The organism is Microbacterium sp. Marseille-Q6648, assembly GCF_943181415.1.
GTDB lineage: Bacteria > Actinomycetota > Actinomycetes > Actinomycetales > Microbacteriaceae > Microbacterium.
The window spans coordinates 229,918-287,588 of the sequence record NZ_CALPBZ010000005.1; the positions used below are offsets into that span (position 1 = coordinate 229,918).

48 protein-coding genes and 1 pseudogene (2 of these 49 only partly in view) are annotated in these 57,671 nt (G+C 65.7%); 18 read left to right on the forward strand and 31 right to left on the reverse strand.

Features of this window, described 5'->3' with window-relative positions; all coding sequences use genetic code 11:
• Positions 1–778 carry the 5' portion of a class I fructose-bisphosphate aldolase gene (locus tag NFR93_RS13210; protein WP_251454019.1) on the reverse strand. The gene continues 134 nt to the left of window position 1, outside the view, so only the first 778 of its 912 coding nucleotides appear in the window; the start codon lies at positions 776–778; its stop codon lies off the left edge, out of view.
• Positions 771–1,733: a 5-dehydro-2-deoxygluconokinase gene (gene iolC / locus NFR93_RS13215; protein ID WP_251454022.1), complete on the reverse strand. Its 963-nt coding sequence runs from the start codon at positions 1,731–1,733 to the stop codon at positions 771–773. Before iolC ends, NFR93_RS13210 begins: the two co-directional genes overlap by 8 nt.
• A gap of 153 nt (positions 1,734–1,886) precedes the next feature.
• Between iolC and NFR93_RS13220 the strand changes: the two genes are divergently transcribed.
• The gene (locus NFR93_RS13220) at positions 1,887–2,648 is read left to right on the forward strand and encodes a GntR family transcriptional regulator (RefSeq protein ID WP_251454025.1); all 762 of its coding nucleotides are present in this window, start codon (positions 1,887–1,889) and stop codon (positions 2,646–2,648) included.
• A gap of 30 nt (positions 2,649–2,678) precedes the next feature.
• Here the strand turns inward: NFR93_RS13220 and NFR93_RS13225 are convergent, their stop codons facing one another.
• The 7 genes from NFR93_RS13225 to NFR93_RS13255 form a co-directional block, all read right to left on the reverse strand.
• A complete protein-coding gene (locus NFR93_RS13225) occupies positions 2,679–3,770 on the reverse strand; it encodes a transaldolase family protein (protein ID WP_251454028.1) in 1,092 nt (363 codons plus the stop codon).
• Positions 3,767–4,564 carry an ATP-binding cassette domain-containing protein gene (locus NFR93_RS13230; RefSeq protein ID WP_251454031.1) on the reverse strand — a complete coding sequence of 266 codons (798 nt, stop codon included), beginning with the start codon at positions 4,562–4,564 and terminating at the stop codon, positions 3,767–3,769. Before NFR93_RS13230 ends, NFR93_RS13225 begins: the two co-directional genes overlap by 4 nt.
• A 2-nt stretch (positions 4,565–4,566) precedes the next feature.
• Entirely contained in the window at positions 4,567–5,634 is a 1,068-nt protein-coding gene (locus tag NFR93_RS13235; RefSeq protein ID WP_251454034.1) for an ABC transporter permease, read from the reverse strand.
• Between the two features lie 77 nt (positions 5,635–5,711).
• Positions 5,712–6,764, reverse strand: coding sequence for a sugar ABC transporter substrate-binding protein (locus tag NFR93_RS13240; RefSeq protein ID WP_251454037.1), 1,053 nt, complete (start codon positions 6,762–6,764; stop codon positions 5,712–5,714).
• Positions 6,765–6,956: 192 nt separating this feature from the next.
• Positions 6,957–7,808 (reverse strand): sugar phosphate isomerase/epimerase family protein, encoded by an 852-nt coding sequence (locus tag NFR93_RS13245; RefSeq protein ID WP_251454041.1) that lies wholly within the window; start codon positions 7,806–7,808, stop codon positions 6,957–6,959.
• Positions 7,809–7,836: 28 nt separating this feature from the next.
• Positions 7,837–9,264: a sugar porter family MFS transporter gene (locus tag NFR93_RS13250; RefSeq protein ID WP_502846297.1), complete on the reverse strand. Its 1,428-nt coding sequence runs from the start codon at positions 9,262–9,264 to the stop codon at positions 7,837–7,839.
• Between the two features lie 65 nt (positions 9,265–9,329).
• A complete protein-coding gene (locus NFR93_RS13255) occupies positions 9,330–10,325 on the reverse strand; it encodes a sugar phosphate isomerase/epimerase family protein (protein WP_251454046.1) in 996 nt (331 codons plus the stop codon).
• 160 nt (positions 10,326–10,485) lie between these two features.
• Here NFR93_RS13255 and NFR93_RS13260 point away from each other — a divergent pair, with 160 nt between their 5' ends.
• A complete protein-coding gene (locus NFR93_RS13260) occupies positions 10,486–11,688 on the forward strand; it encodes a Gfo/Idh/MocA family protein (protein WP_251454048.1) in 1,203 nt (400 codons plus the stop codon).
• A 186-nt stretch (positions 11,689–11,874) separates the two neighbouring features.
• Here the strand turns inward: NFR93_RS13260 and NFR93_RS16005 are convergent, their stop codons facing one another.
• From NFR93_RS16005 to NFR93_RS13295, 6 genes and pseudogenes are all read right to left on the reverse strand, one after another.
• Positions 11,875–12,027 (reverse strand): SDR family NAD(P)-dependent oxidoreductase, encoded by a 153-nt coding sequence (locus tag NFR93_RS16005; RefSeq protein WP_285814604.1) that lies wholly within the window; start codon positions 12,025–12,027, stop codon positions 11,875–11,877.
• 56 nt (positions 12,028–12,083) lie between these two features.
• Positions 12,084–13,313: pseudogene (gene istB / locus NFR93_RS16120) on the reverse strand (IS21-like element helper ATPase IstB); the annotation flags it as partial.
• 425 nt (positions 13,314–13,738) lie between these two features.
• The gene (locus NFR93_RS13280) at positions 13,739–14,365 is read right to left on the reverse strand and encodes a bifunctional 4-hydroxy-2-oxoglutarate aldolase/2-dehydro-3-deoxy-phosphogluconate aldolase (protein ID WP_251454050.1); all 627 of its coding nucleotides are present in this window, start codon (positions 14,363–14,365) and stop codon (positions 13,739–13,741) included.
• Positions 14,362–15,306 carry a sugar kinase gene (locus tag NFR93_RS13285; protein WP_251454052.1) on the reverse strand — a complete coding sequence of 315 codons (945 nt, stop codon included), beginning with the start codon at positions 15,304–15,306 and terminating at the stop codon, positions 14,362–14,364. The genes NFR93_RS13280 and NFR93_RS13285 overlap by 4 nt, the downstream gene beginning before the upstream one ends.
• Positions 15,307–15,320: 14 nt before the next feature.
• On the reverse strand, positions 15,321–16,079 hold the full coding sequence (locus tag NFR93_RS13290; RefSeq protein ID WP_251454054.1) for an SDR family NAD(P)-dependent oxidoreductase: 759 nt from the start codon (positions 16,077–16,079) through the stop codon (positions 15,321–15,323).
• A complete protein-coding gene (locus NFR93_RS13295) occupies positions 16,076–17,272 on the reverse strand; it encodes a mandelate racemase/muconate lactonizing enzyme family protein (RefSeq protein WP_251454056.1) in 1,197 nt (398 codons plus the stop codon). The genes NFR93_RS13290 and NFR93_RS13295 overlap by 4 nt, the downstream gene beginning before the upstream one ends.
• A gap of 156 nt (positions 17,273–17,428) precedes the next feature.
• Between NFR93_RS13295 and NFR93_RS13300 the strand changes: the two genes are divergently transcribed.
• Complete coding sequence (locus NFR93_RS13300) at positions 17,429–18,763, forward strand: GntP family permease (RefSeq protein WP_251454058.1); 1,335 nt, start codon at positions 17,429–17,431, stop codon at positions 18,761–18,763.
• Positions 18,764–18,821: 58 nt separating this feature from the next.
• Entirely contained in the window at positions 18,822–19,565 is a 744-nt protein-coding gene (locus NFR93_RS13305; protein WP_251454060.1) for a FadR/GntR family transcriptional regulator, read from the forward strand.
• A 34-nt stretch (positions 19,566–19,599) separates the two neighbouring features.
• On the opposite strand, the gene NFR93_RS13310 is transcribed toward NFR93_RS13305, so the two are convergent.
• The 7 genes from NFR93_RS13310 to NFR93_RS13340 all read right to left on the reverse strand — a co-directional run bounded on the left by NFR93_RS13310 (position 19,600) and on the right by NFR93_RS13340 (position 26,683).
• Positions 19,600–20,373, reverse strand: coding sequence for an SDR family NAD(P)-dependent oxidoreductase (locus tag NFR93_RS13310; RefSeq protein ID WP_251454063.1), 774 nt, complete (start codon positions 20,371–20,373; stop codon positions 19,600–19,602).
• 47 nt (positions 20,374–20,420) lie between these two features.
• A complete protein-coding gene (locus NFR93_RS13315) occupies positions 20,421–21,314 on the reverse strand; it encodes an SMP-30/gluconolactonase/LRE family protein (RefSeq protein WP_251454077.1) in 894 nt (297 codons plus the stop codon).
• On the reverse strand, positions 21,307–22,338 hold the full coding sequence (locus NFR93_RS13320) for an ABC transporter permease (protein ID WP_251454079.1): 1,032 nt from the start codon (positions 22,336–22,338) through the stop codon (positions 21,307–21,309). Before NFR93_RS13320 ends, NFR93_RS13315 begins: the two co-directional genes overlap by 8 nt.
• Complete coding sequence (locus NFR93_RS13325; RefSeq protein WP_251454081.1) at positions 22,335–23,327, reverse strand: ABC transporter permease; 993 nt, start codon at positions 23,325–23,327, stop codon at positions 22,335–22,337. The genes NFR93_RS13320 and NFR93_RS13325 overlap by 4 nt, the downstream gene beginning before the upstream one ends.
• A 23-nt stretch (positions 23,328–23,350) precedes the next feature.
• Complete coding sequence (locus tag NFR93_RS13330) at positions 23,351–24,877, reverse strand: sugar ABC transporter ATP-binding protein (protein WP_251454083.1); 1,527 nt, start codon at positions 24,875–24,877, stop codon at positions 23,351–23,353.
• The gene (locus tag NFR93_RS13335; protein WP_251454085.1) at positions 24,874–25,866 is read right to left on the reverse strand and encodes a substrate-binding domain-containing protein; all 993 of its coding nucleotides are present in this window, start codon (positions 25,864–25,866) and stop codon (positions 24,874–24,876) included. The genes NFR93_RS13330 and NFR93_RS13335 overlap by 4 nt, the downstream gene beginning before the upstream one ends.
• Before the next feature lie 499 nt (positions 25,867–26,365).
• On the reverse strand, positions 26,366–26,683 hold the full coding sequence (locus NFR93_RS13340; protein WP_251454087.1) for an ArsR family transcriptional regulator: 318 nt from the start codon (positions 26,681–26,683) through the stop codon (positions 26,366–26,368).
• A gap of 385 nt (positions 26,684–27,068) precedes the next feature.
• Here NFR93_RS13340 and NFR93_RS13345 point away from each other — a divergent pair, with 385 nt between their 5' ends.
• The 10 genes from NFR93_RS13345 (at position 27,069) to NFR93_RS13390 (ending at position 36,555) form a co-directional block, all read left to right on the forward strand.
• Positions 27,069–27,800: a hypothetical protein gene (locus tag NFR93_RS13345; RefSeq protein ID WP_251454089.1), complete on the forward strand. Its 732-nt coding sequence runs from the start codon at positions 27,069–27,071 to the stop codon at positions 27,798–27,800.
• 1 nt (position 27,801) lies between these two features.
• Positions 27,802–28,416: a M23 family metallopeptidase gene (locus NFR93_RS13350; protein WP_251454091.1), complete on the forward strand. Its 615-nt coding sequence runs from the start codon at positions 27,802–27,804 to the stop codon at positions 28,414–28,416.
• A 29-nt stretch (positions 28,417–28,445) separates the two neighbouring features.
• Positions 28,446–28,745, forward strand: coding sequence for a hypothetical protein (locus NFR93_RS13355; protein WP_251454093.1), 300 nt, complete (start codon positions 28,446–28,448; stop codon positions 28,743–28,745).
• Positions 28,746–28,750: 5 nt separating this feature from the next.
• Complete coding sequence (locus tag NFR93_RS13360; RefSeq protein ID WP_251454095.1) at positions 28,751–30,292, forward strand: LTA synthase family protein; 1,542 nt, start codon at positions 28,751–28,753, stop codon at positions 30,290–30,292.
• On the forward strand, positions 30,273–31,769 hold the full coding sequence (locus NFR93_RS13365) for an SCO6880 family protein (RefSeq protein ID WP_251454097.1): 1,497 nt from the start codon (positions 30,273–30,275) through the stop codon (positions 31,767–31,769). Before NFR93_RS13360 ends, NFR93_RS13365 begins: the two co-directional genes overlap by 20 nt.
• Positions 31,769–33,394, forward strand: coding sequence for a putative type IV secretion/conjugal transfer ATPase (locus NFR93_RS13370; RefSeq protein ID WP_251454099.1), 1,626 nt, complete (start codon positions 31,769–31,771; stop codon positions 33,392–33,394). Before NFR93_RS13365 ends, NFR93_RS13370 begins: the two co-directional genes overlap by 1 nt.
• Positions 33,391–35,199 (forward strand): type IV secretory system conjugative DNA transfer family protein, encoded by a 1,809-nt coding sequence (locus NFR93_RS13375; protein ID WP_251454109.1) that lies wholly within the window; start codon positions 33,391–33,393, stop codon positions 35,197–35,199. Before NFR93_RS13370 ends, NFR93_RS13375 begins: the two co-directional genes overlap by 4 nt.
• Positions 35,196–35,582, forward strand: a complete 387-nt coding sequence (locus NFR93_RS13380) for a hypothetical protein (RefSeq protein ID WP_251454112.1) — start codon at positions 35,196–35,198, stop codon at positions 35,580–35,582. Before NFR93_RS13375 ends, NFR93_RS13380 begins: the two co-directional genes overlap by 4 nt.
• The gene (locus NFR93_RS13385; RefSeq protein ID WP_251454114.1) at positions 35,579–36,028 is read left to right on the forward strand and encodes a hypothetical protein; all 450 of its coding nucleotides are present in this window, start codon (positions 35,579–35,581) and stop codon (positions 36,026–36,028) included. Before NFR93_RS13380 ends, NFR93_RS13385 begins: the two co-directional genes overlap by 4 nt.
• Positions 36,029–36,108: 80 nt before the next feature.
• Positions 36,109–36,555: a single-stranded DNA-binding protein gene (locus tag NFR93_RS13390; RefSeq protein ID WP_251454117.1), complete on the forward strand. Its 447-nt coding sequence runs from the start codon at positions 36,109–36,111 to the stop codon at positions 36,553–36,555.
• A 321-nt stretch (positions 36,556–36,876) separates the two neighbouring features.
• Here NFR93_RS13390 and NFR93_RS13395 read toward each other — a convergent pair whose 3' ends face one another.
• The 4 genes from NFR93_RS13395 to NFR93_RS13410 form a co-directional block, all read right to left on the reverse strand.
• Entirely contained in the window at positions 36,877–37,665 is a 789-nt protein-coding gene (locus NFR93_RS13395; protein WP_251454120.1) for a class I SAM-dependent methyltransferase, read from the reverse strand.
• Positions 37,666–37,881: 216 nt separating this feature from the next.
• Positions 37,882–40,638 (reverse strand): AAA family ATPase, encoded by a 2,757-nt coding sequence (locus NFR93_RS13400; RefSeq protein WP_251454122.1) that lies wholly within the window; start codon positions 40,636–40,638, stop codon positions 37,882–37,884.
• Between the two features lie 616 nt (positions 40,639–41,254).
• Positions 41,255–45,250, reverse strand: a complete 3,996-nt coding sequence (locus NFR93_RS13405; protein WP_251454125.1) for an NACHT domain-containing protein — start codon at positions 45,248–45,250, stop codon at positions 41,255–41,257.
• 311 nt (positions 45,251–45,561) lie between these two features.
• The gene (locus tag NFR93_RS13410) at positions 45,562–46,629 is read right to left on the reverse strand and encodes a competence protein CoiA (RefSeq protein WP_251454128.1); all 1,068 of its coding nucleotides are present in this window, start codon (positions 46,627–46,629) and stop codon (positions 45,562–45,564) included.
• A gap of 332 nt (positions 46,630–46,961) precedes the next feature.
• On the opposite strand from NFR93_RS13410, the gene NFR93_RS13415 reads away from it, so the two are divergent.
• Positions 46,962–48,161, forward strand: coding sequence for an SAVED domain-containing protein (locus NFR93_RS13415; protein WP_251454131.1), 1,200 nt, complete (start codon positions 46,962–46,964; stop codon positions 48,159–48,161).
• Positions 48,158–49,513 carry an SMODS domain-containing nucleotidyltransferase gene (locus NFR93_RS13420; protein WP_251454134.1) on the forward strand — a complete coding sequence of 452 codons (1,356 nt, stop codon included), beginning with the start codon at positions 48,158–48,160 and terminating at the stop codon, positions 49,511–49,513. The genes NFR93_RS13415 and NFR93_RS13420 overlap by 4 nt, the downstream gene beginning before the upstream one ends.
• Positions 49,514–49,860: 347 nt before the next feature.
• On the opposite strand, the gene NFR93_RS13425 is transcribed toward NFR93_RS13420, so the two are convergent.
• Together NFR93_RS13425 and NFR93_RS13430 are read right to left on the reverse strand one after the other, a co-directional pair.
• Positions 49,861–50,772: a hypothetical protein gene (locus NFR93_RS13425; RefSeq protein WP_251454137.1), complete on the reverse strand. Its 912-nt coding sequence runs from the start codon at positions 50,770–50,772 to the stop codon at positions 49,861–49,863.
• Positions 50,773–50,776: 4 nt separating this feature from the next.
• Positions 50,777–51,487, reverse strand: a complete 711-nt coding sequence (locus NFR93_RS13430) for a TIGR02391 family protein (protein WP_251454140.1) — start codon at positions 51,485–51,487, stop codon at positions 50,777–50,779.
• A gap of 24 nt (positions 51,488–51,511) precedes the next feature.
• Here NFR93_RS13430 and NFR93_RS13435 point away from each other — a divergent pair, with 24 nt between their 5' ends.
• Together NFR93_RS13435 and NFR93_RS16125 are read left to right on the forward strand one after the other, a co-directional pair.
• Complete coding sequence (locus NFR93_RS13435; protein WP_251454147.1) at positions 51,512–52,144, forward strand: hypothetical protein; 633 nt, start codon at positions 51,512–51,514, stop codon at positions 52,142–52,144.
• A 287-nt stretch (positions 52,145–52,431) separates the two neighbouring features.
• A complete protein-coding gene (locus NFR93_RS16125; RefSeq protein WP_502846304.1) occupies positions 52,432–52,797 on the forward strand; it encodes a recombinase family protein in 366 nt (121 codons plus the stop codon).
• Here the strand turns inward: NFR93_RS16125 and NFR93_RS13445 are convergent.
• From NFR93_RS13445 to NFR93_RS13455, 3 genes are all read right to left on the reverse strand, one after another.
• The gene (locus NFR93_RS13445) at positions 52,699–55,803 is read right to left on the reverse strand and encodes a type I restriction endonuclease subunit R (protein ID WP_251454150.1); all 3,105 of its coding nucleotides are present in this window, start codon (positions 55,801–55,803) and stop codon (positions 52,699–52,701) included. The genes NFR93_RS16125 and NFR93_RS13445 overlap by 99 nt on opposite strands.
• Positions 55,800–56,918, reverse strand: a complete 1,119-nt coding sequence (locus NFR93_RS13450) for a restriction endonuclease subunit S (RefSeq protein ID WP_251454153.1) — start codon at positions 56,916–56,918, stop codon at positions 55,800–55,802. Before NFR93_RS13450 ends, NFR93_RS13445 begins: the two co-directional genes overlap by 4 nt.
• A gap of 74 nt (positions 56,919–56,992) precedes the next feature.
• Positions 56,993–57,671: the end of a type I restriction-modification system subunit M gene (locus tag NFR93_RS13455; protein ID WP_251454156.1), read on the reverse strand. It continues 1,373 nt past the right edge of the window; 679 of the gene's 2,052 nt are visible here — the last part of the coding sequence; its start codon lies beyond the right edge, outside the window; it ends in the stop codon at positions 56,993–56,995.

The window sequence follows — 57,671 nt, forward strand, 5'->3', positions numbered from 1 at the left end:
CGTCCTCCCAGGAGGCGAACGTCTCATCAGGGTCGACGCCGGAGTCTCCGCCCAGCAAGAGCGTCGGAAGCGTGGTCGCATCCATGACTCGCTCCATGTCGTCGACGACGGGCAGCTTCAGCCACGTGTAAGCACTGCTGGCCCCCAGCCCGGAAGCGATCGCCACGGACTGGATCACCGCTTCCGTCGACAAGTCGTTGACGATGCGGCCGTCCGACCAGGTGCTCATGAAGGGCTCGAGCATGATGGGCAGTCGCGCCGCGGCCGACTCCGTGACGACATTCGCGGTTGTCTCGAGGGTGGGCGCCGTCGCGGGGTCGGCCAGATTGATGCGGATGAGCGTCTTGGCGAAGTCGATCCCGGATGCGACCATCTCCTCGACGCGGTATCCGGTGTAGCGATCGTCCATCTCGAACGCGGCACCGCGGAGCCCGCCGCGATTCATCGAACCGACGACGATCTTGTCGTCCAGCAGCCCGAGCGCGGCGAGATCGTCGATGATATCGGGGGTTCCGAGCACGCCGTCCACGCCGGGGCGGCCGAGGGCGATCGCCAGCCTGGCGAGGAGATCGTAGCGATTGGCCATCGCCATCGGGTCGGTCCCGACCCCGAGCGCGCCGCGAGCTGGGTGATCAGCTGCGACGATGAACAGACGTCCATCGCCGCGAAGGACATCACGTCGCCGACGCCCGGTCAGCGCATTCGAGATCAGTTCCGGTGCCGTCGCGCGGTAGTGGCGAAGGCGCGCGAATTCGGCGACACCAGGGTTGTCAGTCATGAGCTACCTCCGTCAGCAGCAGTTCGTCGACCTCCGCCTGCGTAGGCATTGCAGTCGAGCATTCGCGGCGAGAAGCGACGATCGCACCAGCGGCGTTCGCGAAGCGCAGCATCCTCTCAAGCGGCCATTCGCTCAGCAGACCGTGGCACAGAGCACCGCCGAACGCGTCACCGGCGCCGAGCCCGTTGATCACGTCGACGAAGAATGGCGGAACTTCCACCGTCTCGTCGGCCGTCTTCGCCAGGACGCCCTTGGGACCCTGCTTGACGATCGCGAGCTGGACGCCGCGCGCCAAGAGCGCGTCAGCAGCCCGGTGAGGGTCTTCCTCGCCGACAGCGACGGCGCATTCCTCGCGGTTTCCCACCGCCACCGTGACATGCTCGAGGGCGCGGCCAACCTGTGCCGCCGCCTCCGAAGGACTCTCCCAGAACATCGGGCGGTAGTCGAGGTCCAGCACGGTGTGCGGCCTCCGTGCCCGAGCCTCGAGCGCTCGCACGTGGGCGCTGCGGCTCGGCTCCTGACTGAACCCGGTCGCCGTGACCCAGAGGACCCCTGCGTTGCGGATGGTGTCGAGATCGAGATCGGCCGTCTCGACGTTCAGGTCGGGGGCCTTTGGCTCTCGATAAAAGTAGAGAGGGAAGTCGTCGGGAGGGAAGATCTCGCAGAACGTGACAGGCGTCTTCAGGACGGGATCGACGTGAATGGCGCTTGCATCGACGTTCAGCCTGCCCAGTTCGCGGAGGAGGAATCGTCCAAACGGATCGTCGCCGACACGCGACACCAGGCCGGCTTGTTCGCCGTAGCGTGCCGCTGCCACGGCGACGTTCGCCGCACTGCCCCCGAGGTATTTCCCGAAGGTCTGGACATCTTCGAGGCCCACGCCATCCTGCAGTGGGTAGATATCCACGCCCAGGCGCCCCATCGCGAGGATGTCCACTCTGTTGGCTTCATTCATCACTGAATCCCGCAACTCCCAGGTCTTCGAACAGATAAGGTATGTCTTTACAATAACACAAATCAACCTTCGCGCGATGACAATCTCGTCCAGTTGCCATATTGTTGGGACATTAGTTCTTGAAGTGCCCGCTATTGTCGCGAGGAGGCTGCAATGGCAGCGCAAGAGACCCACTGGCCTGATGAGCTGTTCCTCGACGTGGACCGGACAGGACCCGTTCCCCTGTACTTCCAGGTTGCAAGCAGACTCGAGGCAGCCATCCGCTCGGGGAAGATCCCCGCCGGGGCCAGACTCGAGAACGAGATCGCGATCGGCCAGCGTCTGAACATGTCGAGGCCGACCGTCAGGCGCGCGATTCAGGAACTCGTCGACAAAGGCCTCCTCGTGCGCCGCCGTGGCATCGGCACGCAGGTCGTTCAGGGGCAGGTGACGCGCCAGGTGGAACTCACGAGCCTGTACGAGGATCTCCAGACCGCCCAGCACGAGCCGGGCACAGTCGTGCTTTCGCGGAAGGTCATCCCCGCGGCGCCGCAGGTCGCCGAGCAGCTGGGCGTCGCGGCGGGCTCCGACGTGCTCTACCTCCGTCGGCAGCGGAGCACTGACGGGGTGCCCGTAGCGATCCTGGAGAACTATCTGCCGCGCGACTACGTGGACATCACCGGCGAGCAGCTCGCCGAGCGCGGGCTCTACCAGATCCTGCGCAGCCGGGGCGTCACGATTCGGATCGCGAAGCAGTCGATCGGCGCCCGCCGCGCCGACGGAGATGAGAGTGAGCTGCTCGACATCGAAAAGGGCGGCCCGGTGCTTACGATGACCCGGGTGGCCTACGACAACTCGGGTCGAGCCATCGAGTACGGCACACACTGCTACCGCCCCGACATGTACAGCTTCGAGACGACTCTGGTCGCGAAGTGACAAGCGGGGCGGGCAGGGCATGAGAGGAACTCAGGGCGCGGGCACGATCACGTCACGGACCAGGGCGTCGAGCTGAGCATCGGCTTCCAGGAACTGCCGAAGAGTCGCGCGGGTGGCCCCGAAGTCGTCGAACTCCGCAGCAGTCATCCCGTCCGGTTCGTATGCTCGCCGGAACTCGGGCACCCGATCCCACAGCGTCTCGAGGATGATCGGATCGACCGGAACGTCGATGCGATCGTGTACCTCGAGCTCGTTCTCATTGATGCGCTCCTGCCAGTCGAACGGCGGCGAAACCACGAGGTCGCCGCCGAGCAGCTCGGACCACTGCATGTGGTTGCGGAATGCGGCCGACAGAACGCGTGAGCGATACCCACGTTCGCTGAAGATCCGGTACGCCCGTTTCAGCGCTGCTACCCCAGCCCACTCGAGATAGCCCGGGTCGATGAGGATCCGCTCTCGCTTCGACCACGCCTTCAACCAGTCGTCGAGGCGTCCGCCCATGATCGTGACGACCGAGCCGAATTCGCTCTGTGCATACCCGGCCTTCGCTCGGCGATCGAGGCCACGTTCGATCGCCTCGGCGGCGGCCACGGCCTGGGCCACGGTGAACGAGACGGTGACGTTGATGCTCACCCCACGGAAGGTGGCCTCCTCGATCGCACGGATGCCGACAGAAGTCGCGGGGATCTTCACGATGATGTTCTCTGCGAGTCCAGCGAACCTCACCGCCTGCTCCACCAACGCGTGTTCGTCGCGGTGGAGGCGCGGGTCGGTCTGGATGGACAGCCGCCCATTCCTGCCCCCGCTGGCGACGAATGCGGGCTCGAGGAGCCGCGCCGCCTCGACGGACAGCTCCTCGACCACGGCCCAGCCGAGCTCGGACTCGCTCGCCGACGGACGCTCAGCTGCGAGCGCGCGAATGCGGGGACCCCAGACGTCGATGTGGTTCTTGATCGCGTTCAGGGCGATCACCGGGTTGCAGGTCGCCCCCACCGCACCCCACCCGATCGCCGCCGACAGCTCGTCGGGATCCGCGGAATCGTTCCACAGCGCGGTGGGGCTGGCCACGGAGGCGACACGGAGCGTCGGAGACGCCGTCGTCGCGACCCCTTCACTGCTCACGCAGTCGCCTCCTTCTCGTACGCGGCGATCTCCGCCTCCAGTTCCGCCATCGCCTCTCCGCCGGCCATGAGGTCGGTGATCTGCTCGCGCGTGCGTTCCCCCTTGGCGAAGTCGTCGGCCTTGCGACCGTGGATCAGGACCGCGAAGCGATCGCCGACGGTCATCGCGTGCAGGACGTTGTGGGTCACGAAGATCACCGCGATGCCCTTGCGGCGAGCTTGCATGATGATTCGCAGGACGTGAGCGGCCTCCTTCACGCCGAGGGCGGCCGTCGGCTCGTCCAGGATCAGTAGCCGAGCACCGAAGTACACCGCGCGGGCGATCGCCAGCGACTGACGCTCACCGCCCGACATTCCGCCGACCAGTCGATTTCCGTCGTGGATTCGAGTGATCCCCAGCGCCTTGAGTTCGCGGATCGCGATCTTGTTCGCCTTCGGCTTGTCGAACCACTTGAACGGACCCCATCCCTTCGTGGGCTCTGCGCCGACGAAGAACGAGCGGCCGACACTCATCAGGGGGAAGGTGCCGCCGTACTGATGAACGGTGGCGATGCCCTTCGCACTCGCGTCGCGGGGGCTATTGAAGACCACCTCCTCGCCGTCGACCTTCATGGTGCCCGACGTCGGCTTGTGGTAGCCGGAGAGCACCTTGATGAGTGTGGACTTGCCGGCCCCGTTGTCGCCGAGCAGGCACAGCACCTGGCCCGGCTCGACCTCGAGAGAGATGTCGGACAGGGCGTCTGTGCCCGCGAAGCTCTTGCTGACGTTGTCGAGCCTCAGGAGTGGCTGAGCCATGATCAGGCCTTCTTTCCAGACGACTTCCGCGCCCCGCCGGAGAGGGCGAGCTTGCGGAAGGTGTTGTTCATGAGCACGGCTGCCAGCAGCAGCGCACCGAGGATGAAGCTCGCCCAGTCGGAGCTCCAGCCCGTGAAGTAGATGCCCTGGTTCACGATCGCGAACGTGAGGGTTCCGAGGATCATGCCGATCACCGAGCCGTACCCACCGGTGAGCAGGACGCCGCCGATGACAACGGCGATGATCGAGTTGAAGACGAACGACTGACCGGTAGCGGTCTGCGCACCGTTGTAGAGGCACGTCTGGATCACACCGACCAGTGCGGCGCCGAGACCGCTCATCACGAAGAGCGAGATCTTCACGCGCGTGACCGGGATGCCGGTTGCCCGAGCGCTGTCTTTGTCACCGCCGATCGCGAAGATCCAGTTGCCGAACGGCGTCATCTGAAGCATCCACGCGATGACGACCGCGACGCCGAGCGCCCAGAAGATGGCGACTTCGAATTGACCGGCGATGAGGGTGCCGAAGACGTCCTTGAAGAACGGGTCGACGTCCAGCGGGACGCTCGTGGTCCCCGTGATCGCACGTGAGAGGCCGAGAGTGATTCCCACGAGCCCGAAGTTCATGCCGAGCGTGACGACGAAGGAGGGAACGTTCGTGCGCGCCGTGATCAGGCCGTTGACGAAGCCGGCGAGTGCGCCGATGCCGAGGGCCAGGATGACTCCGAGGACCATCGGCAGCCCGAAGTATCCCGAGGTGATCGCCAGGGTCATCGAGCTGGCTGCGAGCACGGAGCCCACGGAGAGATCGAGTTCGCCTGCGATCATCAGCAGGCCGACCGGGATCGCGATGATCGCGAGCTCCGCGGCGATGTTGAGCCAGCTGGCGGTGCCGCTGACGGCCAGGAACTGCTGCCCGCCCAGGATCGCGAAGAACACGAATACGAGGACGGTGCCCGCGAGGGCGCCCATCTCGGGTCGCCGGGTGAGTCGAAGGAATGCGGACTCTCGCGGCTCGGGTGGGACGGACGGGAAGGTCTTGAGTGTCTCCGTGGACACGTCTATGGTCATTTCGACTCCTATCGTTGTGGCGCCGCGTGCGCGGCCCCAGGGGCGTGTCCGGGGAATCCCCGGACACGCCCGGGGATTCAGCGAGTGCCGGCCTCAGCGCCCTTGAGCGCGGCGTCGACGTTCTCCGAAGTGATGACGAGCGGACCCGTGAGGATCGGCTTGGTGGGCAGCTCGATGCCGTATGCGGCGAACTGGAACAGAGCCGAGACCGCATAGTAGCCCTGGGCGTACGGCTGCTGGTCGATCGCGGCGTACTGCTTGCCTGACTGGATCCGCTCGAGGACGGCCGTCGCGACATCGAAGCTCACGAGCTTGACCCGCCCCTCAGCGCCCGCCTGCGTCACTGCGGCATCGGCCGACTCCGAGTCGGTGACACCGATCGTGATGATGCCGTCGATGGTGTCGTCCTGCTGGATCGCGGACTTGATCGCCTGGGTGACGGCGGTCTGGTTGCCGAAAGCTGTGGAAGGCAGGTTCAGCGACTCCGACGCACCACCGCCGCTCTCCATGCCTTCCTTGACACCCGCGCAGCGGGCCTCCAGGTTCGCACTGCCCGGCACGGTGTTGACGCAGATGACGTTCTTCGACCCGGCGTCGAGGAACGTCTCGCCGGCGGCGACGCCCGCGAGGTGGTCGTCGGTGCCGATGTACGTCATCGCGCCAAGTTCCTCGGCCTTGTCGATATCTCCGGCGTTGTAGATGACGACGGGGATGCCCGCGGCGACAGCCTCCTTGATCGCGTCGTCTTGGGCGTCGGGGACCCAGTCGGGCACGGCGATGGCGCTCGGCTTCTGAGCGATCGCGGTCTTCGTGAGCTGGGCCGTGTCAGGGCCCAGGTTGTCGTAATTCTTCAGGGCGAGGTAACTGACCTCGCCACCGGCCGCCTTGACAGACTCGGCCGCGGCATCCACACCCCGCTGAACGGTAGAGAAGAACGGGTCGCCTCCACCGCCGATCACCACGATCTTGACTCCGGCTGCGGAGTTGTCATCGCCGCTGTCGCTGTCGGATGAGCTTCCGCCGCCGCCGCCGGTGCACGCGGACAGGATGAATGTTGCCGCAGCAATGGCCGCGGCGCCCGCGAGCAGTCGGGCGCGCTTGCGGTTGTGAACGAGCTTCGAGACCTTCATCGTCCCAGGCTCCTTTCGTCTAGTCGGGCTAGCTGCTGTGCGAACCGAACGGATAGCTGCGTTGCTAACTCCTGGGTGGTCCGATGGTAGCGCGAGTTCGTACTTATGTAAAGACATTCTTATCTTGTTTCTCGAAAGAGAAAGGGCCGCTCGTTCGAGTACGAACGAGCGGCCCCTGCGTCTGGTAGCCGGCTATGCCCCCAGGCGCCTCTTGGTCTCCTCGAGCATCCACACGGAGTTCTCAACCGCCTTCTCCTCCTGGGAGAAGACCGCCACGGTGGCGATTCCGTCGAAGTCGACGCGCTTGAGCGCTGCGAAGAACGAATCGAGGTCGACCTCGCCCTGACCGTACGGCAAGTGCTGATGCACGGTCGCGTTCGTCTCCGCCGGGTTGAGCAGGTAGCGGCGCCCGCCGGACGCGCGATAGTCGAACGAGTCGGCCAGGTGAAGGTGCTTGAGGTCGGCCCCCGCATATTCGACGATGTCGGCGATGTCATGCCCCTGGTAGAAGGTATGGGGCACGCAGTAGAGGAACCCGACGTTCTTCGAGTTGAGCCCCCGGATCATGCGCACGGCTTCGATGCCGTCCTCGATGAAGTCATCGGGGTGAGGCTCGATGTTGAGCTTGATGCCCTCCTTCTCGAGGCGCGGCAGGATCACCTCCATGGACCTGAGCCATTGCGCCTCGCTGCGCTCCGACTGTTCCGGACGGCCCGAGAACTCCGAGTTCATCTGATCGACACCGAGCTCGATGGTGATGTCGATCGACCGCATCCACGACCGCACAGCCGCCTGGCGCTGGTCCTCGTCGGGACTGGACCACCGCAGGATCGGGAGCACCGACGCGATCTGGACGCCCGTATCCTTGAGCGACTTCTTCAGCAGTTGGACCAGATCGTCGTTCGCACGGGGGTGCAGGTAGAACGGGAAGAAGTCGTCGCGCTGTGAGAACTCGATCCACTCGTACCCGAGGTCAGCGACGGTGCTGATCATTTCGGGAATGGGCAGATGGCGGAACGGCAGGGGATCCAGTGCAATCTTCATGAGAGTTCCTTTCTAGTGATTGCCGTCGTCAGATTCCGCGACGACGGGTGGTGTAGATGACGCCGGTGGCCAGATCCTCTTCGAGCCTTTCCAGGGAGCGCCCGTGCGTCTCAGGAACCTGCGTCACCACGAAGATCGTCGACACGACGCCGAATGCAGCGAAGAGGAAGAATGTCCCCGAGATGCCGAGCGAGGCGACCATCGTCGGGAAGAACAGGCTGATCGCGGCATTCGCCATCCACAGGAAGAACACCGAGATCCCGATCGCGAAGCCGCGGATCTTTAGGGGGAACATCTCTGCGAGGATCACCCAGACGGTGAGGCCGAGGGTCAGGGACATCACGCCCACGAAGAGCACGAGCAGTGCGAGCACGATCGATGCCCTCACCACGCCGGGCGCCATCGCGTTGGCGATGAACCCTACGAGCAGATGAATGACGGTGATGATGACGAAACCCGAGATGATCATGACGCGGCGCCGGACGCGATTGAGCATCTTCAAGCCGACCGCCATCGCAATCACTGCGATGAGCCCGTTCGCTGTGTTCGCAATCAGCGCGGCGTTCGCCTCGAAGCCCGCCTCAGTGAGCAGCTGCGACCCGTAGAACATGACCGAGTTGATCCCGGTGAGCTGTTGGACGACCCCCAGCCCGATCCCGACCAGGACGATTCGGAGCACCCACGGCATACGCAGCGAGCGCCATCCGCCGAGTTTGGACTCTTCTTCCTCCTCGGTCAAGCGGGCGACCTCCGCCATCTCGGCCTCGGCGCGATCAACAGTCCGCAATTGCTTCAGAACATCAAGCGCGTCGTCCTCACGGCCCTGCGACAGAAGCCATCGCGGGCTCTCAGGTGCGCGAAGCATGCCGAGGAACAGAACGATCGCGGGGAGCGCGGCGATCGCAAGCATGACGCGCCAGATCCCCTCATGCCCGGCCCAGACGTTTCCGATGATGGCATTGATCACGAAGGCTGCGAACTGCCCGCTCACCACCATGAGCTCGTTGATCCCGGTGATCGATCCACGTCGTTCTGTCGGAGCGATCTCCGCAAGGAAGACGGGCACCGTGACCGACGCGCCCCCCACAGCGAGTCCGAGGACGACCCGCGCCGCGACCATGACTTCGAAGTTGGGGGCGAACACGCAAGCGAACGTTGCACAGAAGAAGAGCACAGCCAGTCCGAGAATCGTCTTGCGTCGCCCAACAGCGTCGGAGATCCGGCCGCCGAGCACAGACCCGATAGCCGCACCGACCAGCAGAGAGCTCGTGACGACACCCTCGGTGAGTGGCGTGAGGCCGAGTTCCTGCGTCATCGGCGCCAGCGCGCCGTTGATCACTCCGGTGTCGTACCCGAACAGCAGTCCACCGAAAGTCGCGACCACAGCAACGGTGCGCAGCCGCCCGTCATGACGTCCGGGCCTCAATTCGGGAAGCTCCGACTGAGTGGTTGACACCGTCGGATCCGGCCCGACCACCGTGTTCTCGTTTCCCTCGGTTCGCATCCTGATCGTCCGGTCCGTCACGAAGCCAACTCGATCGCCTGGCGGAGGGTGTCGGCGGCAATCGGAATAGCCTCCTCCCGCGGAAGATCCCAGTCCTCGTTCTCAATGCAAACCGCACCGTCGAACCCCGCATCGCGAAGGTTGCGGAGGAACCCGCCCCACCATTGCACATCGTGACCACGACCCGCGGCGACGAACCTCCACGGTCCGTCGGCAGGTGGGCGGGTAGTCAGGTACCGCCCTCCGAGCGGGAGAGGATGCTCCTCGGCGGGAATGCGGGTGAATCGATCGTCGAGCACGCCGTACTCGGCGATCCCGTCCGCGACGAGCACCGTGTCCTTCGCGGCAACGTGCCAGATCCGGCCCGCGAACCGCTTGACCATGCGGTTCGGGTCAATGCCCTGCCAGAAGAGGTGGCTGGGATCCATGTTCACGCCGAGATACTCGGAGCCCACCTCGTCGATGAACCTTTCCAAGGTGCCGGGGTTGTAGGTGAGCATGTGCGGGTGCACTTCGAGTGCCAGTCGCACGTCATGCTGCTCTGCAAGCTTCGCGATCTCCTTCCAGTACGGGATCGCGACAGACCACTGATAGTCGCGCACCTCGAGCAGGCCGCTCTCCCAGGGGACGAGCGACCACGTAGGCAGTGTCGCTCCCGGCCCGGAGCCCACGCTCCCCGACATGACGTTGAGCCGATCGAGGCCAAGCTGCCGGCTGAGCACGATAGCGTCGCGCAACTCGCGCGCATGTGGCTGGCTCACCATCGGATCAGGGTGGATCGGATTGCTGTTCGCGTTGAGGATCGCAAGATTCACGCCCTTGTCGGCGAAGAGCCCGAGGAACTCGTCGCGCGCCGCAGCGCTGGCGACGAGCGCACTGGGATCGCAGTGCACGTTGCCGAAGAATCCGCCAGCGGGCACCTCCGCCTCGGTGATGTTCCACTCATTGAGTCGATCCAGAGCGTCGGCGAGGCTGAGGTCGAGGAATGCGGAAAGAAAAAGTCCGACTTTCATGTGAATCTCCAGGCGACGTCGCACGAGACCCACTCCAGGGTCGGCGAACGCTGTTGTTCGATGCGGTCGGATCCACCGTAATCCGACTAGACAAATATTGTCAATACGTCCTAACATAGACCGCTGGCGCGACGCACGCGCCACGGAAGAAGGAAGCTCAATGACGATTACCTCTACCGCCCCCTGGGGGCGGACGCTGCGCGTGGCCCTGATCGGCGGCGGCCTGATGGCGAAGTCGCACTCGGTCGCTTACGACGCTCTCCCGATTCTGTTCCCCGATCTTGGCGCGAAGCCCGAACTCGCGATCCTGGCTGATGCATCCGAAGAGCTTGCACGAACGAATGCCGAGCGCCTGGGCTTTGCTGCGTGGACGAGCGACTGGCGCGAGGCGGTGGCCGACCCCGAAATCGACATCATCGATATCGTCACCCCCAACTGGCTGCACTACGAGATCGCCATGGCGGCAATCGCGGCAGGAAAGCACGTGTACTGCGAAAAGCCGCTGGCGATCACGGCGACGGAAGCGAAGCAGATGTGGGAGGCGGCACGCGCCGCGAAGGTCGCGACGATCGTCGGCTTCTCGTACCTCGGCAATCCCGGAATCCAGCTTGCACGTGAACTCGTCCAGGACGGCACTCTTGGCGAGATCTGGTCGATCAAGGCGCACTTCATCGTCGACGCGAACGCCGACCCCCGGCTGCCGCGCACGTGGCATTACGAACGGTCCAAGGCCGGCCTGGGCGCGCTGGGCGACATCGGCTCGCACGCAGTGTCGATCGTCGAGGCAGTCGCCGGCGAGTTCGTCGAAGTGTTCGGGGAACTCTCGACCGCGGTGAAGCAACGCCCCGAAGCGGTCGGTGCGCTTTCTTACGGGTCGACCGCCTCGGCAGACGCACCGCTGCTTCCCGTCGAGAACGACGACATCGCGTTCGTCCTCGGACGCCTCACTTCCGGCGCGACAGCCTCGATCGAGGCGAATCGCGTCGGCAACGGCCATCCATTCGATCTCGGCTTCGAGATTCTCGGTTCCGGCGGATCCCTGCGCTTCTCGCAGCAGGAATCGTACAAAGTCGAGCTCTTCCTCCGCGACGGAAGCATTCACCGGTTCCCCGGCACGACGACGGTCACGCTGGGCCCGAGTCACCCCAACTACGCCGCATTTTGGCCGTTTCCCGGAGTAACGATCGGCCTGCACGAACTCAAGGCGGTCGAGATCAGGAACCTCTTCGACGCGATCCTCCACGGCACGCAGGCTTATCCCTCGTTCGAGCAGGGGTGGCGCGTCGCCGAGGTATTGGAGGCGTCCGCGCGCTCCAGCGAAAACGGTCGCTGGACGCGCGTGCTGGAGGATGGCTCCGCCTGATCGCCAAGAGGCGCTGTCCTCCGGAGACTGGGCCGGCGCGCCATCCCGCGTGTCCGTCCCGTGTGATTGTTCAGTTCTTCGCGGCAGGCAGGTGACGCGTGGCGGGACCTCGAGGATTCAGCCGACGCATTACGCCTGCCGCGAGCTGGAGCGGGACAACGGCGGAGCATCTCTTCGCCGAGCCGTTCATTCGATTGAGCCCCGCGGCCGAGCGCTTCGCGCGCGCCGACTCCCGAGCAACGGCTGCACGACGCGGGCTCCGTCTGCAACGAGTCGGCGACAGACGGCTGAGCCGAGACCACCACCGCCGCCGGTGACGATCGCGACCTTCCCCTGCAACCTTCTGTCGATTCAGCATTCTCCTTGGTCTCGTCGGTTTACACAGCGTGGCTGCGTCATCCCTTGCGGGTCTCTCTGGCGACGAAGGCCGCCGTCTCACGGAAGGCGTGCGCACTCTCCCTGGTGCCGCCTATCGGGAAGACGTGCGCCATCTCGGCGTAGCAACGGTGGTCCACCTCGGGGTTGACTTCGACGAGCCGGCGAGCATCAGAATCGAGCACCTCACGATCGCCTGTGAAGATCAATGTCGGCGGAAGACCTGCCTGATCTGCGTAGAGCGGGCTGATTCGCGGATCCTTCGGTTCAAGCCCGGGCGCCCAGAGCGCGGCGCCGTTGCGGATGAGGCTGCGGGTCACGCTGGGATCGCGGCGTTCGAGTTCCGCCTGATCGTGGCCGGATGCGCTGAGGTCGAGGACGGGTGAGTAGAGCACGAGCGCCGCCGGAAGGGGGCCCCCATCGTCTCTCAGAGACTGGGCGAGCAGCATTGCGATGTTGCCTCCGGCTGAATCACCCGTGATGACAATACTCTCGGCGCCGTGTTCCTCGACCATCTCCAAGTAGAGGTCGCGGCAGAAGGCCATCGTCTCCTTCCAGTGACGCTCGGGTGCGAGGGGGTAGATCGCCATCGTGATGTCGGCGTCGAGATTCTTGAGCAGACCGGCGACGAGGCCGTACTGAATACCCTGCATGTCCATGACCCAGGCGCCGCCATCGTCGGCGTGGTGGACGATCCGGTCGATCATCGCGGCGGCGACGGCCTGGTCGCCGAAGACTCCGCCCCAGCCGGAGAACGGCAGGTTCGAGGTGAGGATCAGCGATGCGTGTTCGTAACGGGACGAGACGAGCTGGAAGAACAGGTTCGCGGCGTCTTGCTCGAACGGGAGGTAGCCGACTTCGTCCACGATGATCAGACCGTAGCGGCGTAGTCGGGAGAGCTCTCGGGGCAGGTTGCCTTGCCGGTGCGCGTCGGTGAGGCGGGTGACCCAGTCCGTCGCGGTCGCGAACAACACCCGGTGCCCGTGGCGTGCGGCGACGATCCCGAGCGCGGTGGCAAGGTGCGTCTTCCCAGTGCCGGGCGGGCCCAGGAGGACGACGTTCTGCGCTTCGAGAAGGAACCCGCCGGAGGCCAGGCCGGCGATCTGCTGACGGGTTGCGGGTTGCGCATCCCAATCGAAGTCCTCGAGCGTCTTCCGCGCCGGGAAGCCTGCTGCTTTGATGCGCAGCTCCGCGCCCGACGCGTTGCGGGCGGAGACCTCGCGCTCGAGGACGGCGGCGAGGTAGTCCTCTGGGTGGCCTCGTTTTCGCCCGTCGTTAACGCTTCAGATTCGACCGTCGCCGACATGGAGAGCTTCTGTCGGCAAAGTTCCGAGTCCGCGCAACGCATCCCCCGCGAAAACACCCGCTTTACCGGTGGTTCTTTCCGCGGAGACGGAGTGATCTGAACTAGCGCGCGCACCATATGTCTCGCGTCCACGCGCGGTTTCTCGCTTAAAACAGGAACGCACAGCGTCGGTCGGTCTCGCCTGGTTCAGGACCATTCGTGGCAGAAACGTGGCGGCGTTCTTCCATCTTCGAGCCAGGCAGGTGGTGAACGGGCTCTCACGAACTGCGACGTCGTGCGCGTAGAAGCGACCCGCGGGCGGTCCTGGGAGACAACGCGCGCCGCATCCATCAGCCTGGCACGCGAGTGGTCCTCTGCTATGAGAGGCGCTCAGCGACGGCCGTGTGCCTCAAGGAGATCGGTGATCCGCGCCCTCTGCACCGGATCGTCGAACGCGGCGCCGACCGCGACGACCCGCACACCCGCCGCCAGGAACTCGGCGGCCGAGTGCGCATCCATCCCGCCGGTCGCGACGAAGCGCTGATCGGGAAATGGCCCTAGCACCGCCGACACCCAGCTCGGACCGAGCACGGAGGCGGGGAACGCCTTAGTCCACAGCAACCCCTCGCGGCGGGCCGCGAGCACCTCGCTTGGGGTGCTGACGCCCGGAAGATGTGCCAGCCCGCGCGCTGCGCTGGCCCGCGCGACGTCGTCGGACAGCCCCGGCGAGACCGTGTACGACGCGCCCGCCGCCTGAACCTCCGCTACCTGGTCGACATCGACGATGGTTCCGGCTCCGACCTGACGCCCCCGCTCGCGCGCGGCGCCCGCCACCGCGCGAAGAGTCGGCAGGGCGTCGGGCGTCTGGACCGGGATCTCGACGTGGACGACACCAAGATCCCAGGCGCGCGCAGCGCGGGCCACCGCATCCGCCGGCGTCATGTTGCGGAAGACGCCCATGATCGGCTGAGAGGCGAAGAGCTCGTCGAAAGCGCGGGTGTGGAAAGAATCGGTCATCGGCCGTCTCCTGTCGTCGCGAATGCCGCCGGCTGGTGACCCGGCCGTACGTCCTCGATGCCGCCGATCGTCCATGCGGCGGCGCTGTGCCCGCGCGCGAGCCTGGCCCGCGACACCTCACCGCGGAGATACCCGGCGAGATAGCCGCCGGCGAACGCGTCTCCCGCGCCCACCAGCTCCACCACGTCGACCGGTGCGGGGCGCACCGAGGTGACGCGCCGCTCGCGCGCGCTGCGGTCGACTTCGACCGCAGCCACATCTCCGTCCTTCACGACCACCGTGGCGGGGCCGGAGAGCAACGCGACAATCTCATCGACCGTGGACGTGCCCCACAGCGACTCGGCCTCGTCCCGGCCGACGAGCACGATGTCGGCGCGCTGCGCCAGGGCGAGCAGCGCGTCGGCGGCGTTGCGGCCGCGCCAGAGCTGCGGACGGAAATTCACATCGAACGATATCGTCGCACCGGCGTGGCGCGCGTGGGCGAAGAGCGCGTCGACGAATCCGGCCGCCGACGGCGAGATGGCGGCCAGCACGCCCGAGGTGTGCACGATGCTGCCCCGGGCGAGCTCGAGCCCACCAACGTCACCGGGTGACAGCTCCGAGGCCGCCGATCCGGCGCGGTAGTAGTGTGCACGCGCGCCACCATCGGCGGTCCGCTCCTTGTAGTACAGCCCCGTCGGCGCGGAGGTGTCGACGGTCACCGCTGAGGTGTCCACCCCCTCGCCTTCGAGCACCCACCTCACCAGCCGCCCAAACGGGTCGTCGCCGAGCCGAGACATCCATGCGGCGCGCACGCCCTGTGCACTGAGATGACGGGCCACATTCGCTTCTGCACCGCCGACGTGCACCGACAGTGTCGCCGGCAGGAGCGGGCCGACCGGGCCGGCGTCGGTCAACATCACCATCGCCTCTCCGACGCAAAGCACTTCGAACCTCGCCATGTATTGCTCCTCCCTCAGTGGAAGTACTGCGCGCCATTGACATCGATCACTGCACCACTGACGAAAGACGCGTCATCTGAAGCCAGCCAACGCGCGGCGCCGGCGACGTCTGCCGGCCGCCCGGCGCGAGCGAGAGGGATGCCGGAGATCGTCCGGCTCTTGGACTCCTCGGTCGTGAACGTGTCGTGAAACGGCGTGGCCTCGATGAACCCCGGCGCCAGCGCGTTGACGGTGATCCCGACGGGCCCGAGCTCGGTGGCGAGCGAGCGGGTGAACCCCAGGATCCCCGCCTTCGCTGTCGCGTACGCGAGGGCGCCCGCGTGACCGCCGGTGTGGGCAGCCAGGGAGGCGACGTTGATGATGCGCCCGCCTGCGTGGTTCGGCAGATGGGGCAGCGCTGCGGCGCTGAAGAGGAAGGTCGAGTCGAGGTTCAGCGCGAGGATGCTGCGCCACGTCGGCAAATCGAGTTCCGCGAGTCCTGCCCGTCGGCCGAGGCCGCCGACATTGTTCACCAGGATGTCGAAGCGTCCGAACTCCTCCACCACGCGCCCGACCGCATCGCGCACCTCCGGCTCGTTGCGCGCGTCCACCGCCAGCGCCAGCGCCGGGCCGCCTGGCCCGTTCAGCGATGCGAGTTCTTCGTGGCTTGGAGCGTGCGTGCGGTAGGTGACGGCAACGCGCGTGCCCGCCTGCGCCAAGGCGCGAGCGATCGCCGCGCCGATCCCCACCCCGCCGCCGGTGACGAGCGCCGTACGCCCCGACAGCGAGGTCATACCCGGACCCGTCCGCTGTCACCGCTGCGTACGAGATACCGCTCGACCACGTCGCCGTCGACATCGACACCCAGACCCGGGCCGTCGGGCACACGCACCCGACCGTCGTCGAGCACGAATTCGCTCGCGAGCAGATCATCTCGCAACGGGTTGCGGGTGCGGTCGAACTCGATCACGGGCTCGTTCTGGAGCGCGCGCGGAACGTGAGTGTACGGGGCGAGCGGCAACGCGGCACACACCTGCAGGGCTGCCGCCAGCGCAATGCCCGATCCCCACACGTGCGGGATGGTCCGCAGGTTGTGGGCGGAGGCGAGCGTCGCGATGCGCTGCACCTCGGAGATGCCTCCGCACACGCAGATGTCGGGCTGGATGATGTCGACGCACCCGTCCGCGATGAAATCACGGAAGCCGTACCGCGTGTACTCCGCCTCGCCGCCGGCGATCGGGATGTCGAGCCGTGAGCGCACGCGCGCGTAGCCGGCTCGATCCTCCGGCGGGACCGGCTCTTCGAAGAATTGGAACCCGTAGTGCTCGAGCACACGGCCCATCGCGATGGCGGAGCTGGAGTTGTACGCGTGATTGGCGTCGGCCAGCAGCGTGAAGTCCTCGCCGAGCGCGTCGCGGACCGCGGCGACGCGGCGGGCATCGTCGCGCACGTCGAGCAGGCCCACCTTGACCTTCAGCATCCCGAAGCCATCAGCCGCGTACCCCGCCACCGTGGCCGAGAGTCGATCGAGGTCACGCCCGGGCTCGAAGTCGGTGGATGAGTAGTAGCCACCCGTGCCGTACGCCTTGACGCTCTCGCGGAACCGTCCGCCGATGAGCGTCGACACCGACGCGTTCAGCGTCTTGCCCAGGATGTCCCACAGGGCGATATCGATGGCGCTGATGGCTTCGATGTACGGTCCCTTCTGCCCGTAGTCGCGCGTGGTCGAGTACAACAGATCCCAGACCACCCCCGGACTCGCATCGGGCGCTGCCAGCAGGCGCTCGGCGAGGACGTCGTCGATGCAGCTCTGCACCGGCTCGGGCGGGCCGTACTGGCCGCCCTCACCCCACCCGACGACGCCGTCGGTGGTCGTCAGACGGACGAGCAGGCTCGTCCGTTCGGGGAATCTGGCCTGCGAGGAATAGAACGTGTCGGCACCCAGCGGGGTGCGCAGCACGAAGGTCTCGACGCGCTCGATCTTCATTGATGCCCTTCTCTCATGCTCTACCACGGTACCAGTCCTCAGATGACTTTGGCCATAGGTCTAGCGGAACGACCATGAATTGACAGCCGGACAGTGGCCGAGTTAGCGTGCAGTTGTCTGAGGACTCGTTAACTTCGATGGAAAGCGGTGACAGTGATGTCGACAGCCTGGGTAATCGTGCTCTTTGTAGCCGTCTTCGTGGGGATCGCGCTCCTCATCGTGCGCCTGCGTATCAACCCGGCGATCGCGCTCCTCGTCGGCACGGTGGTCCTGGGCGTCGCATCCGGGATGAGCCTCGACGACGTCGTGACGGGCGTGAACGAGGGCTTCGGGGCTCTGATGGCCGAGGTCGGACTGCTGATTAGCCTGGGCGTCATCATGGGAACGCTCATGTCGAGCTACGGAGCCGTACAACGCATCGTCGGCGGCATCGTCGGTTTGTTCGGCCGACGAGCATCGCCGTACGCGTTCAGCCTGACGCTGTCCACCCTCACTCCCTCCATCTACTTCGACGTGCTGCTGGTGCTGGTGGCTCCCATCGCTCGCACCGTGGCGAACCGGACCGGACGGCCGGTGGCATCCCTGGCCGGACCGGTGGCGATGGGCCTCGCGGCGGGTAACGCGCTCGTGCTCCCCGGCGCCGCACTGCTGGCCTACCTCGGCGCCATGCGCATCTCGGTGAGCGAGATGCTCATCCCCGGTTTCGTGGTCGCGATTCCCGCGGTCTTGCTCACGACCTTCCTCTACCTGCTCCTCATCGAGCGCCTGCGCTGGTGGAAGCCCGCTCTTGACGAAGACGTCCGCGACGAGGCTGTACCCGATCCCGCGGACGACGCACCCTCGCCCCGGTTGGGGATGCTGACCGCACTCGCTCCCGTGCTGGTCGTGCTCGTGCTCATCATCTCGTCGATCGTCATCCCGCTGTTCGGCGTCGAGGTCCCCGTCATCGACTTCCTCGGGTCGCCCGTCATCGCCCTGTTGCTCGGCACGCTCACCGCCCTGGTGATCACGGTCCTCAAGCGCGGACTCGCCGCCCAGGAGGTCGAGGTGGGCAGGGCCCTCGAGACGGTGGGCACGATCCTCGTCGTCACCGCGGTCGCCGGCTCGCTCGGGGCGATCATCGCGGGCACCGGCATCCAGGACGTGCTGTCGGGACTACTCGGCGCGAACGCGGTGCTGCCCCTCGTCACCGTCTGGGTGATTGCTGCGATCCTGCGCATGGCGATCGGCGGTCAGACGGTCGCCGGCATCACAGCCATCGGCATCATGGCGCCGCTCATGGGCGAGCTGGGGGTGTCGCCGATCCTCGTAGTTCTCGCCGCTGGCGCGGGCAGCTGCTTCGGCGGCCAGTTCAGCGACAACGCCTTCTGGATGCTGCGGAGCCTGTTCGGACTGTCCACGCGCGGCACTCTGAAGACGTACACCCTCGCCCAGTCCATGCTCTCGATCGTCGTCCTCGTCTTCGTGCTGATCGCCGACATCTTCGTCTGAGCCGAGTCCGCGGCCGATGCAGTAGAGTCACAGCAAGATCCTGGAGGAGTGCTCGCCCGTGGAAACTGCCGAAGGGCCGACCCGCTCCGATCTCCCCCGGACACGACGCAAGGTCTCCGACGTCGCGGCGGAACAGCTCGAGCTGAAAATCAGGTCGGGCGAATACCCGGTCGGCACGAAGCTCGCGGCCGAACCGGCGCTCGCCAAGATCTTCGGCGTCGGTCGCAGTTCGATGCGCGAAGCGGTGCGCACCCTGTCTGCGGCCGGGTACCTGCGAAGCGCCCACGGCAGCGGCGTCTTCGTCGTGAGCGATCGACCGGTCAACACGGCGGTCAACGATCGCACGCTGTCCGGCGGGTACACGATGACCGACCTGCTGGAGGCGCGCGAGTCCATCGAAGCGCGCTGCGCCGAGCTAGCTGCGGCGCGGATGTCCGACCACCACCGCGAGGTCATCCAGTCGATCCTGGCCGCCGCCGCCCCGCGCGAGGTGTCGCAACAGGTCTTCGTGACGCTCGACGCGCAGTTCCACCGTCAGATCGCCGAGGCCAGCAGCAACCCGCTCCTGCTGGACATCTGGGACTCGATCGCCCCGCAGTTCACGCAGTATTCGTTCAAGGTGATCGACATCCCCGGGCGGCAGCGGCGTGCGCATCTGGATCACTGCGACATCGCCGAGGCGGTGTTCGCGGGCGACTCCGAGCGGGCGGCGCGTCTCGCCCGGGAGCACGTCGATGCGGTCCGTCAAGAGCTGCGGGCACTCGATGCCGCGGTGGCGGTACAACTGAAGGGCGCTCCCTGACGGGAACGCCCTTCGCGCGATCTGCCTCGCGGACTCAGGTCATGATGGCGCCGGCGGTGACGTTCAGTGCCTGGCCGGTGAGCGCGCTGCTCTCGTCAGACGCCAGGAAGGCGATGACGTTCGCGACCTCCATGGGCTGGATGAAGCGCCCCATCGGGCTGTCCGACTCCCATTCCCGGCGGACCTCCTCCACCGAACGCCCTTCCGATTCCGCGTGCGACGCCATCACCTTCTCGATCCGGTCGACTTCGACTGGGCCGGGGCACACGGCGTTCACGCGCACGCCCGACGCCGCGAGTTCGAGCGCGAGCGTCTGCGTGAGGCCGAGCAGCGCCCACTTGCTGGCGACGTAGTCGGCACGGAACGGCAGCCCCCGGCGCGCCACGTTGCTCGAGGTGTTCACGACGCTCCCCCTTGCGGCGATCAGAGCCGGGATCAGCTCGCGAGTGACGAGCATCGTCCCCGTGAGGTTCACACCGATCGTGCGGTTCCAGTTGTCCAGCGGCATGTCGCGCACGAGTTGCGCCTCGCCGTTGATGCCGGCGTTGTTCACGAGCACGTCCAGCGATCCGCCGGTCAGCTCGGTCACCTGCTGCGCGAAACGCCGGATGCTTGCCTCATCGCGCAGGTCGCACTCCACGTACGAGGCGGCCGCCCCCGTCTCCGCGACGAGCGCGAGCGTCTCGTCGACCGGCTGGAAATCGGCGAGGATCAGACGCGCGCCCTCGGCCGCGAAGCGCAGGGCGATGGACTGCCCGATGCCCGCGGCACTCCCGGTGATAACGACGTTCTGGCCTTCGAATCTCATGGACTTCTCCTACGTGGTGGGTGTGGCGATGTACGGTCGGAGCCGGGTCATGGCTGCCGCAGATACGGAAGCGGGTTTCCGGAGACGGCCATGCGGATGCGGTAGACGGAGGTCAGCGCGGTGATGTACAGGGTTTTCGCGTCGTCGTCGCCCCAGTTGAGGTTGGCGGCCTGCTCCGGCACCTCGATCACCGCGATGCGCTCGCCGGACGGGGCGTAGACCCAGATGCCGCCGGGGCCGGTCACGTACACGTTGCCGTGTTCATCCGCCTTGAGCCCGTCGACGAAGTTGTCGTCGTCGCACTCAGATGCGCTGATGTGCTCGGCGAAGACGCCGATCTCGGTCAGCGGCCCGGCACCGGGCAGCGCGAATGCGCGGACGTGCGCGCGCGGGGTATCGCCGACGTACAGGATCGACTCGTCCGGAGAGACGCAGAGGCCGTTCGGTTGTTCGAGATCTGCGACCAGCAGCTCCGGCTCACCGCCGCTCGGCGGGATCCGGTACACGCCTCGCAGCGACTGCGGAACATCCCGCACGACACCCACGGTCGGCAGTGTCCGCCCGAAGTCCGGATCGGTGAACAGGATGCTGCCGTCGGCGAGCACGATGACGTCGTTGGGGCTGTTGAGCTCCGCGCCACGGGCGGTGGCGGCGATCACCTCCCGGCGAGCGCGGTAGTCCGCCGTCCGCGTGACGGTGCTCGTGGCGTGTTCGCACACGATCAGGCGACCCTCGTTGTCGAGCGTCATCCCGTTGCCCTTGCCGTTGGGTGAGCGCACGATCTCCGTGCCGCTTTCTTCGCTCCAGCGCATGAGCTTGTCGCCGGTGATGTCGCTGAACAACAGCGATCGGTCGGGCAACCACACCGGACCTTCGGTGAACACGCATCCCGACACGATGCGCTCCATCTGCGCGCCGGGCGCGAGCAGCGACTCAGGCATGACCCGAGCGGCTGCCGCTCAGCCGGAAGCTCACGCCGACGGCGAGCAGGATGATGAAGCCCTGGACCGACTGCTGGAGGTACTGCGAGATGCCCAGGAGGTTCATCACGTTTCCGACGATCGCCAGCAGGAGCACCCCGATTACTACATCGCGCACGCGCCCGACCCCGCCCATGAGACTGAGCCCGCCGACCGCGACCGCCGCGATCGAATCGAGCATGAAGTTGCCGCCGTCCGACGGCAGCACCGTCCCCGTCCGTGAGAGGAACATGATGCCGGCGATCGCCGCGAGCACGCCCGCGATCACGTACACCATCACCTTGACGCGCGGCACGGCGACACCGCTCAGGCGCGACGCGGAGTCGTTGCCGCCGATGGCGTAGACCTTCGTGCCCAGCGTGGTGCGGTTCAGGATCACCGCGGCCAGCACGATGAACACGACCCAGACGAGCACCGGGACGGGCACGATGAAGAGCTGCGCGTCGCCCAAGGCCCGGAAGAACGGATCCGGCTGGGTCACCGGCGTGGCGTTGGTCAGGAGATAAGTCACGCCTCCGACGAGCAGGAAGGTCGACAGCGTGATGATGAACGGCGGCACCGGCGTGTAACCGGCCAGGACCCCGTTCAGCAGGCCGACGAGCACACCGACGCCGATCGCGGCGAGTAGCGCGAGCGGAAGCGGGACGGTCGGCAGGAACGTGACGCTGTCGGAGCTCATACCCCCGGCCACGATGGCCGCCAGCACCGCGGTCGCCCCGACGGAGAGGTCGAGGCCCTTGGCCAGGACGGCGAAGCCCTGCGCGAGGGCGAGCACGCCGATCACCGCGCTCTGGAACAGCACCGTAGTGATGTTGGACGGGCGGATGAAGACGCCCTGGGTGATGACGATCGCGAGGATCACGACCACGATCAGCACCCAGAGCATGGGGCCACCGGGCAGCGCCTTCAAACGGAGGCGCTTCCTCGGGTCCTGCGGCGCCTCTGCGTCCACGCTCGGCGGATTCGTAACGGTGACCCCGCTCATGCGGACCCCCTTCTCGCGCCCCGGTTCTTCACCATGAGCGGGATCGTGACGGCGGCCAGGATCAGTATGGCCTTCAGCACGTTCTGCGCGTAGGTGTCGACGTTGACGAGGTTCATGATGTTGGTGAGCATGAGGTAGATGAGCGCGCCGAGCGCGACGCGGACGACGCTGCCCGACCCGCCGAACAGGCTGACGCCTCCGATAACGACTATCGCGATCGTGTCCAGTTCCCATCCCACCGCGATGCCGGGGCTTCCACTGGACGAGCGCGCGGCGAACAGCACGCCAGCCAGGCCCGCTAGGGCGCCCGAAAGCAGGAATGCCTTGAAGCGCACCCATCCGACCCGCACGCCGGCGAGCCGAGCGCTGTCGATGTCGCCGCCCACCGCGTACAGGTGCGTGCCGGTGCGGGTGAAGCGCAGCATCGCTGCGACGAGCACGACCATCAGCACCCAGATGACCGCCGAGAGCGGGACGGGCCCAAAGCGGGTGGCGTTGAGGGCGAGCAGGTTCGCATCGGTGATGATGATCCCCTGGTTGTCGATCGAGAAGGCCAGCCCCCGCGCGATCCCGAGCACGGCGAGCGTGGCCACGAAGGGCGGGATGCGCCCCCAGGTGACGGCGATGCCGCTGATTGCGCCCATGGCGGCGCCCGCGCCGATGGCCACGGGGACCGACAGGAGGCCGAGATCGCTGATCGTGACAGCTGTCACCATCGTGCTGAGTGCGAGGACGGAGCCCACGGCGAGGTCGAAGCCGCCCGAAATGATCACGACGGCTTGCCCGAGGGCTAGGAGGCCGAGGACAGAGGCCTGCTGGAGCAGCCCGTAGACGTTGAATTCGGTGAGGAAGTTGGGGCTGGCGATATAGCCGAGCAGGACCACCACGAGGAAGAGGATCTCGACCAAGTGTCGCCCGAGGTAGCGGGTGATCGCCCGCCCACGGGTGGACGGCTGGGTGCCGGGGAGTGCTGCGATGCCATCAGCCACCGCGATCGCTTGCGCGCGGCGCACTATGCCACCGCCGCCGACACGGGCACGGCAGCTGCCATGATGACCTCTTGTGTGGCGTCCGCGCGCGACAGTTCCGCCGTGACCCGCCCCTCGGACATGACCAGTATCCGATCACTCATTCCCAATACCTCCGGAAGGTCTGACGACACCATGACGATCGCGAGGCCCTCGGCGGCGAGCCGATTGATGAGCGCGTAGATCTCGCTCTTCGCGCCCACGTCCACGCCGACCGTCGGCTCATCCAGCAGCAGCACCGAGACGTTGCGCGCCAGCCACTTGGCCAGCACGACCTTCTGCTGATTGCCGCCGCTGAGAAATCGCACGAGCTGATCGCGCGATGGCGTGCGGATGCGGAACTCCTCGATGAAGCGCTGCGCGGCCGCGCGGCGCTCCTTCGCGTTGACGAACGGACCGGTCGCGAATCGATCGACCGAGGGCAGCGCGATGTTCTCCTCGACGGATCGCCCAAGCACGAGCCCCGCTCCGCGGCGATCCTCCGGGACCAATCCGATGCCGTTGCGGATGGCGTCGCGCACCGAACCGCCCGCGAGCTTGCGGCCGTTGAGGACCACCTGCCCGGCGTCCGGCGCGACATCACCGAAGATCGCGGCGAGGACCGAGCTGCGGCCCGCGCCGACGAGGCCCGCGATCCCAAGGACCTCGCCGTGACGCACGTCGAAGCTGACGTCCTCGAAACGGCCGCGTGCCGTCAGACTCTCGACGGAGAGCGCGACGGTGTCCTGCACCGAGACGGTCTTGGCGAACTGGTCGTCGAGATCGCGGCCGACCATCGCCCGAATCATCTCGGGGATGGGGGTGTCCGCGACGGCCACGGTCTTGACCCATAGGCCGTCCCGCATCACGGTGACCCGGTCGCCGAGCTGCACCACCTCGTCCAGGCGATGCGAGATGTACACGATCGCGATGCCCCGCTCGCACAGCGAACGGATGATGCGGAACAGGCCTGCCAGTTCGTGATCGCTGAGCACGGCGCTCGGCTCGTCCATGATGATCACCCGGCTGTCTCGCGTCAGCGCCTTCGCGATCTGCACGAGCTGCGCGTTTGCTGCGGAAAGCGCCGACACCGGCACGTCGACGGGGAGGTCGACGTCGATCTCGTGCAGGATCCGTGTCGCTTCGCGCCGCATGCTGCGCACGTCGAGGATGCCGAGGCGCGTGCGGCGCTCGTGCCCCAGGTACATGTTCTGCCAGACCGTGAGCTCGGGCACCAGGTCGGTCTCCTGGTAGATCGCACAGACCCCGGAGCGCAGCGCCAGCGGCGGAGTGAGACCGGTGTGCGTTTCGCCGCCGATCTCGATGGTTCCGCTGGTTGGAACCTCCGCACCGGTGAGGATGCGCATGAGGGTCGATTTGCCCGCACCGTTCTCACCGATCAGGCAGTGCACCTCTCCGGCGGCGACATCGAAGTCGACGCCTTTGAGGGCCTGCACTCCCGCGTATTTCTTCTTGATCGCCGACATCCTGACCACGGTGACGGGGCCGCCGGCGCTGCGCGCGTCGCTCATTCGGAGCAGCAGTTCATGTTCTGCTCGGTGAGGGTGTCGATCGCCGTCTGGATGGCGTCCTCGTCGTCGAGTGTGAACTCGGTCTTGGGGATCAGGACAACCGGGTCTTCGAGGGAGTCGTCCTGGATCTTCAGCCACGTGTCCATGGTGATCGCGCCGTACTGGGGCGGTGTGGAGATGGTGTAGTACATCTCGCCGGCGAGCATGGCTTCGAGTGCCGTCCGCTGCGCATCCTTGCCCCAGACCCAGGGCAGCAGCTCGGTGCGGCCCGCGGCCTTGATCGCCTGGATCGCGCCGAGCGCCATCTCGTCGTTGTCGGCGATGACGCCGTCGATCTGGCCGGCGTCGAAGCGCTGCAGGAAATCCTCCATGCAGCTGCGGCCGGGCTCGGCCGCGTACAGGCCGTCGCACGAGCCGACGATCTGGATGCCGGGGTTGTCGGCGAGCACCTGGTCGATGCCCTCCTGCTCATCGATCACGGGCGACGAACCGGTCGTCCCGGTGATGTGCAGCACGTTGCCGCGCGGCTCGCCGTTCTTTTCCGTCAGACCCTGCACCAGGCTCTCCGCCACCTTGACGCCCGACTCGACGAAGTCGATCGTGATGAGCGCCTTGTACTGGCCCTCGCCGGGCGTTCCGGGCAGCTCGCGGTCGACGACGATTAGCGGGACACCGGCAGCCTCGGCGAGCCCCGGCACGGGGGCGAGAGGCTCGTACTGCACGGGCGCCACCACCAGGAGATCGGGCTGCTTGGCGAGGAGATCATTGACGTCCTGCAGCTGCTTCGCGACATCGTCGTCGGCCGAGATCTGGATGAACTCGCATCCGGCCGCCTCGACCTGGGCCTTCATATCTTCGGAGTTGGCCACCCGCCACTCGCCGCTCAGCGAGCCCTGGGAATAGGCGACCGTACAACCGTCATCCGGCGCCCCACTGTCGCCGGCGGCGGCATCGCCGCCGCGGTTGCAGGCGGTGAGAAGGAGACCCACCGCTACGACCGATACCACTGCGGCCGCGATCTGAGGTCGACGCGTTAGAACCATGAAATGACTCCTCGTTGAGTGCCGAAACGCTGCCGTTTGGGCGTTTGATGTTCAAAGTCCTCTGAACACTTGACCACGATAGAACGAACGCAGCGACGGTGTCAACTGGTCAAAATTTGAGCGACATCGCGAGGAAGCCCCCGTCTTCGGAGCGGACAATGATGGCGGATCCCAGTCCACAGAGTTCAGATGACTTTCACCTTCACGCGCACCCTGGGGTGGCCAGGGATCGCAAGGAGCCCCGGCGACATGGTGGCGACTCACCATGTTGCGGGGCGGAGGGGATGACGCCAGCTATCTCTCGTCGTCGAGAACTGCGACCAGGTCGGCGGGGAGTGACGCGACGGCATGCGGGCTTCGACCCGTTCGGTGGAATCTGTGAGGTCCTACGAGCGGTCCGTACGGATGCAGGGCCTAACTCCAGAATCACGCGAGGGCGCGACGTTCAGATCTCACCCAACGCCTGGCCGAGCTGGAGGTAGAGCAGTGAGACGAGTTCGCTGTTCACGCTGTAGCGCACGCGTCCGCCGCGTTCCCACTCGGTCCGGGGCGGGTCGGAGATGAGCAGACCGGCCTCGAGCATTTTCTCGAGCGCGTTGAACACGGTGGGCGAAGGAATGTCGAGAGCAGCAGCGATCTCTGCCCGGGATTGGTTCGGATTGACTCTGAGGTATCCGATGATGCCGGCGCGGAGCCGGTTGCCGAACGCTTCGATGGGATCCTCCGCGCGATCGCTATTGGCGGGGCGGGCGTATCTGGGCACGCCCCATTCTCTCGACGGGCGGCGGCACCTGTCTAGAGAACCGCATGAGATATTGCTTTACTTCGTCGAGTGTAGCTATGTACCATGCACTCATGTCAAGGACTCAGGAGCCGAACGACGAGACGGGGACCGCCGCTCGCGCCGGGGCGATGTCCTCCAAAGTTCCTACAGACACTGTCGTCGGGCGGGACGTAACCTGCGGTGCAGACGCGAGGAGGCCCCATGTTTCGCCGCCTCGCCATGCTGTCGTTCCTTTCGGAACTAGCTTTTCATCAGGTCTTTCCCTTTTCGCCGCACTCATGCTTAGGATGCCGCCACAGCGTGTGTCGCATCTTTGCGCGCCGGTTGTCGCACGCGCTGCTCTCGAGGGTGAGGAGCGACGGTGATGGCTGGGTCAGGTCGACGCGGACTGTACTGGGCGATCGCCGGGGGCGTGGTCCTTCTTGTCGGTGTCGCGGCGCTCATCATCGCGTCGCTCGGGCGCCCTCCCGCCGAAGGGCCGACTCCCGCACCGACCTCCACGTCGGTGACCTCGAGTCCGCAACCAACCCAGGGTGAGGCGGGGCCTGTCGTCGACGAGGCCGCGGCGGATCGAGGCTGGGTTCCCGAGCCGGTGACGACGGACCCAGAACTCTATGTGCGGGCGGCGCTGGCCGCGGGCGGAACCTTCGACACCACGCAAGGTGCAACCTACGAGGACTGGATCTCCTACCTCCACACTTGGTTCACCCCCGACACCCGTTACACCAGCAATGCTGACCGCCAGGCGGAGCTTGAGGCGGCGAAGTTGGAGATGCGGCAGAGTGTCGTCTTCCCCGAGGAGGAGTGGGACTCCCTCGCCCGTGAGGACGGCCGCGTGGCCTCCATCGTCATCGGCGGGGTAACCCTGGCGCCGGTGCCCCAGGACGAATCCGGCGACATGTCGATCGGCACCGCTGATGTCACGATCACGTTCACCCGCGCAGACGGCGCTGGCGGAGACGTCTCCTACGAGGAGAGCACCCGGCTGAGCGTGCAGGTTCTGTGCGGACCGGGGTCGATCCCGACACCGGATAGCGCGCAGCAGGCGGGGGACTGCAAGCTTGTGCGGTTCTTCTCGGAGCCGGTGGAGCCCTGAGATGCCCGCTCCGGTCACCGCGATCGCTGTCCTCGGCCAGACGAGGACGGGACGCCGCATCGCGATCGGAGCCCTCGCTGTCGCCGCGCTCCTCGCGGGCGTCGCACTGACCCCGCTGGTCGCGATCCCGTTCGCCATCGCCGGTAGCACGCTCTCCAACCCCGCCGAAGACCCCGTGAAGATACCGGTCGTTGAGGGTGACTGGGGGTATCCGTACGCGGGCGCCTATACCTTCGGCCGCGGCTTCGGATACAACCCGGTGATCGGGTGCGGCTACTGCTCCATCGATCACCTGGGCTACGACATGGCCCAGGGATGCGGCGCCACCGTCTATGCCGCCGGCCCCGGCACCGTCACCCACGCCGGGTCCCTCAGCGGGTGGGGCAACACCGTCACCATCGACCACGGTGACGGCGTCCTCACCCTCTACGGACACATGCAGTGGGGATCCCTCCGCGTCACCGCCGACGAAGAAGTCACCGCCGGCACCCCCTTGGGGGCAGAGGGCAACACCGGGCGCTCGTTCGGCTGCCACCTCCACTTCGAGGTCAGACACAACGGTGTCCCCATCGATCCCGCGCCTTTCATGGCCGCCCGCGGCCTGCCCCTCACCTAGCCACGACACCACTGAACAGGAAGCAGACCGTGAAGCACACACTCCCTATTGCGACCGACGTTGACATCCCCGAGATTCAGCCGGACTTCTCCGCCCCGTTCTTCCAGGGCTTCCAGGTCATCGCGTCCTACATCCTCGCGGGCGCGATGCTGGTCGTTCTGATCATGCTGATCATCGCCGGCGCCGCCCTCGCCTTCCGCGGTCTCGCCTCCGACCGGGTACGGACCTGGGCCGGGGAGAACATCCTCTGGATCTTCATCGCCGCCGCCGTCCTCGGCGCCGCGTCCGGTCTGTTCGCGTGGTTCGTGAACTTCGACTTCGGATTCTGACGGCGATGACCATCTGGCGCACCCTCGCGACAGGCCTGGCTCTCGGCCTTGCCCTGGCCATGGGCGCGCTCACCCCCGCCTCCGCTACAGACGTGGACGCGACCGCGCCCCGGCCGGCTGCGTCATCGACCGTCACCGGCGAGCCGTGGTCAGCACCATCACACCCCGTGACCTGCCTCACCTCCGGCGGGCAAGTCAGCTGCACACCGCTGGACCCCTCAGCGGTAGAGCCCCAACAGTGCTTCCTCGGTGTTTTCACCGACGGAGCCCGCGCCACCGTCTGCACCACCTACGAGGAGCACGTCAAAGCGATCAAAGCATCTGGCGGCAAGGCCGTCACGGTGGAGTACGGGTGCAGCATCGGGGACGTCGTGTGTGTGACGTTCGAGAACGCCGGCCGTGGGATGGCGCTCGGTGCGACGTCGGCGATGTTCCTCGTCGCGCAGAACATGCAGTTCGATACCAGCACCTTGCTGTGGGCCGCGGCGACCAGTGAGTGGTCGTTCTGGCAGTGGGCGGTCCTCATCGTCCTGTTCGCCGCGATGGTGTGGGCAGTCGGTGCGGGGATCGTCTCCGGCGACCGGGAGCAGCTGGTCGGGGCGCTGATCCGCACCTTCGTCGCCGTCCCTGCGGTGCCGCTGACGTTGTGGATGACGGGGCACCTGTTGAACGCGATCGATGACATGACCTGGTACATCCTCAACGGACAAGGCCCCACCGAACTGTTCGGGACCCTGCAGGGAGTGATGTGGGCGGGCGGGCAGGCGAACTACTTCTTCGCGTTCCTCATCCACGGTCTGCTGCTGATCTCGATGCTGCTGCTCACCCTCGTCTTCGCGTTCCGCAACATCGTCCTCGCCGCCCTCATCGCCGTCGGCCCGGTCGCGTGGATGCTGTTCCCCATCCGCGGCATCGGCCCGCAGTGGGTGGTCCGGTACGTCTCCGCCGTCACCGTGCTCCTGCTCACCGGGCCGCTCACAGTCGGGTTCGTCACGCTCATCATCAACGGGCTCGCCACCGTCCGCACCATCTGGGACCCCCAGTCCTGGCCCCTCCTCGTCGGCCTGGTCCTGGTCGCGTTCGCCCCGTTCGCGATCTTCGGACTGTTCAGCTTCGTCGGCGCCGTCGCCGCCGACAGCATCGGCGGGGCCCCCGGGGCCACCACCAGCCCCGCCGCCACCGGCGCCGGCCGCACCGCCCCGCCGATCCCCACCCGCCTGGGCGCCGCCCCGCTGGGATGGCACCCGCCGCCGCCCGCACCGCCACGGCAACCGCGGGTGCACGCGCCTCCAGGTCGTCGGCGCCCCTCCCGGCGGGTGCCGCGGGCGGCGGCCGTCCCGGCGGCGTCACTGCGCGAACCGGCGCCGGTGGTGCCGCGGGTCGCACCGGGACGCCCGGTCAGCCGGGCCCTGCGGGCCGCACCGCCAGCCCGACTCCCCCGACTCCCCCGACTCCGGCGTCCTCGGGTGCGCCACGGCCGACTGCTTCACCTCCGATGTCTCCGTCGCACCCGGAAAGGACTCCGCGATGACCACCTCCACCCCTGACCTCAGCCGCCCGGTGCGGCTGCCGCGGCGTTCCCGGCAGGGCGTCGTGCTCGGCATGGACCCGTGGCAGCTGGCGTTCCTCGCTGCCGCCGGCATTACGGTCCTGATCGCCGTGAACCGGTTCGGGCCGGTCGGGCTGCTGTACACGGCACCGATCTACCTCGCCCTCGGCGGCGCCGCGCTCACCACCGTGCACGGCATCTCCGCCCCCCGCATCGCGGGCCTGTGGATGTTGAAGCGCGTCCGGCACGCGATGGGTGCGACGACGTACACGTTCCGGCCGGAGCAGCCGAAGCTGACCGGGACGTTGAATCTGCCGGGGACGCGGGCGTCGCTGCAGCTGTGGGAGACCGATGGGATCGCGTGCGTGTACAACCCCCACGACCGGAGCGTGTCCGTCACCGCCGAGCTCGAGGTGCAGGGGTTTCTGATGCACGACACCCCGGAGCGGTTTGATCTTGCCCAGCAGTGGTCCCGGGTGTTGGCATCATTCACCCAGCGGGCGGGGATCAAGCGGGTCACCCTGCAGGAGCGGACCATCCCCACCACGATCCGCGCCGCCCGGGAACACTACGCCACCGTCGTCGACCGCCGCGGCCTTGACCCGCGCTCGGCGGTGGCAGCGAATTATGCGGAGGTGATGAACCGGTCGGAGCGGTTCGCGGTCACCCACCGCAACTACCTCACCTTCACCCTGGACCTGGTCGCCCTCACCCCGCAGGTCAAATCCCTCGGCGGTGGGAAGGACGCCATCATCGACCTCGCCCGCATCGAAGCGGGGAACCTCGCCGACGCGCTGCAGTCCGCGAAGGTGAAGGTGCGGCGGTGGTTGTCCTCCCGCGACATCGCCGCGCTCAGCCGGTTGGCGATGGACCCGGAGTCCGCCGCGAACGTGCAGAACCGCCCCGACACCCAGGCAGGGGTTGACCCCGCCGCCATCGGCCCCATGTACCTGGAAGAGCCCAAAGGCAGAAACGGTGTCGTCCACTCCGACTCCGGGGTCCACACCACGCTGTGGATCCACGAATGGCCCCGCTCCGACGCGCCGGTCGGATTCGTGTCGCCGCTGGTGTTCGCCCGCCACCCCCACACCAATGAGGCCGTCACCCACATCCTCTCCCTCGTCCTCACCCCCGTCCCCGTCGCCAAAGCGCTCAAGCGGATCAGGGATGAGAAGAAGGTGTGGCGGGGCAACGAGCAGCTGCGCGCGAAACGGGGTGCGGATGGGTCCGCGGCGGACGCGGCGGACTGGGCGGCATTGGAGAAGCAGGAGGAGGAGATCATCGCCGGGCACGGCGAGTTCCGCTACGGCGGCTACCTCACCATCACCGCACCCGACGAGGAACGCCTCGACCAGGCCCTCGCCGGCATGCGCAACGCCCTGGCCCGGGCGGGGATGGAAGCGCAGATCCTGTACTGCCAGCAAGCCGAAGCGCTCATGGTCAACGCGCTGCCGATCGGGTTGGGGATGAAGTGATGGTCCGCCGCACCGTCGTCTTCCAACCCGCCGGCCTCACCGACGAACAACGCCGCTCCCTGCGCCGCGCCGTCTACGAAGCCCACCACGAACCCCCCACGCCGCGTCGCCCCCGCCGCGAACGGGGCCTTCCCGAACCGGCCGTCCCCGGCCCCTTCGGGCCCGGAATCATCCACGGCAACTACTGGAACCTCGCCCGCCCGGCGGTGCCTCCGCATCAGGCGACGTCGCAGCATCTGGCGGGGATCTATCCGTTCGTCGCCGACGCCGGCCTCGGCTCGCGCGGCCCCATCGTCGGCGTTGACCTCAACGCCGACGCCCTCTGGCACTTCTCCCCCTGGGAGTCCTACAGCGACGCCACCGACCGCGGATCCTTCTCCACCAACATCCTCGTACTCGGCGCCTACCGTGCCGGGAAATCCGCCGCCGTGAAAACCCTCGTCACCCGCTCCCTCGCCTTCGGCCACCAAGCCGTCGTCCCCTCCGACGCCAAAGGCGAATGGGTCGTGGTCGCTAACGCGATCCCCGGCGGCACCGTCATCCGCCTCGGCGACGGCACCCCCGCCCGCCTCAACCCCCTCGATCGCGGGCCGCGTCGCAGCGACGCGTCCGATGACCAGCACGAGCAGATGGTGCGCCAACGCCGCATCGCCACCCTCATCGCCCTGGTGGAGATGGCGCTCGGCGGGAACCGGCTCACCGCGGTCGAGCACGCCGCCGTCCACGAAGCCCTCGCCCGCTGCATCCACGACACCCACGACCGGCCCACCCTCCGTGGCGTGTATGACCAGCTGGGGCTCATGGTCGCCGACACCAGCGGCGACTTTCGTCTCGCCGACGGCGCCGTGCAACCCCGGTTCGTGCTCCGCCGCTTCGTCGACGGCGACCTGTCCGGACTGTTCGAAGACCAATCGACCGTCGCCTTCGACCAAGACGCCCCCCTTGTGGTCGTGGACACCTCGGAGCTGTTCTCCCGCGGGGAACTCGTCGCCCAACTCACCCAGGTGTGCACCACCGCCTGGATCCAAGCCGTCGTCTCCGACCGCTCCGCCCGCCGCACCCGATACGTCATCCGGGAAGAAGGATGGCGGGACATGACGTCGTTGGCGTCGTTGCAGATGTACCAGCAGTGGCTGAAACTGTCTCGCCATTACGGGATCAGCAACATCGTCATCCTCCACAAGATGGGCGACCTGGACGCCGTCGGCGACGCCGACTCCCAAGAACGCAACCTCGCCTACTCCATCGTCGGCGACATCGAGAACAAGTTCATCTTCCGCGTCAACCACCAAGAACAAACCAGCCTCCGCACCCGCCTGAACATGCCCGCCCCGCATGTGGACATGGCCCGGCAGCTCGGGAAGGGCGAGTTCCTCGCCTACGTCGGCCAATACGCCTACCTCGTGGACTGCTTCGCCACCTCCACCGACTGGGAATACAACCTGTTCTCCACCGACGACGCCGTCCGCACCGCCGACCACCACGACCCCACCCCACCCGAAGCCATCGACGACCTCGAGACCCTCTGGCCGGACACCCCGGCACCCGACGGGGACGGGCCGGCGGATGGGGAGTGGGCGGACGAGCTGATGGATCTGGGCCACCGGGAAGGCCCGCTCCGATGAATCAGGGACTGCTGGGCAAGATCGTCGCCGTCGGCATCGCCATCGTCGCCACACTCGCCTTCACCTCCTCCGCCATCGCCGTCGGAGTCACGCACCTGATCTGCGGGGAAGCACCGGCGGCGTCCGGGATCTTCTCCGGACTCCGGCTCGCCCTGACTGGCGATCCCACCACCTATTCACTCGCGGGTGGGTGTGGGTTGCCGGTGTGGCAGATCCGGGTCGCCGACCTCCTTCTTCTCACCCTGGTCGCAGCGGGGACGGTGGTGGGGGTGGTGCGGTGGCAGCGATACCGACAGTCGGATCAGTCCTTCATCGCGGATCTGCGGATGCGGCCTGGGTTCGCGCAGGCGGGGGAGATCCGGCAGCACCTGTCCGCGAAAGCCGTCCTCCGCCGTGCCGGACAGCTGCGCCCGGACCTTGCCCGACCGACACCGACGGATGTGGGGTGGCGGGTCGGACGCTCCCGCGGCCTGGACGTGTACGTGTCCATCGAAGACTCCGTCGCCCTCGAAGGCCCACCCCGCTCCGGGAAGGGATACCGGGTACTGATCTCCGCGATCCTCGACTGGTCCGGCCCCCTCGTCACCACATCCACCACCAACGACAACCTGACCGCCACCATGCGGATGCGCCAGAAACGCGGGCAGGTGCACGTGTTCGACCCGCAAGGGCTCTCCGGGATCCGCCACCCGCTGCGGATCAACCCCCTCGTCGGGTGCGAAGACCCCCTCGTGGCGATGCAACGCGGCACCGCGATCATCACCGGCACCGCCCTTGGCACCTCCACCACCAACGCAGAATGGGCACAAGCCTCCGGCGTCATCCTCGGCCGGCTCCTCCACGCCGCCGCCGTCGGTCACTGCACCATCGACGACGTCTACGCCTGGGGATCCAGCCCCGCCCGCGCCAACGAAGCCGTCGACTACCTCCGCTCAGGCGGCGCCCCCGGCTGGGCCGAAAGCCTCGAAGCAACCATCGCCGGCGACGAGAAACTGCTCTCCTCCATCTGGTTCGGCGTCCAAGGCACCGTCGCCCCCCTCGCCGTCCCACAGATCCGTGACGCGCTCATCCCCCAGCCTGGCGACCCCGCCTTCGATCCACAGGAGTTCCTTGACGCCCCGAACACCCTGTATCTGATCGGGTCCGCGTCGGGTGCGTCAGCGATGGGCGGGTTTCTCGGTGCGATCGTCGACGACATCGTCGAAGTCGCCCGCGCCCGCGCCCTCGCCTCCCCCGGATCCCGACTGGGGATGCCGTTGGGGTTGATTCTGGACGAGATCGTCAACATGTTCCGGTGGGCGAACCTGCCCCGGGTGATGGCCGACGGCGGCGGCCGCGGCATATGCACCTTCGTCGTACTTCAAGCCCTCTCCCAAGCCGAAACGGCCTGGTCCCGCGCCGAGGCCGACACCATCTGGGCCGCCGCGACCGCGAAAGTCCTCCTCGGCGGCGCCTCCCACGTCGACCACCTCCGCGACATCGAAACCCTCCTCGGCACCCGCGACACCCGCCGCACCCAGAAGTCCTGGTCCACCCGCGAACACGGCCACAACACCAGCGAACAACACGAACGCCGCCCCCTCATGTCCGTCGACGAGATCCGCCGCATGCCCGAAACCACCGGACTCCTCGCCTACCGAAACCGCCGCGGCGTCCTCCTGGACCTCGCCGGCTGGGACGACCGCCAAGACGCGCACGCCATCCGCACCGGGAAACGCGAAACCGAACAGGAACAGCAGGACGTCTTCCGCAGCACCACCCGCCCCCGCATCACCCCAACCCCCACCGAGGGAGTCGAAGGATGAGCAACCGACGCACGCCCGGGCCCAGCGACTACCGGGGCGGGTTCCTCCGCTCCCCCGCCTGGCACGCCCGCCGCGCTCGGTGGTTCCGCACCCACGCCCGCACCGGCACCCCACCCACCTGCACCCTCTGCACGATCGCGGGGACCCCGGTCACGCTCGAGCTGCACCACCTCGACTACACCGGCGTCACGATCACCGGTGGCCGGTGGCGGGCCATGGAGGCTCACACTGACCTCATCCCGCTGCACCCGGCCTGTCACGACCTCGTCCACCGGCTCATCGACCGCGACACGGTCCTGTCCCGGCAGCGGACCCGCCGGGATGCCACCCTCATCGCGTTGGCCCGTCTCCAGGACGCGCTTCACCGGCAGGGGCAGTCGTGACCGACCCCGCCCGCCAGTCCACCGCCCTCTTCGCGGCCGACTCCGCCGGGGTTCCGACTGTCCCCGCTGGCTATCCCGGCGTGCGTGAAACCGCGTCGTCCGCGGCGATCGGCGGTCGGTCCACGAACTGGCGGACCCTGACCGACGCCCAAGCCGTTGAAGCGTGGGGGGCGCTGCGGGACTGGGTGGAGTGGTTCGTGCACCGCTACCACCTCCCCCTGTCCACCGTTCCCGCCTGCTGGTGGCAGCACGATGGTCTGGTCGAGGAACTGTCCGCGCTGCACTGTTCGCACCGGGCCGCGTTCGACCCGACCGACAACGGCAACGGGCCCATCGGCTGGCACGAACGCCTGACCCTCGCCCTCCCCCGCCTGACCCGCGCGTATACCGGCGGCTGCAGCAACGGACACCGAAACCCCCCTCCCCCTTTCCCGGCCCCCGGTTGACGAGGAGGAATGGACCGCGTGGATCACCCAGAGCCACGCGCACTGAGACGCACCCGCGTCTCCTACAGGAAGGAAGAAGGATGACAACCAGAATCCCGGTCACCATCGAGGGGAACCTCACCAGCGACCCCGAACACGGCGCCGGAGAATCCGGCAACGAGTACGCCCGGTTCACCGTCGCCGTCAACGACCGCCGACTCAACCAGACCACCGGGACATGGGAAGACGCCGGCACGGTGTTCCACCGCGTCGTGGTGTTCAACCAGCAAGCCCGCCACGTCGCCGACTCGCTCCACAAGGGCGACACCGTCGTCGTCGCCGGCGACCTTCGATTCGGCACCTACACCGACAAAGACACCGGCCAGACCCGCGAAACCCGCGACGTCGTCGCCGACACTGTCGGCGCATCACTGAAGTTCACCGGCGTCACCGTCGACCGCTCCCCAAAAGCTAACAGCCCCGAAGCTCACGCCTCGGGGCCGGTAGCAACACCGGCCTCGTACGCCGGTGCTGGAATCGCACGCTGACCCATCTCCACAGGTTGCGGGCAGGAGTCAGCGTACTCCTGCCCGCAACCACGTCTCCAGAGCACACCGGCGTCGATCGCCGCTGCTGTCGGCGGTCAGGAGTCGGTCACGTTCTCGGCCGGTCCTGGGGCGCGGGTGCGGAGCACCCCTGCAGGTGTTGCCGGCGTTGCGCGGGATGCCGCCCACGTGCCAAGCAGCTTCAGTGTGTGATGGTCGGGTGAGCCGGGCTCGGCGGTGAGCAGAATACGTGCGCGCCGTCGTGGCCATTACTGCTGTGAGAGGCACTCACGCACGTGTTCAACACCCGGTGAAGCTCGCTCCCTATCGTTGGATACGAGTTGCCGTGATCAGTCGGATCGCGCCACGCCGTTGCGGGAGGGCGCGGAGAAGTCCGTACTCTTTGTCCCATACGCCGCTAGCCAGGTCCTCACGGAGGCGTTCGATGCCGCGTTCAACCGCGGCGGGCGGAGAGAGCACGAGGCCCGATGTCGCCCTGCGGATCGTTGGATCGAGGAACGCCTCAGGACGCGCATAGAACGCCTCCCCGAATCCGTCGGTGCAGTCGCGCGGCACGGGCACCGGCGCGACATCAACCGCCCAGCCCTTCCCGCCCAGCACGCGCGCTATCAACTCGATCGGAGGGAACCGGGTCACCTCTACATCGACGACCTCCGGGATGTAATCGGTCAGCCAGAAGTCGCGGAGCGCCGGCGCGTCAAGAGTCATCACCACGACCGCATCCCGCGCGACTCGCTGCAGCTCTTTGAGCCCCTGCGTCACGTCCTGCCATTGATGCACGGTCATGACCGCCATCGCGGCGTCGAAGCTCTCCTCGTCGAAAGGCAGCCGCTCGGCGGTCGCGTCGACTGCGGGCGCCGCGCCCTGAGGCCGTTGCGCACGCATCGACCTCGACGGCTCGACCGCCACCACGTACCGGTCGACCGGCTCATACGACCCCGCACCCGCGCCCACATTGAGCACCGTGCGGCACTCACCTAACGCGTCGCGCACCAATGACTCAAGCCGCGCATCGCTCCGGCGTACCGAGGCGTACGACGACCCCAACGCCTCGTAGTCAAAGTCGCCGGCCGGGCTCTCGCGAGGCTTCATCAAGAGATTCAACCACCGAGCCTGCGTCGACAACAGGTTGCAGCAAAGACGGCGCAAGCCGATCGGTGACCGTGGTGCCGCCGAACGGGCGGCGCAGAGCGACCCGCGGCCATGTCTATAGACGATGACGGCTACCGTACGGTCGCAGACACTGGACTTCGCGAGCTCCGAATCCCACGCTTGGGTGCCGAGTCAATGTGCCCGCTCATCGGCTTGTCAGCGGGTGGGGGTCCTGCTTTGTATGGGGGCTCCCTGTGACGCGAGCGGGCCTGTGTGTGTGTCCGGCTGGGGACGCGCGGCGCGCTGCAGTTCGATGGTCGCGGCGCGGCGAGAGTCGTCGATGGTCACTTCCGGAACTCCGCGGGTCATGCTGTCGGCGAGCGCCGCGATCGCGGCGTCCTGTGTCCGCGAAATCGCTATCGCCTCGTTGTGGGTCCGCCCGCGGGTCATCCCGACGTAGAGACCGGACGCGTCGACGCCGGGACCGACGATCGCGGCGTCGGTCGTTTCGCCCTGGATACCGTGGACGGTGGAGGCGTAGGCGAGGTGGACGTGTTCCGCGACGTAGTCGGTGGAGACTCGACGGAAGTCGGCGCTGTCTGTCAGGCTCACCAGGTCGACACTGTCGGGGCGGATGCGACGGACCATCCACAGCGCTCGGTTCTCCACGTCCGCCTTTCGATCGTTCCGGCGAGTCTGGACGACATCGCCCTCAAGAAGGCGCTGCTCGCCGCGACCGACGGCGACCCGCTGCATGTTCAGCTCTCCGAGCTCGAGGCGTCGCTGCTGAATGCTCTCGTTGACCGCATCCGCTTCCTCGTTGGTGCTGGTTACCAGAGCGACCCGTTTGCGCTCGCCAGCCCACCGGAAGTAGCCCTCGACCATGAGGTCGGTGGCGCCGGCGAAGTCATCAACTCGGCGCACGAGTCCCCTCCTATCGAGTTCCGCCGCAACCTCCAGCGCCGCCTCCCGTGACTCGGGCTCGCGCAGCCGGAGCGTGAGTGCCGCGTAGGTGGGATCGTGGAATCGGTGGACGGCGGTGAGTTCGACGACGGTGCCGCTGCGACGTGCCATGGTCGCCATGGCGCCGGAGTGACCCACAGGCATTGCCTGGAGGTGGTCGCCCACCATGGCGAGCCCTGCGCCGGTTTCGATGGCGAGGGCGGCGAGGGCGTTGGCGGTGTGGAGGTCGAGCATGCCGGCTTCGTCGATCACGATGCGGTCGTCTTCGTAGACGGCGTAGCGGGCGGGACCGGTATACGGGAGTCCGGTGTTGGGGTCAGTGTCGCCGGGTGCGAGGCGTGACCACTCGGCCGCGCCGGCGGCGTCCCGGCCCCATCGCCACCCGTGGTCGGCGAGGAGCGCATGAACACTGGATGCGACTGCCCCGATCTCCTGCCCGGCCACGGTCGCTGCCTTCTTGGTCGGGGCGACGACGATCATGCGGCGTTGCTGCAGCGCGAGCGCGGCATGGGCGACCCGGAGCATGGTGGTCTTGCCCGTGCCGGCGGGGCCAGTCACGGTGACCAGACGGTCCGTACCCGAGATGGCTCCGGCCGCGCGGCCCTGCCCAGGATCGAGAACGGCCCCGGGCGGGAGCTCGCCTTCGGCAACGAGCATCATGGCGTCTACCGACAGCGGCGCGCCGGGGGCGCTGAGCAGCTCGAACCTGCGCGCCAACTCCACCTTCAGCGCCGCGGTCATCACGGCCATATAGCCCTTCACGTGCTGCGGCCGCTGCGGGTCCTCATCGAGCAGGTCAACGGTGTGCCCAAGGGCACGGTTCACGGCCGCGTCGACCACCACCTGAAGCTGATCGCGGGGCGCGACCACCCCGGCTGCCGCGACCGCCCGAGTCGCGCCCGCGCGGACATCGAACATGCTGAACCGTCCGCCGTACGCTGACGAGCGCGCGTCCGCATCAACGACCGCTCGTGCGGCAAGCATCTCGATGTCCAGGTCCCCGGCGGGCATCGCCTCGAGCGTGACGGGGGGACGCACGGCGAGGAGGGCGGGGTCGATGGTCGCGAGCTCGTCGCGGATCATCAGCTCCCACCGGTCCTCGCGAAGGTCCTTGGGTTTGCCCGGGCGGCCCTGCGCCCAGGCACGACGGTCGAGCTGCTGGAGGACGTCGCGGCTGGGTTCCTGACCGGGATGCGCGGCCCGCCAGGCCGCGAGGAGAACCGCACGGTTCGCCTCGATCTGGTTCGAGCGACGCGACAGCGCACGAACCGCATGCGCCACCTCCGCGACCTCCCCGTCGGCGTTGAGCGTGTACCCGTGCCGGGCGAGAGCGTCAATCCACTCGGGGTCGGTGCGGGCAGCGAGATCCCCCTCCGCATTGATCAACGTGTGCAGCTTCATCGCCACCCGGGAATCGACATTGGACCAGACACCGTCCGCCCCCAGCACCTTCACGCTCAACCACAAGTGACGATGGATGTGCGGGTCCAGTGCACGGGAGCGGCGATGCTGAAGCTCAACGACCTCCACCTGGTGCAACCGCTCCCGGATGCGGCCACCCGCTCCCCGGCGCGCATTGAGCTCCCGCTGCCAGGTGGTGATGATGCGATCCCGGAGCCGGTCCTGCAACGCTTCGAACTCGCCTGCGAGCTCGGGGTGCAGTAGCGACACCAGGCTGTACGACTTCGGTGCGTTGATGGTGCCATCCAGCACCAGATCCGCGTTCGGCGCTGACAGGTCACGACCCCGCCGCTCCCTCGTGAGCGGATCGAAACCATCCACCCACGCGGCAAGCTGCTCCCGATCCAGCTCGTCAACCTCTGTGACCTCGTTAGTGACGGTGAAGCGTGTCACCGTCACGGAGCCCGAGTCGCCGTACGCGGCGAGCGCTGCAGCGCCGGTCGATAGGCGGGACGCCGCGTCGCAGCCGCCGTTCAGCGCATACGCGATCGCGGATCGAACGCCGCCCGAATCAACGCCCCGCTTCCACCGCTCCAAGCCCCCGCGCATGCCCACAGGCTACGCGATCTTGCACTACCATGACATAGATTCACAGAAGTGCCTGCGTGCATCGGTCCCTCTGTGGGTTGCATCAGAGTTCTTCCGTGCGGTCGGCGTCGCGCAGTCACGTGAGTCAGATGCGCCTCCTCAATCGGGCGGTTTGACGGGCGGGGCTTGTGAGCTATACCCGTCTTTGTCCCGACATGCACTCGCCACTCGAATCCCGCCGACTGCAGGTGGGAATCGACGAACATCTGCAGCCGACTCTCACATCCGCGCCGGCTACGCGGCCGCCTCGCGCAGCGCGGGCTACTCCCGTTTGCCTCGCTCGGCGCCAACGGTGGGTAGGTAATGCAGTTGGCACTCTTCGCACCGGTAGCCGCCTCGCACGTCACGAAGCACCGTCCCGCACGAAGGGCAGCGAGGCTGCTCGAATTCATCCACGACGCAGACCCTACCCGGGGCCCACTGCGGAACACTTCACCGATCGACTAACCAGCCGGCTCCTCTGCCGTCAGTCGTTGCACTCAAGGACCGGCTTGCGAGCTATTCGATCCGGTGTTATTCCTGAACGTACGCCCGCTCATTGGCGAGAGTTCCCCGGGAAGCAGTTCGCTCCCCAACATCAGCCAACTGACCACCGAATCGACGCGTCGAGCACCACAATCGCGACTCCATCCGCTTGACCACTGGCACCCAGAGCGGATTTGATGGCGTCGTGCAGCGCGGCCGCTGTGGGGAATCGTTTGCCAGCGCGTCGACGACTATCCGTCGAGTCCCAAGAATCGACGTCAAACCAGACGGCGATGAACACGCCATACCGCGCGCCAAGGTCAGGCATGTAGCCGCCAGCAAGTTGAGAGGTCGCCGCAGTTAGGACGTCGGCATGCCACGAGCCCTTCACTTCAATGGGGAGCACCATGGGCGTCGTACCCGAAGGTGCGGACACCGCGAGTGCCTCGACTCGGAGGTCTGGACGATTGGACAACCCGCTCGGCGCGTTCCTGCGGCTCGGCACTTCGCGATTTACGGCTACGCCTGCGGAAGCTAATCGCTCGCGCAGCTCATGCAGGAGGAAGTCCGAGATCTCGTCCTCCGTTTTTGGCCGATGTGAGTATGTGTCCCATAGGAGGTGAGCGAGTGGAGTGTCCGTCTGAAGTCGGCTTGCAATCCCAGCCAGCGCCGCCTGCGTTTGCAGCCAGAGGTCGCGTTCATTCCGGATGAACGTGCGCCGATCCTCGAGCGCCAGAGTAAGAAGCGCATCACAACTGATTGGTCGCCACACGGCATCAGCCGCTGCGCGTTCAACATCGACGAGGGCGCGCTGAAGGCTGGCCCGTCCGGGGTGACGGACTAATAGCGAGCGGATTGCCTCCGCTGCGGCATCACTCGGTGTTGTACGAAGCCGCCCGAGAACATCGTCCCGGAATCTACCTACGGTCTCGCGGGGCCCAACTGTGTGGACTTCATCGAAATCGGGGTCCTCGTTTGCAGGGAACTCCTCCTCAAGCCACAGCCAGAGCTCACCGAGCTGCGCCTCCTCGAGTGGGGGAACGCGGTGATCGTAGACGAGTCGTGCAGTCAAGAACACTGAGCGCATGAACTCGCTGTTGTCCGTCATCAGTTGGCTGATCCTTGACCAGGCAGCAACGCCGAACTCCTGGAGCAGTCGGAGTGCGGCGTAAGCTGCACGGGACGGATGTTCAGAGATCGACGAATCCTGAACCCAGGATTCAAGGGTGGCTTGTCCAAGATCAGGCGCCGCTTTCAGGAGGAAGTCCAGGAGAGCTTCCTGCCCGCCCCAGTCGCCAAGCTGATCGATTCTCGCGTGCAGTTCCTCCGCGAGGTGCCGGCTTTGTAGCGCGGCGAGCTCGGTGCGGAGAAACACGGGTTCACTGTCTCCGATGGCTTTGTCGATCAGCGTTAGAAGGCAGCTCTCCAGTTCGGCTCGGGCATGATCCGCGCCGAGGGAGATCAATGCGGTCTTGTCAGCGCCATCAGCCCCGTTCGTCACCGCCGGCCAACTGATGATGATGGGTGCCCACTCTCGCCAAACACGTGGCGGAACGGCTTCGAGCTGATCAGGCGCGAGGTGAAGCAACAGAGTGAGTGCTCGATACGCGGCCTCGGACGGGAAGTGGCGCATGGACTGGCCGAACCAGCTGGTGCGCTCACACTCACCTCCGACGAGGAAGTCCATGGATTGCCGAAGAAATCGTTCCTGCGACCCTGCGGACAGCGACTGCCAGCGGTCGTGCTTTGTCAGATCAGGCTCGAGTTCGTCGAAGTATCGGTCGGTTCCCGGACGGACAGTTAGCAGCCTCGATGCCTGCCAGTAGGCACTCAGATCGCCAGATTCGAAGTCGGCGAGTAGCTCCTCGATTCGCCTATCCACCCACGAACCGTTGCCTTCGTTGCGCTTCGCCTCAATTGCGGACCATCGAGATCTTTCCTCCAGCCACCTTTCCCGCGCCGCGATCGCCTCCGCCGACTCGAGCTCCCAAGCACCCAGCAGGTCCTCGAAGAATCTATGCGCCGGTCCGCCGGGATCGAGACTAAGCACCCGGTCAACGTGATCGAAATCCGTGACATTGAACAGGTACCTTGCGGCTCGTCCAAGTGCACTGATGCTCGACTTCGGGCCACTATCGAGCTGTTTCAGGATCCATCCAAAGTCATCAGCGTTGAGCAGGGCGCCGTTGGTTCCGTTGTGCCGGGTCACGAGGGCGTATGCGAGGTCCTCGTCAGCGCCCTCAGCAACGACGTGCGTGAGTCTGTGCCGAACATCCTCGGGGAGCGTTCCGACCGGCACGTCGTCGCCGAAGATCGGCTCGAATGTACGACTGCGTTGTGCGGCCCGACGCTTCAGCTCATCGCGCGCTCCAGGCTCGTCCAGGTGATCGATGCATACCTTGACTATCGCCGAGTCGAGCACCCGCTCATGCGTTGTGAGCTTGTCAGCGGTGTGAGCTTGGGCCCACTCAGTCGCGGCCGCCACGTCGTCTGATCCCAGTGCCGCGGCAAGCTCGTGCATGAAGATCGAATACATCCCGAGCAAGCTTTCGCGTGGCCTCGGAGGGCGCATGCGTAGAACAGAAGAAGTGTCCAGCACAGCTGGCCAGAACAACCACGCTATGGCTGCCCAGAGCTCCGCACCGTCTTCGATGTCGTCAAGCGAGCCGTCAGTAAGGAGGGGCAACAGCTCGGAAGCGTTCGCCTGGATACCGATCTCACGGGCTGCGATCGCGCCGGATGTCCGAATGGACCGCGGTGCGTCAGGATTTGCAACGACCGCGACCAGCGCGTCGCCGAGCTCAACCACTTTGCATGCACGAGCCACCCGAATGGCAAAGTCGACCAGTGACCAGTCCCTGGACTGAATCGCGGGCCGCAACTGTTCGGCCGAGTGAGCATGTGCCAGACCACCGAGGGCCCAGGTCCAGTCGTCGTAGACACGACCGGCTCTAAGATCCCTCAGCATGTGCTCGACGAGCCTCGCCCGGAGCCTCTCGCTTGGAAGGTCAACGCTAGTTAGGAACGCGGTCGGGTCTCCGTCAATTAGCCACTCGAACCTCGTCGACTCGAGTGCGACCAGCCATGCAGCCATCTGTCTGACCGGGCTGAAGATCCGCGAGCTCGTCGATACACATAGCGCTTCGACATCTTCGTCGGTGAGTCTCATCCGGATCACCCACCGAGCTGCCAAGTAGTCGATGAACGTCGCGTGGGACCACCGCAGGCGGGCCTCGCCGGCGCCGGAGAAGAGCGCCGAGTGCAGCACTGCCTTGGCTGCGCGTCGCCCGCTGTCGTCGTCTGAGCGGAAGCAATCATCGATCGCGACATCATCGGCACGCCTTGAGACGGGGTTTCCGATCCAGAAGGTAGGGGTCCCGGCAAACAGTGTGCAGGCTGCCAACTGTTCGGCGGATTCCATCAATGACTTCTCCGACACCACTGACGACACCGAGTCGCGACGTTCTTGATTTGCCTCACCCGCAAGAGCAAGGCATCCGCGGGCGTAAACCTGCGCGCCCCCTTCTGCGATCTTTCCCTCGGAGGAAAACGCTGCGGTCAGCAGGCGCAAGGTCAAAGGGCGTGCTGCCAGGGCCGAGACACCATGCCGTTCCACGTCGCGGACAAAGGCGTCACCATCGAGTGATTGCGCGTCGACAATTCGTGCGACGTCGCTCCGGCGAAAGGGTAGGAGCTCGACGATGACTGGCTCTGGAAACAGGTCCGAAAGGCGCGCTCCCAGAGATGTCGGCCAGTCGGCGGTCCGACAGGCTACCCGCAAGAACAGCCGCTCGCGGTCCGCATGGCCCAGCCAGTCGGCCAGCAGTCGCCACAGGGTCGGTATTCGCGACAAGCCCTCGTCAAGACCGTCCAACGCAAGCACGAGCGTGGACTTACCGCCCTGCCACTCAACTATGCGAGGGTGCTGGAACAGCTGCTGATGGACAAAGACGTCGGTCGTACAGACGCCGAGATCGAAAGTGACGGCGACCTGATCCGCATGGTCTGGAGTTAGTGAAACAGGGTCGTTGAGAACCCTGGACTTTCCCATGCCCGGGCTACCGAGCAGGACAAGGCAACGCTTCGACTTGAGTTCCTCGGTGCGCATGAGGGGCTCCGTCGAACGCAGCCAGATTGGGCCGTTCTGCTCCTGGAGCCAGCCCTCCACGGTGAGGGGCGGCGAAGTAGTCTGTGGGGCCCAGAACCGCTCCACGCCACTCGAGCCCTCATACTGCCGATCCATTACAGTGCCCCCAGGCATTCGAAGCGGGTGCTCCGAAAGATCCGCAGAGGCGCTTCCGGTGCGCGCACCTACCCAATCACGAAACTTGCCCGAACCGTCGATTTGCTGGCCGCGAAGCTATGGTGGCACTGCCCGCTCAGGGATCGTCCCCGTATCTCGACGGCGGGCGCGTGATGTCAGCGTCGGGGCCGAGGTCCGGTCCAGAAGCCAGGCTCACATCCGATGTGCATGCCCGAAGCGAGGAAGGCCGCAACCGGCTTCCCGCACACCCGACACGGACGCGTTCCATCCGGCGCCCGCGAAGTCGGTACCGTCCGGTCCGGCTTCGGTGCGATAGCCATGGCACGCTGCGCCTCTTGTTCAGCGGCACGGCGTTGCCGCTGCGCTGCCATTTCGGCCTGCCGCCGCTCACGCTCGACACGCCCTAGCTCCTTCTCCGCATCCCAGCGTCCTGTGAGGGCCGCGATGCTACTCAGCTCGCCGGAGGTGAATCCGTCGGGCGCAAGCCCAAGCTCATCTAGTTTCTGCACGACAACCTCGCCGAACCGATCCTCAATTGACACGAGATGGTCGCTGCGTAGCCGCGTCACGGCGGTCGCGACTTCCGCGGTGTCTGGATTGAGCCAATGAACTGTAAGCCCGGCTCGCCGTACCTCGTCCTGCACATCGCTGAGCCGGACTGGCGGATCGTGGGACGATCTCGATCGATGCAGGCGGGTGTGCCCCCAGAGCCAGACGTCCGTAATCCCCTGTGACACGTACGATGCGTGTCGCTCGCGCCACTCCGCCACGGTCAGCGGCGCGTACTGGATCTCGAACGCGACCCGCTTTCCGTCTGGCAGGGTTGCGAGCACATCTGCCACTCGGCTGCGCTGCGTGTCAGTCGCACCCTCCACTTGGACCTTCCAGTCGGGCAGCTGCGATCGTAGCCAGAGCGCGAGAACTGCCTTGCCTTGCAGGTGGTTGACCGATTCGGGTGCGTGCGCGCCGCCGCCGGCGCGGTGGCTGAAGCCGTCCCGGCGGCGTTCGCGTGAGACGGCGATGATGTCTGGGGCTGAGCAGTCATCGATGAGGCATCGCAGATTCACGCGCGTGAAAGTGCGCAGCATCGCTGCCTCGCCGTCTGGCATCACGAACAGTTCGCCCGCGCGATCTGAATCGCGGTAGCTCGCCGCAATGAAGCGAGTCTCACCGTCACCGATGAATGCCGCCAGCTGCTCCGCTGTGTGGCGAGGCGACGTCATGGCGCGAGTGTATTCGGCACCTCGGACGCGCCGCGCTGGTCACATAGGCCTGCTCGCGGGCAGTGCCCGTGAAGGGACCCGCTAGCGGGCTAGCGGGTTCCCGCGCAGTGCAGAGACAGGCTCAGTTCGAATTACAACCGTGTATCCATCCGCTCTTGTGGTGCTATCGAATGTCGGTACCCATATGTACTGTTAGGTCCCCGAAGCAGGACCATCTCGAGATCCGGGGTGGAGAGCAGCCGTCGAGTGCGCAGCTGGGATGACAGTGCTCTCGCTCTGCCCGCGAAAAGGCCGACACGTCAGCCTGCTTCGGTCCGCACGGGGAGCGGCGCATGATGACGACACAATTGACAAAGAAGCCTATCGAGGTTCCGGAACGCGACACTGCGGTGCTTCGGAAGGATGTACCGGAGAGCACGCGGCTGCGCCTTTGGGCCAAGGCGGCGGGACGGTGCGTGCTCTGCGCCGCGTACCTCCTGGACGCCACCGACTGGTCCTGGCACTCGATCCCCAACGGGCAGATTGCGCACATCGTCGGTGCGGGGTCGGGCGCTGAGTCGCCTCGGGGCTATTCGACCCTCACCGCCGACGAGCGCGCGTTCGAAGAGAACCTGATCTTGCTTTGCTACTCGTGCCACAAGAGGATCGACGACAAGGCCTACCGCGACCAGTACACGGTTGAGTTCCTGACCGCCAAGAAGCTGCTCCATGAGAAGCGGGTGCGGGAAGTCACCGACTTCGCAACCTTGCGGCCCACATCCGTCGTGACAGTGAGCGCTGCCATCCGTGGAACACGAGCGCCGGTGTCGCTTCCGCAAGTTGCGGAGGCGCTGCGTCGCGACGGTTACACGGGCATGGGGGAAGACACTCGCAACGGGGCCTTCACCATCCACCTCTCTGGGAACGACGGCGACGGGTGGGCGTGGGACGCTCATCGAACGGAGATCGACCGGTTCGCGGCGCGCATCGCGGAGGCGGTGGCCGCCGGCGACGTCGAGTCGCTCAGCATCTTCGCTCTCGCCCCGATCCCGTCGCTCGTCTACCTGGGTTCCAAGCTCGACGACAAGACGGAGACGCGGCTCTTCGCCCGGAAGCGCACCGATGAGGTGACCGCCTGGGCGTGGACTGACGGAGGCGATGACGCCCTCGTGTTCGACACCGTTATCCCTACCGGCGACTCGACGGAAGTCACAGTCCTCGTCGAGCTGAGCGCACCCGTGAAGGAAGAGCGTCTCCCCGACCACCTGAGAACTCTCCCGAGGGTGACCATCACGCCGAGAGACCAGCCGCCGCGTCCGGACCTTACCGGCAACCGGGCAGCCCTGGAGTCGTTCGCACTTGCGTGGAGGGACGCGCTCGCGCGCATCGAGAACGAGCTTCCGAGCGCACGCGTTCTGCACCTGGTCGCCGCTGTACCCGCGCCGGCGGCAATCACGATGGGTCGGCATCGGATGCGGGCCGCGCAGCCGACCATCGTCGTGTACCAGCTCGCGAATGATGCCTACGAGGCGGCGATGGAGGTCAGCGAATGACCGCGCGCATCAAGGAGTTCAACCTCTTCCTCCGCGACCACGTCAATCTCAACCAGACTCGTCTCGACCTGCTCCACACCCGTACGTCCTCACTGGACTCGGCGCTGGAGGAGAGCACGCTGCTCGAGGACAAGCTCGACGGAAGCCTCATCCCGCAGGGCTCGTTCGCTCACGGCACCATCATCAAGCCGCTCTCCGGCAACGACTTCGACGCCGACGTCCTCCTGCCGATGGTCGAACAGGTGGACTGGGAACCGAAGAAGTACACCGTCGAACTCAAGAAGGCGCTCGACGCAGTGCCGCGCTACGCCGACAAGACCGTTCTCGGCAAGCGATGCGTGACGATCCAGTTCGCGAACAGCTTCCATATCGACGTCGTACCGTTCTTGGAGCGCTCCGACGGCAGGACGTACATCACTCACCGCACGAAGAACGAGTTCCTGCGCCAGGACCCGACGGAGTTCACGCGCTGGCTCAAGGAGCAGAACAGCACGACCAACGGCCACCTCATTCGCGTCATTCGCCTTGGAAAGTGGCTTCGCGACCGCAGTTCCATCGACTGCCCCTCTGTTGTACTCGGTGCACTGCTGGCCGAACGGGTGAAGAGCTTCGCAGGAGTCGATGACTACGGCAACGTCGCGACGACCTTCACTGCCCTGCTCGAAGACCTCCGCGACTACCTCGATATGCACTCTGCCCCACCGTGGGTGGATGACCGCATCGGCCAGAACCTCGCGGACCGTCTCACCCAGACAGGGTTCGACAACCTCAAGAGCCAGCTGAGGCGGTGGGCGCGCCTCGCTCGCGAAGCCCTTGACGCTGAAGCATCTGACAGCATCGAGAAGTGGCAGAAGCTGTTCGGGGACTCGTTCGGTGCGAGCACGACGTCGTCTCTCGTCCTGTCCGCCTCGGCCGCCACAGCCACTCTGCCCACGTACGAGCATCAGATGGTTCCCGGAGAGAAGACGCTGACCGAGCAGTACGGCTTCCCGGAGCGGCGGGATCCCACGTCGACGTTCCGTATCGTCGGGAAGATGTCGCCGACGAAGAAGGGACGAGGTCGTTTCCGTCCACTGGCGACGAATGGAAACCTTGTCCCCATCGGCCGGGCCCTTGAGTTCCAGATCACAGACTGCACGGTGGAGGGCCCCTACGACGTGTACTGGAAGGTGCGCAACGCCGGACCCGAGGCTGCCAGCAGGAAGGCCTTCCGTGGCGAGATCCTCAAGCGCGGCGAGCTCATCCGTGAGACCAGCGACTTCCCTGGCGCTCACTGGGTGCAGGCGTGGATTGTTAAGGACGGAGTTGCCGTCGCCACCGCCACGCAGGACGTCATCATCATGTCCCGCTGACCCGACGCTTCGCTCGTGAGCCGTCCTCGTTCTTTGCCCGCGTGGGGATAGCTAGTGAGCGGGGCGGTACCGCACAGGACGTGCCACTTCCGTGCATTGCTCCAGGGCGCGCGCACCGACCCCGAACGAGCTGAGACGACGCGCACCCCATGGCGTCTCGGACCGTTTGAGCGCCACCGTTGATCACACGAGCGTCTCGAAGTAGTCGGTGTAGGTGGCAAGGCTCGGGTGACAGGCGGAGTCGCCGCGCACCCGAACCTCTGCTCGCCACTCCCCGGGTCGGTTAGAGGTCGAGGAGCGGATGACTGAGTATGAACAGTCGATTCGAAATGTCACCTACGCGTCGTCTATTTCACAACGCCCTGCTGGTGGTCCGGGTTCTCAGCCGCCGCGCGGCGCTCAGCGCGGTCCGGAGCTGGCTTCACGAACTCACCGATCATTGCGTCAACCTGATCGATCGCCTGGCGCCACCGGTCGATGTCAATCGCCGCGACTCCGAACGCCCGCGCGAGTCGCACGGAGGCGGTCCGCATCGACTCGATGAAGCACATGCAGTAGGCCAGCAGCATCTCGTCGTCTCGCTGAAGACGGGTGGTCTCGAAACTGTAGAAGTTGGCAGTAGCCCAGCCCTGGCCGTGTGCGGCGGCGGAAAGGTCAGAGTAGACGACACGTCCATCGCCGTACGAGACTTCGAGCAGATCGGTCGCGAGTCCTGTCGTGCCTTTCTTCACGAGCGGGATACGGCGCGCATCGAGCCAGGCTTTGAGTTCAGCGCGGTACTCGCTCACCAAGATGGTCGGCTCGGTTTCGACGGGCAACCGCCGAAGCTTCTGGCCGTACTTCGAGGGGTACTCCATGTCGTAGTACTCAAGCGACGCTACGCGGCTAACGAGCTCTCGCATCGACGTCGAGTTGATGAGCCAGAATGCCCGTCCCAGCGCTTCGATACCTCCGCGTGTCACAGTCGCGAGCGGCACTGCCAACTCACGCTTCGAACGGCTCAACTCGAAGAGCGAGAGCCCGTGCTGGCAGGCGGACTCAGTTGTAGTGCGGAGCTGGAGTCGTGCCGTCTGGAAAGGGTGGTTCCGGTCCCAGCCCGGCTCGTCGTCGAGCGGATCGGCGGCCATGGTTCCCGCCCAAGAGTTAGTCGGGGGCGAGTTTTGATCCAACGCTTCACGCATCAATCGTTGCGACGCGAGCACCACCCGCAGCACTCCGCTGGTGAGTTCCTGACGATCTCGTGCCTCCATCGTCAGCATCGCGTCACCGAGCCTTTGCGTCGTCCGATTGACGGCGCAGTATCCGGAGCAACAGGTCGGCGAGGAGGATGACCTCGCTTGCTTCGCCCGGGTCTTGATAGTCGACGCGGCGGTGCGAGGCGGGATTCTTGAACAGCCCCATCGCGCCGGCGAAGAGGTTCATCTGGGCCTTGGACTCAGCAGCGTGCACCTCGGGGTCGTGAAGCGGTCCGCCCTCGCGGAACGCACTATGCATGAGAGGGACACCAACGAGATCCGTGCCAAGCCCCCCCTGCTCACGAACCGCAATCTCTACCTCTCGCATGGCGGCGAAGGCGGCCAGCTCGAAGTCCCCGAGGAGGAATTGCGGACGCACTTTATGCTCCAGCTGCTGGACCAACTCGACGTCGAGGCGAATTGCCGTGCGTACGTACGGCAGACCACGCTCAAGCGCCTCACGGCCAGCGCGCGTCACGTAGAAGTCGTGAAAGTCGTACGAGTTGCCCTTCGTCGAGATGAGGGTTTTCGCCATCAACCACCCCCATGCCTCGGCGACCGCATTCTGAGCATCTTGCAGGCCGTCCCGCGGTCGCTCCTGAGCGAATCCGAGTGCCCAGTTTCGCCAGTTCCACGTGTTCACACGCAGCGCGTCCTGCAGAACCAGAAGCGCCAGACGATCTACGGGAAGTTGCGTGACCTCGGCGTTCGAGAGCGACCGGATCTCAGGAGCCGTCATGTCAGCGTCCACGCGCCTCGAGGGGTGATCATGACGATCAGGCTATTGCCCGACGGCGACAGCACCCGCCGCCAGACCGCAGCGCCTGCAAGAATCGCCGCAGACAGTCTCGGTTTCTGGGTGAAGAGGGATCCACCAACGGCGCTCACTCTTGGCCCGCACCTCACCGTCGCGGAGATCGACCCCGCGCGGGTCGCCAATGTCGGTGGGCTTAGGGATGATTCGCACATGTCGAAATCTCGCTCACCGCTGGTCTCCTCTGCCGTGCCGTATGTGAACGATCGTGTGCTGGAGCAGGCGAAGCAGTACCTCCCCGGCGACCCCGACGAGATGTTGGATGTCGACCGTGTTACTGCATTCGTCGAGGGCACCAAGGATTTTCCGAATATGCGTCTCGCAGTACTCGGCGCTCTCCGTGCGCACAGCATGAACGGCGCCGAGACTCCGTCTGCAGTCGTCGCTATCCTCCTCGCCGCAATGGCGATTCTCATCAGCTCAATATCCTCACTGTCGGACTTTGGAGTCGCGATCGCATGGGTCTTGGCTGTCGGGAGCGTTCTTCTCGGCGGATGGTTTGCGAAGCTTGCCTTCGCCGCTCACGCTCGACGCATGACCTGTGGCGTGTGGCTGGCCGCGTACGAGGACGCGCTTCGCTAGCAAGACGCAGACACGTACAGCACCTTGACTGCCGCGCGGGTAGTGTTGCTTGGCCACGTCTCTCAACCGTTCATAGCCCGACTAGCGATCCAACCTAGTGGCATCGCCGCTGACGGTGGCACCGTCGGCGGCATGAACGGAATACTGCTTTCCTACGCCAGGGTGGTCTCCACAGCGGATCAAGACCTCACCTCGCAGCGAGACGCACTGCTGCCACTGGGAGTCCTCGATTCGAACATCTATGGGTCGATCCCGGGCTTACCGGCACCAACCTGGCCAGGCCCGGGCTGCATGAAGCGCTCGCCGCCGTCCGGGAAGGTGACACGCTCGTGGTCACCAAACCCGACCGGCTCGCCCGATCGGTGTGGGACGCACGCGACATCGCTGACGCACTGACCATGAGAAGGGTCGCGCTCAGTCTCGGCGGCAACAGGAAAGGCCCCGCAGATCCGTTGAGGAGGCTGCTGTTCACGCGACTCCGCATGCTCCGTCTAGGTGAGGGCGCCGGCCGAACCAGAGCTCGAGCTTCGTGGGGCGCGGTCACCGCCCGACGGTCACTCCGGCGTCGACTGCTCCTGCTCGTACATGTAGCGCCCAAGGACCTCTATGAGCCGATCGGTTATCTCGCCCTCGCCCGTGATGAGTTCAATTAGCCGGTTGACGTCGGTCTCCGTCGAAAGTGACGCATCAACAAGCGCCTCGCGGAGCGTTTGACTATTGAGGAACTGATCCAGGGCGTTGGTGCTTATCTGACCCTTGATTCCCTTCGACTCAAGCGCCTTACGAACGACCGGGTTAACGAACCCTTCGATCACGTCAGGTGGCAATTCGCCCGCGAACATGGCATTGATCTGCTGAATGACTTCCGCCAGCGGCTTCTCCACTGGGCGAACAAGTCCGCCGCCCGGACTCATGCCGCCTCCCACCGTCCCTGTACCAGTCAGCGAGAGCGCGGCCTTGCCCTTGTCGATCTGCGTGACGGTCTTCAAAAGAACGTCCGAGATATCGATGTCGCTCCGAAGCCGCTCGATCTCGATTACTCGGACCAGATGGCGCAGATACACGCTGAGCTTCTCGAGGTCGGTGTCGCCGTAGTCGATCACTTGCGACATGAAGTCGTAGAGGCGCACGAAACTCGCTGCATCCTTCCGGAACATCGTGAGCTCTTCGAGCCGAGAGTCATCACCAGCGTCCTTAGCGTCCTGGTATGCCTCCGCAAAGCGATCTTTTGCGGGCTTGATCGCCGCTGAGAGTGCGGCGTTGCCTCCACCCCCAAACCAAGCCATGGCAAATGCGTTCACTTCGTCGAGATCGTAGATACCCGACAGAACGAGCTTCGCAGCCAGCGCATGAACCGCGTTCGGGTCCGTTTCATCCGTGACCCGAGCCTCCAAGTAATAAGGCTCAAATGCAGATTGGATATCAAGCGGGTCGTTGACGAAATCGAGGACGAAGGTCGAATCCTTGACCTCGCCGGAAGCCGACACATAGGTCCGATTCAGCCGCGACAGGGTCTGGACGGCGTAGACCTCCTCGAGCTTCTTGTCGACATACATGGCGCAGAGCAACGGCTGGTCGAACCCCGTCTGGAACTTGTCCGCAACCAGCATTACCCGATACTCAGGCCTACGGAATTCCTTTGCGAGATCCGCCCCCAGCCCGGGGTTCATGCTGTGTTCGGTCTCGTCGACGACGCCTTCCTGAGGGTCATTTACCTTGCCGGAGAAGGCAACTATCGTCCTGAAGTCGTACCCATTCTTGGAGATGTACGCGTCAATCTCGCGCTTGTACTTCACAGCGGCCACTCGCGACTCCGTAACAACCATTGCTTTGGCATGACTGTCGAGCAGCCCGGCGACGTTGGCCCGGAAGTGTTCGACGATAATTTCGACTTTCTGTCCGATGTTGGTCGGGTGGAGTTTGACCATCCGCATGATCTTTCGCAGTGCTGTCTTCGAGTCCACTGTCTTGGACTGTGCGCCGGCTGCCTGCTCGATCTTGAATGCGGTCTTGTAGGACTGGTACCCGCGGAGCACATCAAGGATGAAGCCCTCTTCGATAGCCTGCCGCATCGAATACAGGTGGAAAGGATGTGGGAGAGCTTCCGAGTCTGCTGGATCGCGCCGCCCGAAGAGTGAGAGAGTCTTGTTCTTCGGCGTTGCAGTGAAGGCAAAGTACGAGATGTTTGGTGCCTCTGCGCGCAGCTTCGCGAGCCTCTCCAGCTGTGCGTTGAGCACGTCCTCCTGCGAGATCTCATGCCCTTCGGCAATCTCCACCTCGATGTCGCCTGCCGCAAGCGCCTTTCTCAAGTTGACCGCAGCGCTTCCAGACTGCGATGAGTGCGCCTCGTCCGCGATGACCGCGAATCGCCCCTCCGCGAGCTCGTCCGCAATGATGCTGGAGGCCATCGGGAAGGACTGCAGGGTGACTACCACGATGAGGCTCTTGCCCTTCAACGCATCGATGAGAGCCTTGCGCTTCGAGCCCTCAGCGGCGCGCGCCGCCCGTTCATCGATGACAGTTACCTGCGCGTTCGTGCCGGATTCAATCTGTCTGATTGCGTCCTGAAGTTGCCGGTCTAGGACACGGCGGTCAGAAACGATGATGACCTTGTCAAAGATCTTCTCGTTGTCGTCGCGGTGAAGGCGAGCGAGCTGATACGCCAGCCAGCCAATCGTGTTTGTCTTGCCGGAACCTGCAGAGTGCTGGATGAGGTACCGAAGACCAGCACCTTCCTCTCGGACCGCTTGAATGAGTCGCCGCACTGCGTCCCACTGGTGGTACCGAGGGAACATCAGCTTTGTCGTCTTGTTCTTCTTCCCCGTTGTGGGGTCCTCGCTCTCATCTGTCTGGAGGAAGGCGGTGCTCCCGAGGATTCCCAGCCATGCGTCGCGTTGCAGGACCTCCTCCCAGACGTATGCGGTTGCGTGGCCCGCTGGATTTGGGGGGTTTCCCTTGCCGCCGTCGGCCGTGCCCTTGTTGAAGGGCAGAAAGACGGTTCTCCCGCCGCCAAGCTTCGTCGTCATCCAAGCCGTGTCATCGTCCATCGCAAAGTGCACGATCGCTCGTGTTCCAAAGCCGAGCAGCGGTTCGCCTGCCGGGTCGCGGTCTTCCCGGTATTGCTTCTTGGCTGCCTCCGCATCCTGCTTGAACTGCGACTTCAGCTCAGCAGTTGCAACAGGAACGCCATTCACGAAGAACACGAGGTCGAGACGATTCTTGTTTTCGGGCTTCGCAGAGTATGTGACCTGCTGCATAACGCGGAGGCGCACTGCCCGGTAGTCAGCGACCGTCTTGGTGTTCAGTGTCGTCGCGGGTTTGAACTGGCACATCTTGAACTTTGCATTGACGTGCTTGAACCCCTGACGAATGACGTTAAGAGAGCCGCCGCCGCTCGTCATCGGAGCATCCAACTGCTGGACAAGCCGGTCTAGCAGCCGATCGCGGTCCTTCTGCTCCGACGATGACCCGACCTTCACCACCTTGGCGAGCTCCGCCGGTTGGGTCTCCTCGAGCCAAGCGAAAACGTCTTCCGGAAAGAGCGCGCGCTTGCGGTCATAACCTTTCGAGTTTTCGGAACGAAGCCATCCGTGCGTCGAGAGATACCCAGCGATGAAGGATTCAAGCGCCAGCTCGGCCGCGGGATCTACAAGACTCAAAGTTGGACTCCAGGGATCGGTATGTGCCCCGTTACAGCTTCGGTGATCAATGCCGCGCGGCGTTCCCTTGCGAAAGCCACGTTGCGCTCGGTCTCAGCGATGAGGGCGTGCACTCGTGACTCATAATGCCTGAACTCGCGGACAAACCGTCGCTGGTCCGAGACCGGCGGGAGCGTCAGCGGGACATTCGCGAACGTGGTCCAGTTGCGAAAGTCGACACTTCGCTGTCTCACGTTCGGCGCTTGCGCCGCGAGGAAACCCGATGTGCCGAGGTAGCGAAGGAGCAGCGCAAGATACTCGGCGTCGTCTCCCGTCGACGGGGCGCTTACGTGATAAACGGGGGTCGCATTTCCGTCGCTGTCGGAAATACCCACGGCACCCGCGAACCCATCCAGAGCATGGAAGACCAGGTCGCCCTTCTCGATTCCCTGATAGCCTGCCTCTGTGTCGGAGAACGTATAGCCGTCCTCCCTGCGGTTAGACCGCAGTGTGACGACACCGTCCCGGTAAGCCGTGATAACTCCCGCTGCCATCTTCGGCGGCCGCGTCAGTTTGGTGAGCGTTCTGCGCACGGTGGTTCGACGCTTGCCCTGCTCTCGCTGAAACTCCGAATCGAGAACCGCTCGCAAGCGTTCCTTTGCAAGCGAGACCAGGTGGTTCTGCTCCGAGATCAACGCATCGATCTGCGCGGTCTCCTGATCAAGGACGCGCGCGATCGCGACTTGCGAGGGTCGCGGCGGCACGGGAAACAGCTGGGACCGCAGCCAAGGCCAATGAAGGTTGCGTTGGATTGAGCCCACCCCGCGTGAGGAAACCACGTACGCGGATGTCGCGCCGGACGAGGAAAACATGTAGCGGCTGTACGCCGGGTCAAGCCGCGGGGAAACCAGGCAGACGATGTATGCCGGGCTCACAATGCCGCGCATCGTCGACACGGCGACGGACCCCCGCCAAGCCTGTTGGTTGTTCATCACCAGATCTCCCGCCTCCACTAGCTGGTAGTCCGAGGTGTCCTCACTGGTAGCGTGAACGACCCGCTCAGACTTATAGGGAATGATTCCCTCGCCGAGGTACAGGGATAGCAGCCGAGCGTTGACGTTGTTGGTTCGCTTCACGGGATGAGCTAGCCGCACTAGTGGGACTTTCTCCCAGCCACGCGGTATTCCAGTGAGCCACGAGGCAGGATCAGTCATCCTTCGACCTCGCGGAGCATCTCGAGGATCCGCGCGACGGATTTCTCCAGATCCGCGTCGATCGATGTGAGAGCTCGAGGTGGTGAGTAGCGGTAGAAGTGGCGCGTGAATGGGATCTCGTACCCGACCCTCGTCTTAGACTTGTCGATCCACGCGTCAGGGACGTGCGGGACCACTTCCGCCTCGAAGTACGCGGCAATCGTCTCATCTCGAGCGTCATGATGCTTGGCGTGGCCGCCCCAACCGAATGGCACCATCTCGGCGTCGCGCAGACTTGTATCCGGCTCCGGTACACCCTTCTTGTTCGAGACGACCTCGGCTTTCGGGTCGTGCTCGCCAAGCGACTGCCAGAGGCTCTTGCGTTGGCTTGTACTCAGAGTGACGCCGGCGTCCTGTAGATGCGAGTCGAGCGCCGCAAGGAATGTCTCCCGGTGCAGGTAGACGGTGTCGCCGAACTCCCGAAGCGCCTTTGGTAGCCCCTTGATATCGCCGAGCGATGGTTTCGGAACTTTGCCGGTCTTTGCCTCAGTGTTCGCCGCGGCTTCGATCGCCTGGACGCGCTCCTCCGAAACTTGGAACCGCCATTGAAACGGCCGCGCCACTGTGACGCTCCAGTACGCGAAGTCCAGGACATCGAAGTCCTTGAAGGGGACTTCGTTCTCCCCGCCAGCTGCC

Excerpts from the sequence above, each read along its gene's own strand:
- iolC (WP_251454022.1), bottom strand. The coding sequence starts at position 1,733 with ATGAATGAAGCCAACAGAGTGGACATCCTCGCGATGGGGCGCCTGGGC.
- NFR93_RS13220 (WP_251454025.1), top strand. The coding sequence starts at position 1,887 with ATGGCAGCGCAAGAGACCCACTGGCCTGATGAGCTGTTCCTCGACGTG.
- NFR93_RS13230 (WP_251454031.1), bottom strand. The coding sequence starts at position 4,564 with ATGGCTCAGCCACTCCTGAGGCTCGACAACGTCAGCAAGAGCTTCGCG.
- NFR93_RS13235 (WP_251454034.1), bottom strand. The coding sequence starts at position 5,634 with ATGACCATAGACGTGTCCACGGAGACACTCAAGACCTTCCCGTCCGTC.
- NFR93_RS13240 (WP_251454037.1), bottom strand. The coding sequence starts at position 6,764 with ATGAAGGTCTCGAAGCTCGTTCACAACCGCAAGCGCGCCCGACTGCTC.
- NFR93_RS13245 (WP_251454041.1), bottom strand. The coding sequence starts at position 7,808 with ATGAAGATTGCACTGGATCCCCTGCCGTTCCGCCATCTGCCCATTCCC.
- NFR93_RS13255 (WP_251454046.1), bottom strand. The coding sequence starts at position 10,325 with ATGAAAGTCGGACTTTTTCTTTCCGCATTCCTCGACCTCAGCCTCGCC.
- NFR93_RS13260 (WP_251454048.1), top strand. The coding sequence starts at position 10,486 with ATGACGATTACCTCTACCGCCCCCTGGGGGCGGACGCTGCGCGTGGCC.
- NFR93_RS13280 (WP_251454050.1), bottom strand. The coding sequence starts at position 14,365 with ATGACCGATTCTTTCCACACCCGCGCTTTCGACGAGCTCTTCGCCTCT.
- NFR93_RS13285 (WP_251454052.1), bottom strand. The coding sequence starts at position 15,306 with ATGGCGAGGTTCGAAGTGCTTTGCGTCGGAGAGGCGATGGTGATGTTG.
- NFR93_RS13290 (WP_251454054.1), bottom strand. The coding sequence starts at position 16,079 with ATGACCTCGCTGTCGGGGCGTACGGCGCTCGTCACCGGCGGCGGGGTG.
- NFR93_RS13295 (WP_251454056.1), bottom strand. The coding sequence starts at position 17,272 with ATGAAGATCGAGCGCGTCGAGACCTTCGTGCTGCGCACCCCGCTGGGT.
- NFR93_RS13300 (WP_251454058.1), top strand. The coding sequence starts at position 17,429 with ATGTCGACAGCCTGGGTAATCGTGCTCTTTGTAGCCGTCTTCGTGGGG.
- NFR93_RS13310 (WP_251454063.1), bottom strand. The coding sequence starts at position 20,373 with ATGAGATTCGAAGGCCAGAACGTCGTTATCACCGGGAGTGCCGCGGGC.
- NFR93_RS13315 (WP_251454077.1), bottom strand. The coding sequence starts at position 21,314 with ATGCCTGAGTCGCTGCTCGCGCCCGGCGCGCAGATGGAGCGCATCGTG.
- NFR93_RS13320 (WP_251454079.1), bottom strand. The coding sequence starts at position 22,338 with ATGAGCGGGGTCACCGTTACGAATCCGCCGAGCGTGGACGCAGAGGCG.
- NFR93_RS13330 (WP_251454083.1), bottom strand. The coding sequence starts at position 24,877 with ATGAGCGACGCGCGCAGCGCCGGCGGCCCCGTCACCGTGGTCAGGATG.
- NFR93_RS13345 (WP_251454089.1), top strand. The coding sequence starts at position 27,069 with ATGGCTGGGTCAGGTCGACGCGGACTGTACTGGGCGATCGCCGGGGGC.
- NFR93_RS13350 (WP_251454091.1), top strand. The coding sequence starts at position 27,802 with ATGCCCGCTCCGGTCACCGCGATCGCTGTCCTCGGCCAGACGAGGACG.
- NFR93_RS13360 (WP_251454095.1), top strand. The coding sequence starts at position 28,751 with ATGACCATCTGGCGCACCCTCGCGACAGGCCTGGCTCTCGGCCTTGCC.
- NFR93_RS13365 (WP_251454097.1), top strand. The coding sequence starts at position 30,273 with ATGACCACCTCCACCCCTGACCTCAGCCGCCCGGTGCGGCTGCCGCGG.
- NFR93_RS13370 (WP_251454099.1), top strand. The coding sequence starts at position 31,769 with ATGGTCCGCCGCACCGTCGTCTTCCAACCCGCCGGCCTCACCGACGAA.
- NFR93_RS13375 (WP_251454109.1), top strand. The coding sequence starts at position 33,391 with ATGAATCAGGGACTGCTGGGCAAGATCGTCGCCGTCGGCATCGCCATC.
- NFR93_RS13380 (WP_251454112.1), top strand. The coding sequence starts at position 35,196 with ATGAGCAACCGACGCACGCCCGGGCCCAGCGACTACCGGGGCGGGTTC.
- NFR93_RS13390 (WP_251454117.1), top strand. The coding sequence starts at position 36,109 with ATGACAACCAGAATCCCGGTCACCATCGAGGGGAACCTCACCAGCGAC.
- NFR93_RS13395 (WP_251454120.1), bottom strand. The coding sequence starts at position 37,665 with ATGAAGCCTCGCGAGAGCCCGGCCGGCGACTTTGACTACGAGGCGTTG.
- NFR93_RS13400 (WP_251454122.1), bottom strand. The coding sequence starts at position 40,638 with ATGCGCGGGGGCTTGGAGCGGTGGAAGCGGGGCGTTGATTCGGGCGGC.
- NFR93_RS13405 (WP_251454125.1), bottom strand. The coding sequence starts at position 45,250 with ATGCGCACCGAGGAACTCAAGTCGAAGCGTTGCCTTGTCCTGCTCGGT.
- NFR93_RS13410 (WP_251454128.1), bottom strand. The coding sequence starts at position 46,629 with ATGACGTCGCCTCGCCACACAGCGGAGCAGCTGGCGGCATTCATCGGT.
- NFR93_RS13415 (WP_251454131.1), top strand. The coding sequence starts at position 46,962 with ATGATGACGACACAATTGACAAAGAAGCCTATCGAGGTTCCGGAACGC.
- NFR93_RS13420 (WP_251454134.1), top strand. The coding sequence starts at position 48,158 with ATGACCGCGCGCATCAAGGAGTTCAACCTCTTCCTCCGCGACCACGTC.
- NFR93_RS13425 (WP_251454137.1), bottom strand. The coding sequence starts at position 50,772 with ATGCTGACGATGGAGGCACGAGATCGTCAGGAACTCACCAGCGGAGTG.
- NFR93_RS13430 (WP_251454140.1), bottom strand. The coding sequence starts at position 51,487 with ATGACGGCTCCTGAGATCCGGTCGCTCTCGAACGCCGAGGTCACGCAA.